Source organism: Levilactobacillus sp. FUA 3915, from assembly GCF_044053135.1.
Classification (GTDB): domain Bacteria; phylum Bacillota; class Bacilli; order Lactobacillales; family Lactobacillaceae; genus Levilactobacillus; species Levilactobacillus lanxiensis.
Window position 1 is genome coordinate 1,903,160 of sequence record NZ_CP168704.1, and the last position, 57,671, is coordinate 1,960,830.

General features: G+C 51.6%; 51 protein-coding genes (2 of these 51 running past the window's edge). 30 read left to right on the forward strand and 21 right to left on the reverse strand.

Translation table 11 applies throughout. From position 1 onward, the window contains the following. From ACEPST_RS08845 to ACEPST_RS08865, 5 genes are all read left to right on the forward strand, one after another. Window positions 1-1,162, forward strand: partial view of a glycoside-pentoside-hexuronide (GPH):cation symporter gene (locus tag ACEPST_RS08845; protein ID WP_204121839.1) — the 3' portion only. 284 nt of this gene lie to the left of the window's left edge; the window shows 1,162 of its 1,446 coding nt (coding positions 285-1,446); its start codon lies off the left edge, out of view; the stop codon is at window positions 1,160-1,162. Window positions 1,163-1,980: 818 nt separating this feature from the next. After that, window positions 1,981-3,150 carry a galactokinase gene (locus ACEPST_RS08850; RefSeq protein ID WP_125763390.1) on the forward strand — a complete coding sequence of 390 codons (1,170 nt, stop codon included), beginning with the start codon at window positions 1,981-1,983 and terminating at the stop codon, window positions 3,148-3,150. A 548-nt stretch (window positions 3,151-3,698) separates the two neighbouring features. Beyond that, on the forward strand, window positions 3,699-4,700 hold the full coding sequence (gene galE, locus ACEPST_RS08855) for a UDP-glucose 4-epimerase GalE (RefSeq protein ID WP_125763388.1): 1,002 nt from the start codon (window positions 3,699-3,701) through the stop codon (window positions 4,698-4,700). 2 nt (window positions 4,701-4,702) lie between these two features. Next, a complete protein-coding gene (locus tag ACEPST_RS08860; protein ID WP_204121840.1) occupies window positions 4,703-6,166 on the forward strand; it encodes a UDP-glucose--hexose-1-phosphate uridylyltransferase in 1,464 nt (487 codons plus the stop codon). Window positions 6,167-6,943: 777 nt separating this feature from the next. Next, on the forward strand, window positions 6,944-7,954 hold the full coding sequence (locus ACEPST_RS08865; RefSeq protein WP_203643147.1) for a LacI family DNA-binding transcriptional regulator: 1,011 nt from the start codon (window positions 6,944-6,946) through the stop codon (window positions 7,952-7,954). Window positions 7,955-8,390: 436 nt separating this feature from the next. On the opposite strand, the gene ACEPST_RS08870 is transcribed toward ACEPST_RS08865, so the two are convergent. Then, complete coding sequence (locus ACEPST_RS08870) at window positions 8,391-8,888, reverse strand: LURP-one-related/scramblase family protein (protein ID WP_204121841.1); 498 nt, start codon at window positions 8,886-8,888, stop codon at window positions 8,391-8,393. A gap of 629 nt (window positions 8,889-9,517) precedes the next feature. On the opposite strand from ACEPST_RS08870, the gene nrdJ reads away from it, so the two are divergent. Together nrdJ and ACEPST_RS08880 are read left to right on the forward strand one after the other, a co-directional pair. Next, window positions 9,518-11,767, forward strand: coding sequence for a ribonucleoside-triphosphate reductase, adenosylcobalamin-dependent (gene nrdJ / locus ACEPST_RS08875; RefSeq protein ID WP_204121854.1), 2,250 nt, complete (start codon window positions 9,518-9,520; stop codon window positions 11,765-11,767). 557 nt (window positions 11,768-12,324) lie between these two features. Then, entirely contained in the window at window positions 12,325-12,912 is a 588-nt protein-coding gene (locus tag ACEPST_RS08880) for a cob(I)yrinic acid a,c-diamide adenosyltransferase (protein WP_204121842.1), read from the forward strand. Between the two features lie 213 nt (window positions 12,913-13,125). Here the strand turns inward: ACEPST_RS08880 and ACEPST_RS08885 are convergent, their stop codons facing one another. Together ACEPST_RS08885 and ACEPST_RS08890 are read right to left on the reverse strand one after the other, a co-directional pair. Continuing rightward, on the reverse strand, window positions 13,126-15,084 hold the full coding sequence (locus ACEPST_RS08885; protein ID WP_374706466.1) for a M13 family metallopeptidase: 1,959 nt from the start codon (window positions 15,082-15,084) through the stop codon (window positions 13,126-13,128). A gap of 687 nt (window positions 15,085-15,771) precedes the next feature. Beyond that, window positions 15,772-16,275, reverse strand: coding sequence for a MarR family winged helix-turn-helix transcriptional regulator (locus ACEPST_RS08890; protein WP_203637796.1), 504 nt, complete (start codon window positions 16,273-16,275; stop codon window positions 15,772-15,774). A gap of 363 nt (window positions 16,276-16,638) precedes the next feature. On the opposite strand from ACEPST_RS08890, the gene ACEPST_RS08895 reads away from it, so the two are divergent. The 4 genes from ACEPST_RS08895 to ACEPST_RS08910 all read left to right on the forward strand — a co-directional run bounded on the left by ACEPST_RS08895 (window position 16,639) and on the right by ACEPST_RS08910 (window position 20,932). Continuing rightward, window positions 16,639-17,064 (forward strand): universal stress protein, encoded by a 426-nt coding sequence (locus ACEPST_RS08895; protein ID WP_203643652.1) that lies wholly within the window; start codon window positions 16,639-16,641, stop codon window positions 17,062-17,064. A gap of 259 nt (window positions 17,065-17,323) precedes the next feature. Continuing rightward, window positions 17,324-18,208, forward strand: coding sequence for a hypothetical protein (locus tag ACEPST_RS08900; RefSeq protein ID WP_204121843.1), 885 nt, complete (start codon window positions 17,324-17,326; stop codon window positions 18,206-18,208). Window positions 18,209-19,040: 832 nt separating this feature from the next. Then, window positions 19,041-20,156 carry a YibE/F family protein gene (locus ACEPST_RS08905; RefSeq protein WP_204121844.1) on the forward strand — a complete coding sequence of 372 codons (1,116 nt, stop codon included), beginning with the start codon at window positions 19,041-19,043 and terminating at the stop codon, window positions 20,154-20,156. Further along, the gene (locus ACEPST_RS08910; RefSeq protein WP_204121845.1) at window positions 20,153-20,932 is read left to right on the forward strand and encodes a YibE/F family protein; all 780 of its coding nucleotides are present in this window, start codon (window positions 20,153-20,155) and stop codon (window positions 20,930-20,932) included. The genes ACEPST_RS08905 and ACEPST_RS08910 overlap by 4 nt, the downstream gene beginning before the upstream one ends. A gap of 51 nt (window positions 20,933-20,983) precedes the next feature. Here ACEPST_RS08910 and ACEPST_RS08915 read toward each other — a convergent pair whose 3' ends face one another. From ACEPST_RS08915 to ACEPST_RS08925, 3 genes are all read right to left on the reverse strand, one after another. Further along, on the reverse strand, window positions 20,984-22,252 hold the full coding sequence (locus tag ACEPST_RS08915; RefSeq protein ID WP_204121846.1) for an SH3-like domain-containing protein: 1,269 nt from the start codon (window positions 22,250-22,252) through the stop codon (window positions 20,984-20,986). Window positions 22,253-22,718: 466 nt separating this feature from the next. Further along, window positions 22,719-23,807, reverse strand: a complete 1,089-nt coding sequence (locus ACEPST_RS08920; protein ID WP_204121856.1) for an N-acetylmuramoyl-L-alanine amidase family protein — start codon at window positions 23,805-23,807, stop codon at window positions 22,719-22,721. A 728-nt stretch (window positions 23,808-24,535) separates the two neighbouring features. Next, entirely contained in the window at window positions 24,536-25,024 is a 489-nt protein-coding gene (locus ACEPST_RS08925; protein WP_225418118.1) for a Fur family transcriptional regulator, read from the reverse strand. A gap of 376 nt (window positions 25,025-25,400) precedes the next feature. On the opposite strand from ACEPST_RS08925, the gene ACEPST_RS08930 reads away from it, so the two are divergent. From ACEPST_RS08930 to ACEPST_RS08950, 5 genes are all read left to right on the forward strand, one after another. After that, window positions 25,401-26,087 carry a VIT1/CCC1 transporter family protein gene (locus ACEPST_RS08930; RefSeq protein WP_204121847.1) on the forward strand — a complete coding sequence of 229 codons (687 nt, stop codon included), beginning with the start codon at window positions 25,401-25,403 and terminating at the stop codon, window positions 26,085-26,087. A 28-nt stretch (window positions 26,088-26,115) separates the two neighbouring features. Beyond that, window positions 26,116-26,823, forward strand: a complete 708-nt coding sequence (locus tag ACEPST_RS08935; protein WP_203637786.1) for a VIT1/CCC1 transporter family protein — start codon at window positions 26,116-26,118, stop codon at window positions 26,821-26,823. A 555-nt stretch (window positions 26,824-27,378) separates the two neighbouring features. Beyond that, window positions 27,379-28,956 (forward strand): APC family permease, encoded by a 1,578-nt coding sequence (locus tag ACEPST_RS08940; protein ID WP_204121857.1) that lies wholly within the window; start codon window positions 27,379-27,381, stop codon window positions 28,954-28,956. 270 nt (window positions 28,957-29,226) lie between these two features. After that, window positions 29,227-29,514, forward strand: a complete 288-nt coding sequence (locus ACEPST_RS08945) for a hypothetical protein (protein WP_204121849.1) — start codon at window positions 29,227-29,229, stop codon at window positions 29,512-29,514. 269 nt (window positions 29,515-29,783) lie between these two features. Then, a complete protein-coding gene (locus ACEPST_RS08950; protein ID WP_239064537.1) occupies window positions 29,784-30,581 on the forward strand; it encodes a hypothetical protein in 798 nt (265 codons plus the stop codon). A 50-nt stretch (window positions 30,582-30,631) separates the two neighbouring features. On the opposite strand, the gene ACEPST_RS08955 is transcribed toward ACEPST_RS08950, so the two are convergent. Continuing rightward, entirely contained in the window at window positions 30,632-31,081 is a 450-nt protein-coding gene (locus ACEPST_RS08955) for a GNAT family N-acetyltransferase (protein WP_204121850.1), read from the reverse strand. Between the two features lie 278 nt (window positions 31,082-31,359). Between ACEPST_RS08955 and ACEPST_RS08960 the strand changes: the two genes are divergently transcribed. Beyond that, the gene (locus ACEPST_RS08960; RefSeq protein ID WP_204121851.1) at window positions 31,360-32,406 is read left to right on the forward strand and encodes a lactonase family protein; all 1,047 of its coding nucleotides are present in this window, start codon (window positions 31,360-31,362) and stop codon (window positions 32,404-32,406) included. Window positions 32,407-33,081: 675 nt separating this feature from the next. Here the strand turns inward: ACEPST_RS08960 and ACEPST_RS08965 are convergent. From ACEPST_RS08965 to ACEPST_RS08975, 3 genes are read right to left on the reverse strand one after another with little or no spacing between them, the layout of a single operon-like run. After that, window positions 33,082-33,996: a sce7725 family protein gene (locus ACEPST_RS08965; protein WP_204121852.1), complete on the reverse strand. Its 915-nt coding sequence runs from the start codon at window positions 33,994-33,996 to the stop codon at window positions 33,082-33,084. Next, window positions 33,993-34,685: a hypothetical protein gene (locus ACEPST_RS08970; RefSeq protein ID WP_203643082.1), complete on the reverse strand. Its 693-nt coding sequence runs from the start codon at window positions 34,683-34,685 to the stop codon at window positions 33,993-33,995. The genes ACEPST_RS08965 and ACEPST_RS08970 overlap by 4 nt, the downstream gene beginning before the upstream one ends. Next, window positions 34,682-37,045, reverse strand: a complete 2,364-nt coding sequence (locus tag ACEPST_RS08975) for an ATP-dependent DNA helicase (RefSeq protein WP_204121853.1) — start codon at window positions 37,043-37,045, stop codon at window positions 34,682-34,684. Before ACEPST_RS08975 ends, ACEPST_RS08970 begins: the two co-directional genes overlap by 4 nt. 242 nt (window positions 37,046-37,287) lie before the next feature. Between ACEPST_RS08975 and ACEPST_RS08980 the strand changes: the two genes are divergently transcribed. The 3 genes from ACEPST_RS08980 to ACEPST_RS08990 all read left to right on the forward strand — a co-directional run bounded on the left by ACEPST_RS08980 (window position 37,288) and on the right by ACEPST_RS08990 (window position 39,442). Next, window positions 37,288-37,518, forward strand: coding sequence for an HPr family phosphocarrier protein (locus ACEPST_RS08980; protein ID WP_395425066.1), 231 nt, complete (start codon window positions 37,288-37,290; stop codon window positions 37,516-37,518). Window positions 37,519-38,492: 974 nt separating this feature from the next. After that, on the forward strand, window positions 38,493-38,696 hold the full coding sequence (locus ACEPST_RS08985) for a hypothetical protein (protein ID WP_203637778.1): 204 nt from the start codon (window positions 38,493-38,495) through the stop codon (window positions 38,694-38,696). Window positions 38,697-38,836: 140 nt separating this feature from the next. Next, entirely contained in the window at window positions 38,837-39,442 is a 606-nt protein-coding gene (locus ACEPST_RS08990) for a transposase (RefSeq protein ID WP_395425067.1), read from the forward strand. On the opposite strand, the gene ACEPST_RS08995 is transcribed toward ACEPST_RS08990, so the two are convergent. Beyond that, the gene (locus tag ACEPST_RS08995; protein ID WP_395390477.1) at window positions 39,415-40,494 is read right to left on the reverse strand and encodes an IS30 family transposase; all 1,080 of its coding nucleotides are present in this window, start codon (window positions 40,492-40,494) and stop codon (window positions 39,415-39,417) included. The genes ACEPST_RS08990 and ACEPST_RS08995 overlap by 28 nt on opposite strands. 210 nt (window positions 40,495-40,704) lie before the next feature. Between ACEPST_RS08995 and ACEPST_RS09000 the strand changes: the two genes are divergently transcribed. Continuing rightward, on the forward strand, window positions 40,705-41,601 hold the full coding sequence (locus tag ACEPST_RS09000; RefSeq protein ID WP_395390462.1) for an IS3 family transposase: 897 nt from the start codon (window positions 40,705-40,707) through the stop codon (window positions 41,599-41,601). Window positions 41,602-41,676: 75 nt separating this feature from the next. Here ACEPST_RS09000 and ACEPST_RS09005 read toward each other — a convergent pair whose 3' ends face one another. Continuing rightward, on the reverse strand, window positions 41,677-42,027 hold the full coding sequence (locus tag ACEPST_RS09005; RefSeq protein ID WP_125763341.1) for a hypothetical protein: 351 nt from the start codon (window positions 42,025-42,027) through the stop codon (window positions 41,677-41,679). Window positions 42,028-42,313: 286 nt separating this feature from the next. On the opposite strand from ACEPST_RS09005, the gene ACEPST_RS09010 reads away from it, so the two are divergent. The 5 genes from ACEPST_RS09010 to ACEPST_RS09030 all read left to right on the forward strand — a co-directional run bounded on the left by ACEPST_RS09010 (window position 42,314) and on the right by ACEPST_RS09030 (window position 46,876). Then, window positions 42,314-43,210, forward strand: coding sequence for a phosphate ABC transporter substrate-binding protein PstS family protein (locus tag ACEPST_RS09010; RefSeq protein WP_395390662.1), 897 nt, complete (start codon window positions 42,314-42,316; stop codon window positions 43,208-43,210). A gap of 180 nt (window positions 43,211-43,390) precedes the next feature. Further along, window positions 43,391-44,245 carry a phosphate ABC transporter permease subunit PstC gene (gene pstC / locus ACEPST_RS09015; protein WP_204122123.1) on the forward strand — a complete coding sequence of 285 codons (855 nt, stop codon included), beginning with the start codon at window positions 43,391-43,393 and terminating at the stop codon, window positions 44,243-44,245. Further along, window positions 44,235-45,122 (forward strand): phosphate ABC transporter permease PstA, encoded by an 888-nt coding sequence (gene pstA / locus ACEPST_RS09020; RefSeq protein WP_125763335.1) that lies wholly within the window; start codon window positions 44,235-44,237, stop codon window positions 45,120-45,122. Before pstC ends, pstA begins: the two co-directional genes overlap by 11 nt. Before the next feature lie 12 nt (window positions 45,123-45,134). Then, a complete protein-coding gene (gene pstB, locus ACEPST_RS09025; RefSeq protein ID WP_203643068.1) occupies window positions 45,135-45,938 on the forward strand; it encodes a phosphate ABC transporter ATP-binding protein PstB in 804 nt (267 codons plus the stop codon). A 110-nt stretch (window positions 45,939-46,048) separates the two neighbouring features. Further along, window positions 46,049-46,876, forward strand: coding sequence for a hypothetical protein (locus ACEPST_RS09030; protein ID WP_204122097.1), 828 nt, complete (start codon window positions 46,049-46,051; stop codon window positions 46,874-46,876). A 149-nt stretch (window positions 46,877-47,025) separates the two neighbouring features. Here the strand turns inward: ACEPST_RS09030 and ACEPST_RS09035 are convergent, their stop codons facing one another. The 5 genes from ACEPST_RS09035 to ACEPST_RS09055 form a co-directional block, all read right to left on the reverse strand. Further along, window positions 47,026-48,096, reverse strand: a complete 1,071-nt coding sequence (locus tag ACEPST_RS09035) for an ABC transporter substrate-binding protein (protein WP_204122098.1) — start codon at window positions 48,094-48,096, stop codon at window positions 47,026-47,028. Continuing rightward, window positions 48,093-48,896, reverse strand: a complete 804-nt coding sequence (locus tag ACEPST_RS09040; protein WP_204122099.1) for an ABC transporter permease — start codon at window positions 48,894-48,896, stop codon at window positions 48,093-48,095. Before ACEPST_RS09040 ends, ACEPST_RS09035 begins: the two co-directional genes overlap by 4 nt. After that, window positions 48,893-49,708 carry an ABC transporter permease gene (locus ACEPST_RS09045; RefSeq protein ID WP_236000695.1) on the reverse strand — a complete coding sequence of 272 codons (816 nt, stop codon included), beginning with the start codon at window positions 49,706-49,708 and terminating at the stop codon, window positions 48,893-48,895. The genes ACEPST_RS09040 and ACEPST_RS09045 overlap by 4 nt, the downstream gene beginning before the upstream one ends. Continuing rightward, a complete protein-coding gene (locus ACEPST_RS09050; protein ID WP_204122100.1) occupies window positions 49,695-50,804 on the reverse strand; it encodes an ABC transporter ATP-binding protein in 1,110 nt (369 codons plus the stop codon). The genes ACEPST_RS09045 and ACEPST_RS09050 overlap by 14 nt, the downstream gene beginning before the upstream one ends. A gap of 211 nt (window positions 50,805-51,015) precedes the next feature. After that, window positions 51,016-51,762: an alpha/beta hydrolase gene (locus ACEPST_RS09055; RefSeq protein ID WP_204122101.1), complete on the reverse strand. Its 747-nt coding sequence runs from the start codon at window positions 51,760-51,762 to the stop codon at window positions 51,016-51,018. Between the two features lie 248 nt (window positions 51,763-52,010). On the opposite strand from ACEPST_RS09055, the gene ACEPST_RS09060 reads away from it, so the two are divergent. Continuing rightward, complete coding sequence (locus tag ACEPST_RS09060) at window positions 52,011-53,000, forward strand: nucleoid-associated protein (RefSeq protein WP_204122102.1); 990 nt, start codon at window positions 52,011-52,013, stop codon at window positions 52,998-53,000. A gap of 180 nt (window positions 53,001-53,180) precedes the next feature. On the opposite strand, the gene ACEPST_RS09065 is transcribed toward ACEPST_RS09060, so the two are convergent. The 4 genes from ACEPST_RS09065 to ACEPST_RS09080 all read right to left on the reverse strand — a co-directional run bounded on the left by ACEPST_RS09065 (window position 53,181) and on the right by ACEPST_RS09080 (window position 56,307). Next, window positions 53,181-53,903 carry an MIP/aquaporin family protein gene (locus ACEPST_RS09065; protein WP_125763317.1) on the reverse strand — a complete coding sequence of 241 codons (723 nt, stop codon included), beginning with the start codon at window positions 53,901-53,903 and terminating at the stop codon, window positions 53,181-53,183. Between the two features lie 229 nt (window positions 53,904-54,132). Beyond that, complete coding sequence (locus ACEPST_RS09070; RefSeq protein ID WP_204122103.1) at window positions 54,133-54,552, reverse strand: GNAT family N-acetyltransferase; 420 nt, start codon at window positions 54,550-54,552, stop codon at window positions 54,133-54,135. A gap of 165 nt (window positions 54,553-54,717) precedes the next feature. Beyond that, window positions 54,718-55,875: an MFS transporter gene (locus tag ACEPST_RS09075; protein WP_395390663.1), complete on the reverse strand. Its 1,158-nt coding sequence runs from the start codon at window positions 55,873-55,875 to the stop codon at window positions 54,718-54,720. 6 nt (window positions 55,876-55,881) lie between these two features. Next, window positions 55,882-56,307, reverse strand: a complete 426-nt coding sequence (locus ACEPST_RS09080) for a MarR family winged helix-turn-helix transcriptional regulator (protein ID WP_204122105.1) — start codon at window positions 56,305-56,307, stop codon at window positions 55,882-55,884. A 204-nt stretch (window positions 56,308-56,511) separates the two neighbouring features. Between ACEPST_RS09080 and ACEPST_RS09085 the strand changes: the two genes are divergently transcribed. The 3 genes from ACEPST_RS09085 to ACEPST_RS09095 all read left to right on the forward strand — a co-directional run. Beyond that, window positions 56,512-57,006, forward strand: coding sequence for a prolyl-tRNA synthetase associated domain-containing protein (locus ACEPST_RS09085; protein WP_204122124.1), 495 nt, complete (start codon window positions 56,512-56,514; stop codon window positions 57,004-57,006). Between the two features lie 145 nt (window positions 57,007-57,151). Then, entirely contained in the window at window positions 57,152-57,571 is a 420-nt protein-coding gene (locus ACEPST_RS09090; protein WP_203643039.1) for a MarR family transcriptional regulator, read from the forward strand. 3 nt (window positions 57,572-57,574) lie between these two features. Further along, window positions 57,575-57,671 carry the start of an alpha/beta fold hydrolase gene (locus ACEPST_RS09095; protein WP_395390665.1) on the forward strand. It continues 749 nt past the right edge of the window, so 97 of the gene's 846 nt are visible here — the first part of the coding sequence; it begins with the start codon at window positions 57,575-57,577; the stop codon falls past the right edge of the window.

Below are 57,671 nucleotides of genomic sequence, written 5' to 3' on the forward strand. Positions count from 1 at the left end.
CCTGATGTTCTCTAGCCTGTTTGGGTTAGCGGACTCCAACTCATCCATGTACTTCATGCTCTTTGGGATTGTCTTCGTCATCATGGATATCTTCTATTCATTCAAAGACATTTCCTTCTGGTCCATGTTACCTGCTTTGAGTGTTGATACCAAGGTTCGTAACAAGTTCGGGACGGTTGGTCGTTTCGGTTCAACCTTGGGTTCTCAAGGGGTTATCATTGTCGTTACCCCATTGGTTATCTACTTCTCACAACAATTCTCAGGGACGCATGGTAGTACCCAAACCCGTGCCGGTTGGTTAGGGTTTGCGACGGTTATCGGATTAGTTTCACTGTTAGGTGCCTTGGCAACTTTCTTTGGGACTAAGGAAACTACCAGCTTGATTCGGGAAAACACTGAACGGACACGGTTCCGCGATGTCTTCAAGGTTATTGGTGAAAATGACCAATTGATGTGGTTAGGTTTCTCATACCTGTTGTTTGCCTTAAGTTACGTAGTTACCAACTCACTGTTGATCTACTACTTCCGTTACGTTATCGGGAACGCCGCTGCTTACAGTGTTATCGGGATTGTTACCGCTATTCTGGGGATTCTCTCCGTGCCACTGTTCCCAATCATCGTTTCCAAGATTACGCGTAAAGGTGTTTACATCGGCGGTATCTGCATGATGCTGGTTGGTTACATTCTGTTTAACCTTGCCGGTAGCAGTGCCATCATGATGTACATTGCCGACGCCATCTTCTTCTTCCCATACCCAATGATTTTCTTAGCTGCCTTGATGACCATCACCGACAGTGTGGAATACGGGCAATGGAAGAACGGCACGCGGAACGAATCCGTCACCTTGTCTGTTCGTCCTTTGATTGATAAATTAGCTGGGGCCTTCTCAACGGGGATCGTTGTGCTGGCCGCTGTGCACGCCGGCATGACCGGTAACGCTAAGCCTAGCGACATTACCGCTCACGGGATGTTCGTCTTCCATTCCTTCATCTTCTACATGCCAATGATCTTGCTGGTCGTGGCTGCCCTGATTTACCAATTCAAGGTAACCTTGTCAGAAAAGAAGCATGCTGAAATCGTTAAGGAATTGGAAAGTAAACTAGAAACTGAAAAGGTTGAAGAAGAAGCCGAAGAAAAGGCTGAAGCCGCAACTGAAGACTAAGATTAAATGTGGGCCCTGGGGGATTTTCTCCTAGGGCTTTTCTTTTAGCCAGTGTGCGTGGGGGAGGGCGTTCCCGCCTGCGGTAGCTGGACAGCTTCTTTCTGTGGGGCGACTCTGGGCAGCCTGAAAAGCGGTCTGCCCAGGCGGTTAGGAGCCTGCCAAAGAACGTCAGTCTCCTAACACGACCCGTGTTCTAGAACCGAGAAACCCGCTCGTTTCAAGAACACCGACACAGAATTCGCTATCCAGCTACCTCCGGCTCCCACTCATACTGCCCGATGTTATTAGCCGTAGTGGAAGTATTCTGTTAGTTGATTCAGTCTAATGATTAAAACGGATGTTCCTACCCATTAGAAAATCTACATGCAAACAGTCGTTGTAAAAGTCACGATGATCAATGAATAATAAATAATGAAAGTGGTTTGTTGCCGCGGACCGCAACGATAGCCGCAGGGCTGGTGAAAGTAGGCCAGCTGTAGTAGTGACCAGAGGTGAGCCAAGGTGGACAGCTGTGTCGATGGTCTTAGTAGAGTGGCTTTCTCTACTTAGAGCATGGGGCAACCTTTGAGACCGCTCTGTGGCTCAAAGTTGAGGTGGAAGCCCGTACCTCAGGCTGGAACCGACCCCACAGCAGGGCACCTTGAGCTCACCGCCGGGAACGGAAGCAACCAGGTTTACTTTCACCAGCCCGGAGGCGCACTGAGAGGACCATGTAGCAATAAAGAAAGCGCTTCATAAAATCGTTGACATTGGCAGTGAAAGCGACTATGATAATTACAGTAAAGTTTTACTAAAAATTTATTAAGGAGTTAATATCCATGGATTTCGCCAGCTTAGCAACTGAATACCAAGAAAAATTTGATGTCGCACCACAACGGGTGTTCTTCTCCCCCGGCCGAATCAACTTGATCGGTGAATACACCGACTTCAACGGTGGGCACGTCTTCCCAGCTGCCATCAGCATGGGAACCTACGCCGCTTACTCAGCCCGTGACGACAAGCAATTCCGCGTTTACTCGGCCAATGTGCCAGACGCTGGGATGTTAACGTTCTCACTGGACGACCTTGCCTTTAACAAGGCTGACAACTGGGCCAACTACCTGAAGGGTATGCTGTTCGAGCTGGCTAAGCAAAACTTAACCATCGACCATGGCTTTGACCTCTTTGTTCACGGGAACTTACCAGATGCTTCCGGCTTGTCTTCATCCGCATCAATGGAAATGTTGATGGGTGAAATTCTCCACGCCGCTTATGGCATGAAGTTAGATGAAGTTGAAATGGTTAAGGTCGGCCAACAAGTTGAAAATGATTACTTCGGTTTGAACACCGGGATCATGGACCAATTTGCTATCGGCATGGGTAAGAAGGACCAAGCCATTCTCTTGGACACCAACACCATGGACTACGAATACGCACCGCTTGCCTTGGGTGATAACGTGGTTGTCATCATGAACACCAAGAAGCGCCGTGAGTTAACGGACTCCAAGTACAACGAACGCCGCGCCCAATGTGAAGAAGCCCTTCGTCGTTTGCAAACGAAGCTTGACATCAAGACTTTGGGTGACTTGACCGAAGATGAATTCGACCAAAACGCTTACCTGATCAACGACGAAACCTTGATCAAGCGGGCCCGTCACGCCGTCTTCGAAAACCAACGGACGTTGAAGGCCTTCAAGGCATTGCAAGACAACGACCTGGAAAGCTTCGGCCACTTGGTCAACGCGTCTCACATTTCCTTGCACTACGACTTTGCCGTAACCGGTAAGGAACTCGACACGTTAGTTGAAACGGCTTGGAAGCAACCAGGCGTCTTAGGTGCCCGGATGACCGGTGCCGGCTTCGGTGGCTGTGCCATTGCCATCGTCAAGAAGGCCAACGTCAAGGACTTCGAAGAAAAGGTCGGTAAGGTCTACGAAGACACCATCGGCCACAAGGCAGAATTCTACGTCGCAGAAATTGCAGACGGCCCTAAGGAATTAGAAAAGTAGAGAGTGATACGAAGGGCGGTTAGCTAGCGAGCATTAACGTCGCTAAGCCGAGAATCCTGGTTTTGGATTCTTGGTTTAGCGGGGTTAAGCGGAACTAGCTGCCCGATAGTAGCACGTTTCGGCAACAAGGCAGGGGAGCCCAAACTAGAAATAGTGACGGCCACCAACCGCCAACACACCGAAACAGCTTAACACCCAAAACAAACAAGTTTAAAATAAACACATGTCACCAAGCAAAGTGATTAGTGGAAAGGTAATAACCAAGTAGGCCGCACAAACAGGGAAATGAGCGCGTGTGAGCCGTGGTTGTTGCCGTAGCCGTAGGAGGCTAGGTACGGAGCACCTGTGTCGGTGGCGTTAGCCCGGTGAATTTCCGGGCTTACACCACGGGTCGTGTTCAAAGACTGATGGTTTGTATCAGGCTTTGAACCGCCCCTGAAGACCGCACCTCGGGCTTCAGGGGGACACCCCACAGGAGCGGAGTACCTAGCATCCGCAGGCGAAACTCGCCAATCGCGGCGCTACATAATTGAGGAGGAATTTGATCAATGACAGTTTTAGTCTTAGGTGGTGCCGGTTACATCGGCTCCCACGCCGTAGATCGTTTAGTAGAAAAGGGTTACGATGTCGCCGTAGTTGATAACTTGGTTACGGGTCACCGCGCCGCAGTTAACAGCAAGGCACGCTTCTACGAAGGGGACGTGCGGGATCAAAAATTCCTGAACGACGTCTTTGATAAGGAAGACATCGAAGGGGTTATTCACTTCGCCGCCTTCTCCGTGGTCCCAGAATCCATGGAAAAGCCATTGAAGTACTTTGATAACAACACGGCCGGCATGGTTTCCTTACTGGAAGTCATGAACAAGCATAACGTGAAGCGGATTGTCTTCTCTTCAACCGCCGCAACTTACGGTGAACCCAAGCAAATCCCAATCAAGGAAACGGATCCTCAAATTCCAACCAATCCTTATGGTGAAAGCAAGCTGATGATGGAAAAGATCATGGGCTGGTCCGACAAGGCTTACGGCATCAAGTTTGTGGCTTTACGCTACTTCAACGTTGCCGGTGCTAAGGAAGATGGCAGCATTGGTGAAGACCACCATCCAGAAACCCACTTGGTTCCAATCATCTTGCAAGTTGCCGCTGGCGAACGGAAGGAATTGTCCATCTTCGGTAGCGATTACCCAACCAAGGACGGTACCAACGTTCGGGACTACGTGCACGTCGTTGATTTAGCCGACGCCCACATTTTAGCCCTGGAATACCTGAAGGCCGGTCACGACAGCAATGCCTTTAACCTCGGTTCTTCAACTGGTTTCTCCAACAAGGAAATGCTGGAAGCCGCTCGTAAAGTGACGGGTAAGGAAATTCCTGCTAAGATGGCCCCTCGTCGTGCCGGTGACCCAAGTACGTTGATTGCGGCTAGTGACAAGGCCCGTGAAGTCTTGAACTGGAAGCCACAATTTGACAACGTTGAGGACATCATTCGGACGGCCTGGAACTGGAAGCAAACGCATCCACAAGGCTACAACGACCGGGAGACGAAGTAATTATGGCTAAAGACACAATTCAAACGTTCATTGATCATATTGTCTCCTCCCCAGCGCCTTACACGGAACTGGACCGGCAGTACGTGACGAACCGCATCTTCGCCTTGATTGGTGACGGCGTGGCTCGTGCGGCTGCTTCCGACGAACCCATTGATCTGGTTAACGCCATGATTGAAACGGCTATCGCTAACGGTAAAATCGAAGACTCACCAAGTCCCAAGGAAATCTTGGAATCGCAATTGATGGACTTCATGACGCCACTCCCATCCGCGCTCAACCGCGGTTTCTGGGACCGGTATCAAGAGAGTCCTAGCAAGGCGACCGACTGGTTCTATCAGTTAAGCCAAGCCAACAACTACATTAAGACGCGCAACATTGCCAAAAATGTGGTCTTCCCAGCCAAGACACCTGCTGGTGAATTAGAAATCACCATCAACCTGTCGAAGCCGGAAAAGGACCCCAAGGCCATCGCCGCAGCCCTGACCCAGAAGAGTACCAGCTACCCACTGGACCAACTGTGCATGACCAACGAAGGGTACTTGGGCCGTTTAGGCTATCCCGCTCGTAGCAATCACCGGATCATCCGGATGATGCTGGGCGGCGAAACCTGGGGCTTCCAGTACTCCCCATACGCCTACTTCTCAGAACATGCCATCTTCTTGGCCAAGGAACACCGGCCAATGATCATCAACCAACACACGTTTACCAATCTGCTGGAAATCGTCCGGACGCTGCCAACCTACTTTGTCGGCAGTAACGCCGATTTACCAATCGTTGGGGGCTCCATGTTGACGCATGACCATTACCAAGGTGGGAAGCACACCTTCCCAATGATGAAGGCCGGCATCGACCGGGAAATTGATCTCGGTGTCGCCGGGGTCAAGGCTGGGGTCGTTAACTGGCCCATGACCGATATCCGGTTGACCGGGAGTCAGCCAGAACCACTGATCAACGCCGCTACCAAGGTGCTGAACAGCTGGATCGGTTACTCAGATGAATCCGTGGATGTCCGGGCTTACACCGGGGATACGCGCCACCACACGATTACGCCAATCGCGTACCGTGACGGTGCCGACTACGTTTTGGATTTAGTCCTGCGAGACAACCAAACGTCAGACAAGTATCCTGACGGCATTTTCCACCCACATCAGGATGTGCAACACATCAAGAAGGAAAATATTGGGTTGATCGAAGTCATGGGGCGGGCCATCCTGCCAGCACGACTCAAGGACGAAATGGCGGAAGTCACGAAGTACTTGCTTGACCAACCTAATGAGATGGTCGATATGCACAAGGCTTGGGCCGATGACATCAAGCAAAACAACAAGGTGACGCCAGAGAACGTTACGGCTGTTTTGCACCAAGCAATTGGTGATGTGTTTGCTCGGGTGCTGGCCGACGCCGGCGTCTTCAAGCGCGACGCCAAGGGCCAAGCAGCCCTGGACGCATTTATCGCGCAAGTCTAGGCTCAACACAGCGCCTCCGGGCTGGTGAAAACTGGGCCTGGTCGCGTCCGTTCCCGGCGGCGAGCTCAAGGAGCCCTGCTGTGGGGCCGGTTCCAGCCTGAGAGGCGGGCTTCCACCTCAACTTTGAGCCTGAGAAGCGGTCTCAAAGGTTGTCCCATGGACTAGGCTGGGAAAATACCCCAACCAAGGCCATCGACACAGCCGGGCACCTTGGCTCGCCTCTGGTCACTCCCACGACCGGACCAGTTTTCCCAGCCCTGCGGCTCACACGGGTTTAGCCCGTAGATTTGCGGGGAACTGGTCTGGGCTGTTGGCTTTGGCTGCTGGGGTGGTTGTGATTATGTGGTGGCTGTTCTCAGCTACTGCGTGACCGGGCTTATCTTGGTAACTGTTTCAATCAATTAAATAATCAAACCATGGGGTTGTTGTGGTTCGGTGTGGTTTTGGCCATGCTGGACGGCTCAACCCCATGTGACGTTTCAAAAGAATTCACTGGTTGAACTAGTGGTTGCGGTAATTGGTTGGTTATTAATATGTTTATTTGAATCGCGACTGCTGGTTTTGCTGGTACATACGTTGTTGTGTAGGTGCTGGAAGCATATAGTCTATATCTATGGTAGAAAGCTAGAATGGAAATGGCTTATGGATTGCCAGCAATCACTGAATAATTGTAGAAGTAAACGTTGCCGTGGTAACTGATGCCGGAGTCAACGAACCGCAGGCGGAATCAGTTACCACGCAGCATTAGTTTAATGATAAAATGATATGAAGGGGGTGATGGCAATCGCAGCCACGCTAAAGGATATTGCAAAATCAGTCGGGGTCTCCCTGGCAACCGTGTCGCGGGTCTTAAACTACGACAGAACGCTGTCAGTCAGTGAGTCCACCAGGAAACAGATTTTTGAGGTCGCAGAGGAACTGAACTACACCAAGTTAAAGCACCGAACGGCCACACCTAGTAAGCAGTTGAAGATTGCCATTGTCCAGTGGTACTCGAAAACCAAAGAACTGGATGATTTGTATTACATGTCGATTCGCTTAGGCCTGGAAAAACGCTGTGAGGAACGGCGGATTCTGGCGACCCGGACGTTTCAAAACGACCTGCAGGCCATTGATCCCGATGTCGATGCGATTATTGCCATCGGAAAATTCAGTGACGCGCAGGTCGAGGCGATGTCTCAGCTGACACCGAACCTGGTCTTTGTCGATCAGGATCAGTTGTGCCACGGGTATGACAGTGTTGTCACCGATTTCCGTTTCGCCGTGACCCAGGTGCTCGACTTTTACGCCAAGCACGGTCACCAAGAAGTCGGGTTATTATATGGAAGCGAATGGACGACGGACGGGCAGCTCGAAGTCGTTGATCCCCGGTACAAGGCCTTCCGCCGTGAAATGGAAGCCCGAGGTACCTACAACCCGAAGCTGGTCTTTGGCGGCGACTACACCAATCATTCAGGGTATCAGGAAATGCAGACGGCCATTGCCCAATTGGGGGATGACCTGCCATCAGCGTTCTTCATCACCAATGATCCCATGGCGGCGGGGGCGCTCAAGGCACTACATGAAAATAACATCGACGTGCCGCAACGGGTCAGCCTGTTTAGCTTTAACGACACGACGATTGCCAAGTACGTGTTCCCTGAGTTGAGTAGCGTGCACGTGAATACGGAATTGCTGGGCGCAACGGCGGTGGACTTGGTCGAAAACCGCCTGCAGACTGGGCGGACGACGCCACAGTTGGTTACTGTGGGGACTGAGCTCAAGCTCCGCGAAAGCACCAAGGGTTAAGCTGGTCTTTGTTTGGGGCTCCGGGCTGGTGAAAACTGGGCCTGGTTGCGTCCGCTCCCGGCGGCGCGCTCAAGGTGCCCTGCTGTGGGGCCGGTTCCAGACTGAGGGGCGGTCTTCCACCTCAACTTTGAGCCTGAAGTGCGGTCTCAAAGGTTGTCCCATGGTCTAAGCTGAGTGGGAAACCTCAGCTAAGACCATCGACACAGCTGGTCGCCTTGGCTCGCCTCTGGTCACTGACACTGACCACGAACTGTACAGTTTTTCCAGCCCCTGCGGTTGACACTAGCTTAACCCGGGTTTTGCGGGTGAATTTTTAATTGAGAATTTTATTTCTAGTCAGGTGACGCTTGTCGTTGCCCGGCTTTTTCTTTACCACCGAATCTACAAGCAAACGAAAGGGACTTGAGCGATTGCCCAAGTCCCTTTGCGTGTTCATTTAAAAGGTGGTGCTTACAGCTGCGGCGGCTGCCATGTGTCTGCCGTAGTCGACGGCCAGTACCAAGCCGACTAGGATCAGTTGGCTATCGTCATCCAGGACTACGATTTCGTACTTGTTCTTCAGGCTCAGGCCAGCCCTTCTGACGCGGCCGACGACTTGGTCTTGGCGTTTGATTTCAAAATTTAAATCCCAGAGGGAACCGGTGACCGTTAGCCCGACCGCCGTTAGGTCGTAACTGGGCCGCAGGAAAGTGGGGCGTTTTTGAATCGTGGCCACCGTCTTGCCGCCAATCTGCAGGCAGTAGGTCGCTACCAGACTCAGGGGCTTCTTCGTGACGGTTGCCACGACCTGATTGTTGACGTCTAAAATTTCAAAAAACTTGGGCATCTGAAACTTACTGCTGATGACTTGGTAGACGGGGGTGTTATGGTCGTCGCGCACGCTGAATCGTTCTTTGAACGCCCATTGCTGTTGGGTCAAATATAGCTTGTGCATTAGTTTCATCTCATTTCATTTCTATACCAGTTGGTGCTGGTCAGATGGTCGTCACTGGCTGTGAGGGGCCACGCACACGGGGACAACTGTCTGTTCGGGTGACAAGCTGCCTCCGAGTTGTGAGCCGGCTAACGGGATTAGACGATGCCTTCAGGGGGAGCACGTCGTTAGATAACCCCATCATAGTCGGCACATGCTTGAAGGTAAAGGTCTTTGCCCAATCATTAGAAAAATAGATGGTGATAGGGCCAGACTGGCAGGTCACCCCCAAGATATGGGGGATGTAGTTAGCAAAGTGACCGCCAATTGACTGGTCGAAAAAAATTAAATTTTTTTGTTTTGGCGCGGCAATGATTTTGAAATTAAATTGCGTCCTAAACAGTTAGTTTACTGCGTCAGGTGTTGGCCGTTCACCTTTGCTGATTTCGGCGTTCTTGTAGGGGGCAGTTTGTTTGTCCAATTACAATTAACTGGGCGGACGAAAAGGGTTGCTTTTTCAGCCGTTTTTGGTAGTAGCGTCTCAGGTGGAAATGTCCAGGGGACAGTTAAATATATCCATATATTGTATTTGCTTGGCGAATGCGATACTATATCTGGTATAGACTTAAAGAACGGGAGAGATTGTTATGATGAACGTAGAAACCGCTGCGCCAGTACGCCTGACGCCCGAATTTATCGCCAAAACAGAAAACGAAGTAACACCACATTGGGGTGAACTCGGCTGGGTAACCTACAAGCGGACCTACGCTCGCTGGCTACCGGACCAACAACGCAACGAAGAGTGGCCAGAAACGGTCCAACGGGTGGTTGAAGGTAACATTAACCTCGACCCTCGGCTGCAGGCCGACCACGTTGATGCCCAAGTGATTACCGAACTGACCACCGAAGCCCAGAACCTGTTTAAACTAATCTACGGTCTGGCCGCAACGCCCTCTGGCCGGAACCTGTGGATCTCCGGGACCGACTACCAACACCGCAATGGGGATGCCCTGAACAACTGTTGGTTTATCGCCGTGCGGCCGCAAGCCTACGGGGACAGCCACATTATTCCTAGTTACCTGAAGCCAGAACAAATCGCGGCCTCGATGCCATTTTCCTTCATGTTTGACCAACTGATGAAGGGCGGCGGTGTGGGCTTCTCCGTAACGCCTAACAACGTCCGGCAGATGCCTCAGGTCGACAACCACGTGGACCTGACCGTCGTCATTGACAGCGAGAGTGCCTCCTACGATGCCTCCCTGAAGTTGGGGGCCGTCGACAAGACCGACTGGATGCACGCCCATTCCCTGGCCGACACCCGCTACTACCGCCTGCCAGACACGCGTGAGGGCTGGGTCTTAGCCAACGCCAACATGATTGATGCCCACTTCAACGGCACCAACCCCGATGGCAAGACCAAGGTTGTCTTGGACATCAGTGACATCCGGCCCAAAGACGCGCCGATTCATGGGTTTGGTGGGACGGCCTCTGGTCCCATGCCATTAGTAGAAATGTTATTTGATATTAATACGATTTTAAACGGTGCCGTTGGCCGCAAGCTGACCGCCGTCGACTGCACCGACATGGGCAACATGATCGGCAAGACCGTCGTCGCCGGGAACGTCCGGCGTTCGGCTGAATTGGCCTTAGGTGGCGCCGAAGACGATGACTTCATCACCATGAAGCAGGACAAGGACAAGCTTTACCATCACCGGTGGGCTTCCAACAACAGTGTGGCCGTAGACAGCGACTTCACCGATTACCAGCCCATCGCCGACTCCATTCAACACAACGGGGAACCCGGCATCGTGAACCTCGGCCTGTCCCGTAACTACGGCCGGTTGATTGATGGCCGCCAGGAGGGCATTGATGAAGCCGTTGAGGGGACCAACCCCTGTGGCGAAATTTCCCTGAGCAACGGGGAACCCTGCAACCTGTTTGAAGTCTTCCCCGGGGTTGCCGAGGACCAAGGCTGGCAACTCGAGGACGCCTTTGGCTTAGGCGCCCGGTACACCAAGCGGGTCACATTCAGTCACTATGACTGGGAAGTTTCCCGCAAGGCCATCCAGAAGAACCGGCGGATTGGGGTCTCCATGTCCGGGATTCAAGACTGGATCTTAAAGACCTTCAAGCAACGCGTCGTCACTGGTTTTGAAGCCAAGCGCGATGCGGAAACTGGCAAGACGTTCATGGCCCCCATTTACAATCAGACGGCTGTTAAACGCTTCAGCGACCTGTACGCGGCCGTGGTCAAGGCGGACAAGGATTACTCCGACACGTTGGGTTGCCAGCCATCCATCAAGCACACGACGGTCAAGCCTTCCGGAACGGTGGCCAAATTAGCCGGCGTTTCCGAGGGGATGCATTTCCACTACGCCCGTTACCTGATTCAACGGATTCGGTTCCAGGACAGCGACCCGTTACTGCCAGCCCTGAAGGCTAGTGGCTACAAGGTTGAGCCCGACGTGTACAGTCAAAACACGATGTGCGTGGAATTCCCAGTGAAGGCCGCTCACGCCGATCAATCTGCTTTTGCGTCCGCTGGTGAGGTCTCTATCGCCGAACAATTTGCGACCCAGGCCTTCCTCCAGACATACTGGTCCGACAACGCGGTTAGTTGTACCGTGACGTTCCAACCCGAAGAGGGCGACCAGATCAGCGACCTGCTGATGCAGTACCGGAACACCATCAAGTCCACGTCCCTGTTGCCATACAGCGGCGCCGACTTCAAGCAAGCGCCTAAGGAACCCATCGACGCCAACACTTACACGGAAAAGTGTGCAGAAATCACGGCCGACGTGGCAGAAACCTTTGCCGCCATGACCGGGAACCATGATCAGAAGGATATTGAGCTGGTGGACCAATCCGATTGTGCCGGCGGTGCCTGCCCAATCCGTTAGGTTTTCCATGCCCTTGCCGTTGCGGTGGCCGGGTACGCCGTCCTGTGGGGCACGGCCGAAGCCAAAGGGCGGTCTTCGGCCTCACTGCCAAGCCAGACAAGGGACGTCTGTCTCGACAGCGTCCCGGGCTGTAGGACCGGAAAAGCGCCGGTCTAACAGCCCCGACACAGGGCTCTGTACCCAGCCACCTCCACTCGCGGGATGCTAAACCTAACGTTTGGTCTTTTGAATGATAAGTTTTGGCAACTAAGAGACGCGCGAGTGTATGAGAAAGCTTGTCAGTGGCCTAACCCGAGCAAACCACTCGGCTAAGGCCACCGACACGGGGCTCTGTCTGGCTACCTCCGGCTGGGGAAGGTGTTAACCCTAACGTTTGGTGCTTTTAATTAAATATGTGTATGCTTGAAGCGTTGATTATTTTTGATCAACGCTTCTTGTTGTATTCAAAATAGTATGGATAGCTTTTGTGGTGTATTCAGTTTTGCTAGAGGTACGATTAATAATTCGTTTTCCAATTATTGCGTGAATCAAAAATTAATGAAATGGTGGCTAATAACATGAAAATTTATACGCGTGTGGGTGATCAGGGGATGACCAAGCAGGTTAGTGGCAAGATGGTGTCGAAGACCGATGCTCAGATTGTGACCCTGGGTGACATTGATGAGTTTCAGTCCTACCTTGGCGTTGTGGTGGCTAGCTTGGGGTCGCATCCAGACCTGGTGGCTGAGCTCAGCGAGGTGCAACGCAAGCTGTATCAGTTGGAGGCCGACATCAGTGTGAAACGTCACCAAGAAATCACGCTGGCAGATACGACGGCGCTGGAGGAACGGGTCGACTTCTTTATGGACAATACGCCTGAATTACGGGAGTTCATTTTACCCGGTGGCTCTGAGTCCGGCGCGCGGCTTCAGTACGCCCGCACGGTGGCGCGGCGTGCCGAACGGTCAGCCGTGGCGTTGAACCTCGAGCAGCCGTTGGAACCAGCCATTCTGAAGTACCTCAACCGCTTATCGGATTATCTTTTCGCGATGGCCCGGTACGTGAACCATTTGGATGGGTATCAGGAAGTGCCTAGTAACAAGGAAAAGGCCGAGTTGAAGGCAGCGCGTGATGCCAAGCGGCTGGCTAAGAAGACATCAAAATAGAGTGTCAGCGGGCGTTCCCGGCGTTGGATTCAAGCGGCCCTGCTAGGGGATGTAGGTTGTCTGCACTAGTCGCAAGTAAAAATGATTCCACGAAAAAACTCTCGTAGCCGATAATGGTTACGAGAGTTTTTATAATTGACACTGATTTAGAAAACAGAGGATAAGTTGCTGGTTAAAACTAGTATCAGCGGCAGGCACTGACAGAGACTAGTCTTACCAGATCTTAACCCGCTTGTCTGGTGCCAGGTACATGTTGTCCGTTGGCTTGACGTCGAACGTCTTGAAGAAGTCATCGAGGTTCTTGACCTGGACGTTGGCCCGCAGTTTAGCTGGGGCGTGGACGTCGATCGACAGCAACAGTTGCATGTATTCAGTCGTGGCCTTCATCCGCCAAACGTTGGCCCAGTTGATGAAGAACGCCTTCAAATCGATTTCGCTGGAAGACTTGGCGGCCTCTAAGGCACAGCTCAGTCCGCCGGCGTCGGCGATGTTTTCGGAGACGGTCAGCTTCCCGTTGACCTTTTGGCCAGCGAATTCGATGCCGTCAAACTCATCGATCATGGCTTGGGCCAAGTCCTTGAAGTGGGCCAAGTCTTGGTCGGTCCACCAGTTGTTCAGGTTCCCAAATTCATCGAATTGTGAGCCGTTGTTATCGAACGCGTGAGAAATTTCGTGGGCAATGACGGCCCCGATACCCCCATAGTTCGCGCTGCTTGGTTGGTCCAAACTGTAGAATGGCTTCTGCAGGATGGCAGCGGGGAAGACGATTTCGTTGTTCGATGGGGAGTAGTAGGCGTTGACGGTGTTGGCGCTCATGTCCCAGCGCTTCCGGTCAACGGGTTGACCCCAGTGGCCAAAGTGATTCTTGATGATGATTTCGGTAATGTTTTGTAAGTTTTCAAAGAGTGAGGCGTTCTCGTCAATCGTAAACTTGCTGTAGAGTGGGTCGATTTCGTCTGGGTAGCCGACCTTGATGGTTAACTTCTGCAGCTTGACGATGGCCTTTTCACTGGTGGCGGTGCTCAGCCAGTCGTTGGACTTGAGCCGGTTTTGGTAAACGCGAGCCATCTTCAGGACCATTTCGCGGACGTCGGCCTTGGCAGCTTCACCAAAGTATTTGCGACCGTAGTAGTCACCGACGACTTGGCCAAACGTACCGGTTGCCAGGTAGTAAGCGGCCTTCTTAGGTGAGCGCGCTTCCTTTTGACCGGACAAGGCCCGACGGTAAGTGCCACCGACTTGACGGAATTCTTCGGTCAAAGCACCCGTGGCGCCAAGAACCGTGTTGACCAACATCCAGCTCTTCAGGTTATCAAAGTTGGCTGGCGTCAAGAGGTCGTTGACGGCATCAAAGTAGGTGGGTTGTGGCAGGATGACTTGGGCAGGCACGTCGTTGATCAAACCCTTGATGGTGCTGGTCAAATCGAGGTTGTCGATCTTGGCATCCACGTCGGCCAATGGGAAGGGATTGTACATCTTAACGTAGTCGGCAGATTCTTCCGCGGACTTCACGTGAGGCGCAATCTGCGCATCGAAGGCCTTAGCTTGTTCCACGATTTCCTTGGCCCGGTCTTCAGCATAACCAGCCAAAACTAAGACCTTGACGGCGGTCGTCGTGAAGACGGGCATCAATTGCTTAGCGGCGGGGTTATCCTTTTCGTAGTAAGTTTTATCAGGGAGAATCAGGCTTGGGGCGTCCAAATAAAGGGCGTAGTTACTGGTGTCCTTCATGTCGGCTTCAACGCTGATGTCGACGGGGGTTGGCAGGTCGGTTTGGAACCATTCAACCAGGTGGGCGTTCAGGTCAGCGAGGTCTTTCAGACCTTCAATTTTAGCCAGGTAAGGCTTGAGGGGCGTTACGCCGTCTTTGTTGCGACGGTCGGCATCCAGGGCCAAGGTGTATAGCTTCTTGAACTCAGCCATCTCAGGGTTAGCCGGGGTGAGCTTGCCAGCCAACAGGTCGTCGAAGTCGCTCATCAAGGTGTGTTCAATGTTGTCGACCAGGTCCATGAAGCCACCAGTCGAGGAGTGGTCCCCAGGAATGGTTGCCTGTTCGGCCCATTTGCCGTTGACCGCGTCGTACAGGTCGTCGGTCAGTTTAGCTGTATCCACCGGGAAGCCACTAGCCATGGTTGGCAGGGTTTGGTTGGACGAATAATTATCAAGTCGCATACAGAAATCCTCCTTAAAACTATTTGTTAAGAACAGGTTAACCCTTTCACGGGTAAAAGGAAACTTTTTTATCATGATTTTCTCATAATGTCCCGGAAAGACCATAAAAATAAGCCTGAGAGCGATAAATGGGCTCCCAGACTTAAGTAAAACTGGGTGTAAAACGAACCGACGATGAAACCTGTCAGTGGGTGAAAATAGTCGAAGTTTGAAACAACTACGGTGAAAATGTCAGTAGCCGAAAAGGGCTAGGTGGAAAATGACTAACGCCAATTAATGTTCTAGAGATTGTTGGTGTTGGCTAGTGGTTTGGGTTAAATCTCAGTTGCCCCCAGGAACCGCGAATCGGAAACCTAACCGACAATCGCTGATGCCAACGACTAACTCGGGTTAAACAAGTGTCAGCCGCAGGGCTGGTGAAAATGGGCCAGTCGTGGGAGTGACCAGAGTCGCGCCAAGGTGCCCTGCTGTGTCGATGGTCTTGGCTGGAGTTCTTTTCCAGCCTAGCCCATGGGACAACCTTTGAGACCGATTTTTGGCTCAAAGTTGAGGTGGAAGCCCGCCCTTTGGCTGGAACCGACCCCACAGCAGGGCTCCTTGAGCGCGACGCCGGGAACGGACGCGACCAGGCCAAGTTTTCACCAGCCCGGAGGCGCTGCCTACACACAAGTTTAACCAGAACCGAGGTTAGTCGTTGCCAGCAGCAGGTTTCTTGGCGCGGAGAACGGGGCGCCGGAACTTAGGCCGCGTCCGGTCCCAAATCGCAATGTTCTGTTGATACTGCGTAAAGAACTGGTTAATGTCTTCGCCGGTCAGGTCGCTAGGAATCTCTTCCCAGGTCGTGGCGCTCTGCAGAAAGGCTTGCCGGATGTCATGCTCTACGTTAGCCCCTTTGGCGGTCAGGCGCAGGTACTTGACCCGCCGATCGTCCATCTTGGCTTCTTGTTCCACGAAGCCATCTAACAGTAAAGCCCGTAACTTCCGAGCAGCAGCGGAACGGGTGGTCCGGGTGGAATCCGCCAGTTCACTCAACGTAATGTTGCGTTGTTCATGAATCTGTTTCAACAGTAAATATTGTTCGAAACTCACTGAATACTGACTGGTAATCTGCTCGGCCGCATTGATCAACACCCGAAAGATTGACCGATATTGCCGTAGAAATGTCTCGAATACTCTATCTTCGTTTTTCATGATTAAATCCTCCCCCAAAACGAATTGCTGCTTTAGCAAAGTTATCGCGCGAAATGACCGTTCTTCTTCACTAACTCAGCATACCGTTATTATGCGGCCTGAAGAGTGGGGATGAAAATGATTGCGCTCGCGGAGGGTAGTTAAGATAATTCAGCTTGTATTCTAAGGACAAAAGGTAAGTAACCTTTGCGAGCAAGCGTGGAATTTCGCCGGGAAATGAGAATTGCCTAACATTTCAGCGCGTACCCTAAAAATCTCGTGAAAAAACAGGTAAAACGCTTCCACGTCGGCCGTTTAATTGTTATGATAAATGTGTAGAAACGATACCACATGGATGGTTTACTATGGAAAGGACGGGATATTATGTATGAACGGATCTTAGTACCAATGGATGGTAGCAAAAATGCGCACGCCGCACTGATTGAGGCCACCAAATTAGCCAAGGAGCTGGGTTCTAAATTGTTCATCGTTTCCGTCGCCAGCGATCAGACCTATGCCCACTACGGCGCGGAATTCGGTAGTGAAATCGTGACCCATTTCAAGGACGCGGCTTCAAAATTCTTGGAGAGTGCGGTTGCGGAAGTGGAAGCACAGGGCGTGCCGGTCGAAACTTCTTTCCGAGTCGGCCTGCCAAAACCTACGATTGCCAAGACGTTGCCAGCTGAACTACACACCTCACTGACGGTCATCGGCCGTTCCGGGGTTCACGGCTTTGGGCGTGCCATCATGGGGTCCACCACCAGCTATGTCGTTCACAATTCAGACACGAGTGTCTTGGTTGTCGACTAATTCAATTTAAAATTGCCTCTTGCTATTATTGAAGTTCACGGCTCGTTTCAGAGTTGGTGGACTTTTTTGATGGGATAAATCAGTAGTTGCAGGGGATTTATGGCTCGTAAAATCAGTGTGCCATTAAATGGAAATGTCCCATATAAAGTTTGCCCCATAGTGTGAAAGAATGTGGTAAGATAAACCAAGTATATGTGTAGCGGTGCAACCGATGGCCGGTGCCAGTAAACGGATATTAATCATTGAGGGATGGAAAAATATGAAAAAGTTTTTGTTGGGCGCCGTCGGGTTGTTAGCCTTGACCCTTGCCGGCTGCTCGAGTAACGCACTGACCACGAACAAGACCAGTTACCACCCAACGGCTCTGACCGCGGTGATTAAGGGTGATGCCAAGACCAAGACCGTGAACTATCAGGTCGATGGTGGGGCCAAGCACAGCGTCAAAGTGAACGGCGGGACCTACTTCTTCCAAGTGCCAGCAGCGGCCAAGCAACAGACGGTCAAGCTGACGGCGGGCAACGCCAAGAAGACGGTGACGGTCAAGTCGGTCACGGCCTTAGGCAACTACAAGAAGTTAGCGGCCACTTACAACCAGATGGTGATTGGGACCCATTTGCCCAAGAAGGTCCAAAAGCAATTACAACAGGCGCAAAAGACCCAGGCGGCGACTAAGAAAAAGTTGGCAGCCTTAGCCAAGACCGACCCAATGGCCGCCGCAGCCGCTGCTAAGCAACAACAAGCTGCCGCCAAGAAGCTACAAGCGCAAATGGCTACGGCTAAGAAGCAGGCCAAGGACGACCTGTTGCCAACCACGGCCAAGGATGGCGTGCAAAACCTCATCGACACCAAGGACGTGACGGTGCGAGGCAACGTGCAGGACGGCAAGCTGATGGGCTTAGCGCTGATCGTGCCAACCAAGCAGATGAAGACCAAGGACGGTCAGAAGCAGTTTGGGACCACGTTTGCCTTGTTGGGGACGACGTTGAAGGCCAAGCCGAAGTACGTCATCAACAAGTTTGAAAAGGTTCTGAAGGATGCTAAGAAGAACAGCTCTTCCACAACGACTAAGACGATTCGGTCGAATGGCGTGCGGTTCAACACTGGTTTCTCAACGGACCACCTCTACATCTACATGACCAAGTAACCGGGCTTTTATTCTTGGTGTTTTCAGCGCCTCCGGGCTGGTGAAAATGGGCCGTGGCGCTGTGGGCGCACGTCTGGAGCCGAAAGGCGGTCTCCAGACTTACTTTGAGCCTCTGAGAAGCGAGTCTCAAAGATAGCAGTTGCCTAAGCGGGAAACCCGCTAAGGCAACTCCCACGGCTGAGCCCATTTTCACCAGCCCTGCGGCTGACACTGGTTCGGCCCGCTTACTTGGTGGGTGTCACTGGTGATTGCGGTTTATTTTGAACCGCGTTGTTAGTGGTGTTAGGCCGTTAGATTAATTAGTCAACTAGAGTAGATAACACCAATGAAATGACAAACATGAAGTCTGGGAATTGTTCCCAGGCTTTTATTTTGTTTTTCGTTCTGTCTCCGTTCAACCTCAAAGGAGAGAAAATTATCTGAGAGCAAAATAAAACGCACCAACAATTATAAATTGTCAGTGCGTTCTATGGTATTGGCGTCCAGCTTACTTTTTGTTCTTTAACCAACGTTGTAAGTCAGAAATTTCGTCGCGGCGCTTACGGTCCTTTTTACGGTTAACCTTGCGGCGGCCTTGTACGCCATTTGGATGTGCTTTTCTCATTGTAAAAACCCTCGCTTAATTAAAATAACAATCGACTGTAAGTGTACTGGTTTTTATTCGAAAATGCAAGGCTTTCACGGGATTTAGCTGGGTTCGACCACTCTGGAGCCTTGACAGAACGCGGGTTGCTGTGATTTTGTTAAAATTTTCCGGGAAGCCAATTCAACCTGTCAGAAAGTGGTATATTGGGTTCAACGCGGCAAATGCGGTGAGAAAGGGACGGGCAACATGCAATTTTTTAAAACGAAAAAGGGACGCTGGTGGACCTGGGTCCTGGCCATTTTGGTCGGTGGCCTGCTGGTCTGGGGCACCCAACACGATGCGGCCATTTACAGCGACCCCATTATGCAGGTGACCAGCGTCGACACGGGGGCGGCGACCAAGGAGACGGACGACTTCCACAACGTTGATCGCCAGACCAAGCAGACGCTGCACGGCAAAATTTTAAACGGGACCTACAAAGGGCAGCGGCTGACCGTGACCAACACGTATTCTCAGTCGGGCGCCATGGATCAACGCTATCACGTGGGCAGTCAACTCTTCGTGGTGGTCCACGCCCACAGTGCGACCCATTTGACGGCGAGTGCCAAGGACGTAAAGCGTGACGCGCCGTTAGTCTTCATGATCTGGCTGGTCGTTGGGTTACTGCTATTGATTATGCAGTTCAGCGGATTCATGGCCTTTCTGAGCGTGGCGGCGAACGGGGTGCTCTTCCTAATGGCGATTCTGTTAAATGGGTCAACGCAGGGGGCGCAGGTGCTGTGGATCTTCGGCAGTCTCTCCGTGGTGTTTGCGACGCTGACCCTGTGGCTGGTGCTGGGCGCCAATCGGCAAATGCTGATCACCCTGGCGACCACGCTGGGGGGCACGGCCTTGGCGCTGGTGACGGCGTTGTTGGTCTTCCATTTCACTCACGAGAAGGGGATGTACTACGAGTCCATGCAGTACGTGACCCAGTTGCCGCGGCCACTATTTCTGGCCGAGACCCTGCTGGGGTCCTTGGGGGCCGTGATGGACGAGTCGACCGACATCATTTCCTCACTCTTTGCGTTAAAACGGGAGCGCCCGGAGCTGTCGGCGGCGCAGATTTTCAAATCGGGCCGCCAAATCGGCAGTACCATCATGGGGCCACTGATCAACGTGCTCTTCTTCATTTTCGTGGCCGATACCTTCCCGATGGCGATGCTGTACCTGAAAAATGGCAACAGCTGGGGCTACACCTTCTCGATGAACATGTCGATGGGCGTCGTCCAAAGCCTGATCAGTGGGATTGGCATCGTCTTGGCGGTACCGCTGGCGAGCTTCTTGGCTAGCCGGTTCATGGCAAAGAAGGTGACCGCATGAGCACGATTAGTGTTTTGGGACTCATCCTTTTGATTTTGATGGTCCTCGTCGGTGGCAAGGCCGGGGCCCAGTCGTTTCTGGCGCTGATTTTAAACTTCGGCCTGCTGTACTTGGCTATTGTCTTGGTGGCCTTTCAATTTTCACCATTGATCGTCACGCTGGTCGTGGGGATGCTGGTGCTGGCGCTGACCATCTTCATGAGCAGTGGCGACGATCTCTCCAGCACGGTGGCCTTCATTGCGTCGGCCGTGGTGCTGGTTATGCTGATCATTTTGATTGTGCCGGTCGAACACTGGGCGTTGGTCCAGGGATTCGGCCCCGAGGACAGTGAGGACCTGGAAGGCCTCTCCGTGTTAGTTGGGGTGAACTTCGTGCAGGTAACCACCGCCACAGCCATTCTCAGCACGCTGGGAGCCATTGCCGAGGCAGCCATGGCCATTTCAGCCGGGCTCAGTGAAATCCTTGAGCAACACCCGCAGGTCGCTTTAAAGGCCTTGCTGGGAGATGGTATCGCCGTGGGCAAGCAAATCATTGGCACCACGTTTAATACGCTGTTCTTCGGTTTCTTCGGCGGCTTCCTGGCCTTGTTCATCTGGTTCACCGGGGTTCACTACTCGGTGGGTGAAATCTTAAACGATAAAATATTTGTCTCTGAAATTTTGATGATTCTCTTTGCCATGGTCAGTGTGATTCTGACCGTCCCCATCACGACGTGGGTCATGACCCGTGCCGTGGCCGGTCAACGGAAACGGGCGGCCAAAGATACTTCTAAATAGGCAGTCAAAAGACCTGCACTGGACGTTGATCCGGTGCAGGTCTTTTCGTGCCTATTCCAAGGATGCCATGCCCGAACTCTTCATGACGGCATAACCAGAATGGAAAACGGAAATGGTCCCGTAGGTCGATTCGGGGTCCTCCAAGCCATCTTCTAGATAGTATAGTTCATCCGAGTTCTTGTCATTAAAGGCGGCGTAGCGCGAGTTGTCGGCCCAATAATCTAAGGTTCCCGGCTTAGGATTGACCGTGACGTTCTTTAAGCCCTTGGCGTTGTGCACGCTTTTGACGACGTGATAGTAGTGGTCGTAGAACTTTGCGGTGACCACCCGATCATTTTTGATAATGAACAGGTTGGGGTAAAAGAGATAGCTCATCGCCAGACTGCGCGTCAGTCGGCCGTAACGGTCGTACACGTTGTAGACGCGCTGGGAGAGGTGATAGCCGTGTCGCGTGGCCAACGGTTGAATCTGCCGGGTCAGGCGTTCGTACTTTTGGACGTGCAGGAGGCGGCCAACGGGGCTGATGTATTTGCCCTGAGAAAGTTGGTGGCTTTTGCGCACCCAACCAATCGCGCCTTTTTTATTGCGCAGGTACAGGTACGTGCGCCCCTGATTATTGGTGGCTTCGCGGGTGGCGTAGAGTTGTTGGTACATGTAGGGGCTCACGTCATTGCTGGTGACGTTGGGCTGACTACCGGGAATGGCGTTCCAGACCCGCATGACCGTCATCTTATAAGTGGTCGCCATGTTGTAGCCGTCAAACATATTGAGGTAGTAAGGGATGTTGGCCAATTTTTCCTGGCGAACGACCGGTTGGACCTCATGAAGTGCTTGGATGGGGACGTACCCGGTGATGGGTTCATCGTCAAAATCGGGGACCGCTAATTGCGTCGGGGCAGGGGCCTGACTTAGCGGCTTATACGTGTCGTAGAGGTCGTACATCCGCACGGCGACGAGGGTCTGTTTACTCCCATAATAGGTTCGAACGGCCATAAAATTGTAGCGGTGTGCGTGCTCTTCTGATGCCAAGTCACCCAAGATGGATGGGTGTTTCTCACGGTCCGTTAGCTCGTAGTAGCCACGAACCTTTTTGTCGAGATGGTAGGCGATGTGCCGGTCATTGGTCACGACCTTCTGCAGGGTGCCTAATTTGTCACGGAGATTCTGGAGCTTGCGATGGGTCTTGGCCTGTTGACGAAGGGTACTGACAGCGGATTGGTCAGCGGCCGATGCCGTCGTGTAAGAGTTTACAGCGCCTAAACAAGTCACGAGACTACTAAGCAGGATTAATTTTCCTATCCGAAATTTTGAAGTAACCATATATGTTTCCTCCCCAATGGTTTAATGAGGATATTGTAGCAAGGAGGTCTTAAGACGGGGGCAAGTTTTCGGTAAGGTTTGTTTAAGGTCTTAAAACTGACAAAGGCTGGAAGCGTAAATAGAAAAAATGAGAATTGGCGGTAGTTGGCACAGTTCGCAACGGACTTGAAAGGGCTAGGACGGTTTTGCTTGCGTGATCAGTGTCAGTGACCAGAGGTGGGCCAAACTGACCAGCTGTGTCGGTGGCCTTAACTGAGTGATTTTCTCAGTTTAGACCACGGGACGACCTGGGAAACTCGCGCACCTTAGCGAGGTTTTCAGGCGAGACGGAGGACCGCCCCTCAGGCCGTAGTCGTTCCCCACAGCAGGGCAGTTTGAGCCCACCGCCGGGAACGGAAACGCCAGATCAAACGCAAAAAAACGGTCCCGCCAATGAAGGGGGACCGTTCAGGGATGTCACGTTTAATTAGTTACTGCTGCTAACACTGCTAGTTTCAGTCGTGCTGGCACCGGTACTAGAGGCAGCGGAAGTTGGCACCGTGCTTTCGGAACTGGCACTGGAACTTGAGCTGGTCGTCGTTGCGGCTGGCACGTTCTTCACGCCAGTCAGGTTTTCGGAGTAAACCCAGTAGCGGGTCTTACTCTTGGTGTTCTTAGAAGTTCTGATCCGGTACCAGGTTTGGCCGGTACTCTTCTTGGCCTGCATGTCAATGTAGTAGGTCTTCCCAACCTTAGGGGAAATCTTGGACCACTTTTGACGCTTGGCGTTCTTGCTAACGTTCTTCACGTGATTGTAGAGGTTAAACTTCTTGTACTTGCTGCTTAACTTCGCTTGTTTGTTCACTGAAGTATATTTAGCGCTCACCAACTTGGTGTGTTTAACGTTCATGGCGTTATAGTATTTCTGAACCATCTCGTAGAACATGGCCATGGTGTACTTTTGACCGAAGTACTTGCTACCGGCGCTAGCGTAGTAGCCAACCGGGTCGGTATGCGTGGAGCCACCAAGATGTTTGGCAACTGAACCATGTGACCAGACCGTTCCCTTACCATCAGAGGCAGCGTTGTTTGGCTTCAAGTCGTATTCATTTAAAAGGTAAGCCGTGTACCAAGCCGCGTTGGCAATTTCGTGGGCAAAGGCAGACTTGCTGTGGACTTCGACCTGTTCAAATTGGACGAAGCGGGCGTTCCCAGGGAACCCAACCCCCCAAGCCAAGTAGTCGGTGTTGGCGATGTTGATGATCCGGGAGCCATCAACGAAACTGTGCACGAAGGCGTTGTTGTAGTTACGCTTCATGTAGGCAATTTCGTTGTAAATCGTTGAAGAAGGGTTGGCCGTTTCGTGAATCACGACCCCTTCAGGCTTAGCCTTGCCGTGACGGTACTTGTTCTTTGGAAAGCCGCTCCAGATGGACTTGGTTACCTTAGCCGGTGTGATTTTCTCACTACTAATGTAACTATTGACCTTAGAACTAGCAGATGCTGTCGTGGTAGACAAGCCTAAAACGCCGGCGGCTCCCAGAGTAGCCAGTGCAGTTAAAACGATTTTATGCATTTTCACCGTGATCATCCCTCAAATCTTTCGTCGTTATTTTTTATGACAACCGGTTTCCCCGGTTGCTCAGTCGTTATTGCTTAATATTCGTTATCAACTATATACATTATCAGTGGCCACGACAACCGTCAGACGGGGCTTTATGCGTAATATTACGCGGCTTATATCGACGGTGACGGCGTTTGTTCGGGGTGTTTGCAAATAGATTAAAACTTAGCGTCACCTGTAATGTGGCTGTAACATTGCCACGCCGGGCCTGCGGGCACTTTCTATGAAAAGGTTTGTGAAAATTAGGAAGGCCAACGTTTGGAAGGGCTAACAAGTCAAAGGTAGACACTAAAAATCAGCTAACCCTAGGCGCCGTAGCACTCTACCAAAATGCTCGACCAAAGAAAAAGCCTAGGCAGTGTCGCCCAGGCCGAGTGGTCATCAGTAAGTGTATAAGTTGAGTTAATCGTGTATAGAATCAAACTCAATAGAACAAAATCACACGACACCGGACCCAACAGAAATAGCATGGCCAGTGTCAGTGACCAGAGGTGGGCCAAACTGCCCAGCTGTGTCGGTGGCCTTGGCTGAGGTTCTTTCTCAGCCTAGCCCACGGGGCAACCTTTGAGACCGTATCCCAGGCTCAAAGTTGAGGTGGAAGCCTGACCTTTGGCTGGAACCGACCCCACAGCAGGGCAGTTTGAGCCCACCGCCGGGAACGAACAGCACTAGCCAAGCAGCTATTTCTGTTGCGCCCAGGTCTGGCGTTGCGGATCGATGTGAAGTTTCTGCTGGCACTCGGGGCATAACCCATAAACTTCCACGTGATTACTCGTCACGAGATAGCCGGTTTGCTCGCTGGCCTGTTGATTCAGTTCGTTTTCAATTTTAGAAAAGTCAGGCGTGAAGACGTCGGTAATCTTGCCACAGTTTTCACAGATGACGTGGTAGTGGGGCCGCCCGTAGAAATCGTAGCGAATCCCCCCGTTGTCGTTGGGCAATTCAATGACGATGCCCAAGTCCACCAATAGGTTTAAGGTGTTGTAGACGGTCGCCATGCTCAGGTTTGGTAGCTCGGTCGCCAGGGCACTGAAAATCGTGTCGACGGACGGGTGATTGTGATGAGTCACGAGGTAGGTCAAGATGACCTGCCGCTGCGGGGTGACCCGGACGTGGTGTTCTTTTAAAGTTTGTAGTGCGTGCGTTAAAAGCTGTTGCTGACCAGCCAAGGGTAGTCCCTCCTTATATATGATGAGCCAGTTAGGCAGGTCGGGGGCGTGTCCACCCCGAAAAAAACTCGACCTGACCATTATAACCATCTTCCATAGAAACAGTAAATCCTTTTTTGGAATCAATCTAGTTTGACTCTATTAAACCACATTTAGCCAGGAGTTCCAGTAAAAAGCCTTATTTAGAATCAATCGCATTTATTTTAAGAAAATGGCCAATTTAAGTTTACATTTCCTAGCTAGGTGAGTACAATGTATTTTGGTTACAGTTAATAACGATTCTAATCTAGCAGAAAGTGTTAGTTATCCCAAACTTTTATTTCTGTTAGTGTTAAAATGAAACATGAGTGTTAAAAACTATCTGGGGGCGGATACGATGAAGAAAGCAAAGAAGCCAGCAACCTTGGCGCAACGGATCAACGTGTTACGGGCGAGCGTCATGGGTGCCAACGATGGCATCCTGTCAGTAGCCGGGATCGTTGTGGGGGTGGCCGGCGCGGCGACTAGCAGTTACGCCATCTTTATTTCCGGGATTGCCGGTATGATTGCTGGGACGGTGTCGATGGCCATGGGCGAGTACGTCTCGGTCAACACGCAAAAGGATGCGCAACGCAAAGCGATTGAAACGCAGACGGTGGCGTTGGATGAAGACTATGAGGGTGAGTACGGATTTGTCCGGGATAAATACCTGGCCAGCGGCATTCAGCCAGACTTAGCCGAACAGGCGACCAAGGAAATGATGGCAGATGACCCCGTGAAGACGACCGTGCGGGAACGGTTTGGCTTTAACGTGGGGGAGTACACCAATCCGTTTTCCGCGGCGATTGCCTCGATGATTTCATTTCCGACCGGTTCAATCTTGCCGTTAGTTTCCATTAGTTTGTTACCTAAAAATTGGCGGATCATCGGGACCTTCCTGGCCGTGGTGGTGGCGTTGTCAATTACCGGCTACGTGGCGGCGGTCTTGGGAAATGCCAACCGGCGTAATGGGACCGCCCGAAACGTGATTGCGGGGATCTTAACCATGTTAGTCACGTACGGCATCGGCCGGTTGTTTGCGTAAGCGTCAGGCATAAGGGAGGTTACACACAATGGTTGCGAATCAAGAATTGAAAACGAAGAAGCAAAAGAAACAGCTGACCATGGATGAAAAATTAAACACCTTACGGGCCGGCGTCTTGGGCTCAAACGATGGGATTCTAACCGTCGTTGGGGTATTGTTCAGTGTGGCAGCAGCGACGACGAACCAGTTCACTATTTTTATCGCCGGGCTGTCGGATCTATTAGCGTGTGCGTTTTCCATGGCGTCCGGGGAATACGCCTCGGTCAGCACGCAAAAGGATACAGAAAAAGCTGCGGTCGCCAAGGAAGCGGCACTGTTAAAATCAAACTACAACGATCAGCAGGCGGCCGTGCAACAATTTTATGAAGACCGCGGGGTGTCCGCGGAAACGTCGCTGGCGATTGCCCAAGACCTCATGGCCAAGGACGCGCTGAAGACGGTGGTCAACGTGAAGGATGACATCCAACTGGGCCATTACATGAACCCGTGGGATGCCGCGTTCTCCTCATTATTTGCAGCTAGTCTGGGGGGTATCTTCCCCTTGGCAGCCATGACGCTCTTCCCAGCCGCGACGCAGTGGCCCGCGACCATCGTGGCCGTGCTGATTTCGGTGACGTTGACCGGGTTCCTGAGCGCTAAGCTGGGGCATGGGCTGGTTAAGACGGCTATTATTCGGAATTTAATCGTGGGGATCATCACGATGTTTATCCACTACTACGTCGGCCAATTCTTCTAAACGGGTTTAACTTGCCGTTCCATTGCCTCCGGGCTGGTGAAAACTGGGCCGTGACGCTGTGGGCGCACGTCCGAAGCCTGAGAAGCGGTCTTCGGACTTACTTTGAGCCGAAGTTCACGTCTCAAAGATAGCAGTTGCCTAAGCGGGAGACCCGCTAAGGCAACTCCCACGGCTTAGCCCATTTTCACCAACCCTGCGGCTGACACGGGTTTAACCCGTTGGCTGATCGATTGTGTGACACTGGCTGACTGGGAAGATTATTACCAAGAGTTATCTATGCTTTATGAGACAAGCTATTTTACTTATAACTAACGACAGGCAGTGCGACTATCCTTTGGAGATATGTCTGCTGCCTGTTTTGGTTTTGTCATGAGATATGGGTCAGCGCCTTCTAAGCAAAGACTTTGCACTTTCTTATTGCATTGCCAGATAGCAAGTGTAAAATAAGTCGAACATATCAGAAGTAGTTTTGGGGGTTGGTCAGTGCGACCGGCTACCTATCACTGTTTTGAGTAATTATTTTTTGAAAGTGAGGAATTTGGCTTGAAGCGCAAGATGAGTTTGTTTTCGCTAGTCATGTTAACGCTGAGTGCCATCATTGGCTCGGGTTGGCTGTTTGGCGCGGGGATGGCCGCCCAGATTGCCGGTCCGGCCGCAGTTTTATCATGGATTTTAGGGGCCGTGGTTATTGGCCTGATTGCCCTGAATTATATCGAGTTGGGGACCATGTTTCCGACCAGCGGGGGGATGAGCCAGTACGCGGCCTTCTCCCACGGGCCCTTGCTGGGGTTCGTTGCCGGATGGGCGAACTGGTTGTCGCTCTTAACCATTATCCCGATTGAGGCCGTGGCGGCGGTGCAGTATATGGCGTCCTGGCCGTGGTCATGGGCCAACTGGACCCGGGGATTTTTGAAAAATGGCAATATCACCAATGAAGGGTTAGTCATTGTCTTTTTGTTCATCCTAGCCTTTACGTTGTTAAACTTTTGGTCAGTTAAATTACTGACGCGTTTTACCAGTTTCATTTCAATCTTTAAATTACTGATTCCCACGCTGACGATTATCGTGCTGATTTGGACTGGGTTTGATCCCCGCAATTTCAGCCAGACAGCGGGCTTCATGCCGGGTGGCAGTGCGTCGATCTTCTCGGCCACGACCGCCGCGGGAATTATTTTCTCCTACAATGCCTTTCAAACGACCATTAATATGGGCAATGAAATCGAGCATCCGGAGCGCAATATTCTCTGGGGTATCGTGATTGCCTTTGGGATTAGCACCGTCATCTACACGATGCTGCAGGTGGCCTTCATTGGCGCCGTCCCCGCTGGCAACCTGGCACACGGGTGGCAGGGGGTCAACTTCCAGTCACCATTCGCCGACCTGGCCATTCTCTTGAATCTGGGCTGGCTGTCGACGTTGCTGTACCTGGACGCCTTCGTCTCGCCATTTGGGACCGGGGTCTCGTTCGTGGCCACTACGAGTCGGGCGCTGGCCGCGATGACGGGGACCAAGCACATGCCGACACGGCTGGGTGAAATTAACCGGAAATACCAAACGCCACGGCGGGCAATGATTGTCGACATGTTCCTGGGCGTCGTGCTGGTCGCGGGCTTCCGGAATTGGAGTGCCTTATCAAATGTCATCTCCACGTCCACGTTGATTGCTTATCTGACGGGACCGGTCACGGTGGCAGCGCTGCGGCATCAGGGTAAGAAATTTGTCCGGCCGTTTCGCCTGCAAGGCCTGCATTGGTGGGCACCGCTGGCTTACATTTTAGCCAGTCTGGCGATCTACTGGGCCAAGTGGCCGACGACGATTGAGGTCTTCGGCGTGATTGCACTGGGCCTGGTATTCTACGTGTATTACGAAGTCCGGCAACCGGCTGGCTGGCGGGCGTTACGCGCGAGCCTCAAAGGGAGTCGGTGGTTGTTGGCCGAAATGATTTGGCTGACAATTATGTCGTTGGTTGGGAGCCATGAGTTTGGCGGTGTTGGCTGGTTGCCGTATCCGTTGGACTTTGTGGTAGTGGCGTTGGGAAGCCTGGGGTGTTACTACCTGGGTGTGCACGACGCTTATTACAGCGAGTCGTTCACCATCGCCGAAGAACTAAACCAGCGCGTCACTGAGGATTAAACAGTCGTTGTCATTGCCTCCGGGCTGGTGAAAATGGGCCGTGACGCTGTGGGCGCGCGTCCGAAGCCTGAGAAGCGGTCTTCGAACTTACTTTGAGCCGAAAACCACGTCTCAAAGATAGCAGTTGCCTAAGCGGTAAACCGCTAAGGCAACTCCCACGGCTTAGCCCATTTTCACCAGCCCTGCGGCTGACATGGGTTTAACTCAGTGACTTGCATGTCTATTGACCTGCTGGGAGTTTAGACTGAATCTGTGTGAGAGGGAGTACTCATGAAGCCAAAAATGAAATCAATTATGGCATTACATGTCTCACAGAAAGCTAAAGCTGTAAAAGGATCCGGAGTATTAAAAACACTGAATCGAAATCGAATAGCTTCTGCTGGATTGTTATTTGTTACTAGAGAACAGAAACAAATGGGTGACCAATCTACGTTCACGCGGTCGCAGTCTGACGTACGTCCTGAAATCCAAAAAGAAATTGATGATGTTGTTAATGGAACTGCAAAATTAACAACTACTTGCAACAAAGAAGACCTTTTCAAGTCTTTAGGTATTTAGTTTTCAATCTTCAGCTCGTAAACTTAGGAATAACTAAACTGAGTCTTGCCAATAGGCAGGGCTCTTTTATTGTTGAAAATTTCATCGAATTATTTTGTCCTCACTCTCAGCGACAATAGCTGACGATGGAAGTCTATGAGGCCGCTTCTAGCCCCGTGCTACCTCGTTACTTACAGAGATTACTTAATTTTGCGCAACGATTGAAAAATCACAGTGGACTTTAACTCGTTTCCCACCTAAACTAAAAGGAGAATCGGGGAGGTTTGAACATGAAACAATTTGTTAAGGGAATCATTGCGTTAGGTGTCGGTGTCAGTTTAGTCGGTGGCCTGGGGACGGTTACGGCGTCGGCTAAGTCGCAGTATTCGGCCAGCCGGTCCAAGTCCGTTCGGTTGGTTTGGCGTTCTAGCATGAAGCGGCACGCGCTGACCGCCGTGAAAGGTAGCCGGTACTCCAAGCATTTGGGCACCTGGTATGGGTACAACACCAGTCTGCCGGATGTGACGTGGTATACGAATGCCCATGAAAAGCTGTACGACGTGGCTACCGGCAAATACTTAATTTACTATCACGTGAATAGCGCCGATGGTCAGCACGGTGGGTGGATCTGGCGCGGCTACTTGAAATCCGCGGCCAGCACGCCCGCAGCGGCAACGACTTCGACGATGAACTGGGCGACGGCCACCAAGACGGCCGGGCTACAACCAGCCGACATCAGTTTGATGAAGTTATTCCCGCACGCGGCCTACGATAGTAACCTGATGGCCGTGGTCAATCAGGTCTTTACCTCAGCGGATAATCAGCCCATTTTAACGGAGCAGATCACTAGCGCCGAAGATGACTTTGATCAGCTGTTGACCGCCAATAATGCCAGCTACAGTGCCCTTTACCTGGTGCGGTTCCATGTGAGTGACCCGACCAATGCGGCCGCGGTCAAGCAGGCGGTGGATGGACAGTTGACTGCCCAGCAGCAAAAGGACCTACAACGGTGGCAGATTGCCGGCAAGATTGGCACGCCAACCGGTACTACTGGCGGCACGGGATTATTAGTTTTTGCCTCGAAATAAGAAAAAAGCCCATTTCGCGCAGAAATGGGTTTTTGTTTACACTTATTTTTTTAGCGGCGGAACGTCCAGCGCCACTGGCCGTCCGTTTGCACGAAACCTGCGGCAGTCAATACGGCGTCGTCTAACTTGCCGGCGCTGGTCAGGGTCATGTCCGTCAGTTGGAGTTCTTCGTGGCCGAAATGAACCAGTCGGTCAACGATTTCCTGTTGTTCGTTGACGGGCACGCGCTTGCCGTTGAAGCCAATTTTACCCGTGTGAGCGGTCAGGTCGAGGTCACTGAAACCGCCCCAGGCAATGAGTTTGTGGGTCCGGCGCCGTTCGATGCCCCAGGTGAGCGCGGAACGGTCCATGGTGTCGTGCATGGTGGCGTTGACCCAATCGGCAGTGGCCCCCAGGTCGTTAGCGGTGAGATCCGCCACATTTTTTAACTTGAATTGGGTGAGCCAGTCGAAACGAAATTGCGGTGTCAAAAGGGGATGATACCCTTCGAAACTAGACATGTGCGGTGAGTCCTTTCTTGGCAGTCATTCTGTAGGTACGGGCATTGGCTTAGGGATAAGGGGTTCTGGTCAGTGTGAGCCGACCGTCAAACGACTTATTCTTTAAGCGAGTGGTTATATTACATCATACTAATCTCAGGGGGCGGTTGCAACTAAGTTTCGGAGATATTTGGCAACTACCGGGGTGACGGTCCAAGGTAAAATGACTTCACCGGCCTTTGTCTGCCAGCTGTGCTATACTTAAGAGTGATATTGGCAAGTTGAAAGGGGCAGCACACATGACGGAAGATTTTTACATTGGAACTTATACCAAGCGCATTAGTCGTGGGATTTACCGGGTAACCGTAGACACCGCAGCGCCTAAGTTAATGGACTGCGAATGGTTAGCATCAGCTGGGAGCCCGACTTACATCGCAAAGGCTGCAGCTAAGCGCCTGTACGTCATCAACAAAAAAGAAACGGATGGCACGACCCACGGTGGGTTGATCATCTATGATGTATCTGAAGAAAAGCCACGGGCCATTCAACAGGTCTTGGAATTGGGTGCCTCACCAGCCTATGTATCAGTTGATGAAGCTCGGCAGTTGGTCTACACGGCCAATTACCATACGGCTGCTGTGACGGTCTACGCCATCGCCGCTGACGGGACGTTGAAGGAAACGGATAGAGTCGTTGACCAAGATCCCGTTGGTCCAGCGCCCGAACAAGCTGACGGTCCTCATCCGCATTTCGCTGACCTGACGCCGGATAACCGCTTAGTCGTTTGTGACTTAGGGTCCGACAAGGTTTACGTGTACGACGTTTCTGATGATGGCAAATTATCTCCCGTCAGTCAACTCGACATGCCAGCCGGCTACGGCCCACGGCACATCGTCTTCGATGACAAAAAGGGTGTCGCTTACCTCGTTGGCGAATTAAGCAGCAACGTGGCCACGTTAAGCTACGACGCTGCCACCGGCAAATTGGCTGTGAAGAGTATCATCTCCACGATTCCAGCCGACTGGACCACGCACAACGGTGCCGCAGCCATTCGCATGAGCCAGGACGGACGGTTCATTTACGTCTCAAACCGGGGGAACAACTCCCTGGCCGTCTTCGCCACCGCTGATGATGGCACGCTGGCGTTGGTTCAACGGATTTCCACGGAAGGTGACTTCCCACGGGACTTCAACTGGACGTCAGACCAAAGCTTACTGTTGGTCGTTAACCAAAATTCCGACAACGCTTCGTTATTCAGTCGCGATGCCGAGAGTGGTAAGTTAACGTTGGCCCAAAAGGACTTCATGGTCCCAGAAGGTGTCAGCGTCTTACCAGCTAAATTCTAAATAACTAAACGAATAGCGCTTGGGAAATTTTTCCCAGGCGCTATTTTTTATGGGCTAAATTTTTGTGCCGCCGGACTGGTGAAAATTGAGCCGGGACGCGGTTCTGGTCGTTCCCGGCGGCGGGCTCAAAGCGCCCTGCTGTGGGGTCGGTTCCAGCCGAAGGACGGGCTTCCACCTCAACTTTGAGCCTGAAAGGCGGTCTCAAAGGTTGACCCGTGGACTAAGTAGCGGAAAATTACGCTACTTAGTCCATCGACACAGCTGGTCACTTTGGCCCGCCTCTGGTCACTGACATTGCGCAGCGTGGCTAATTTTCACCAGTCCTGCGGCTAACAGCAGTTGTCCCACGCAAACTAGCGTCGTGGTAAGGATGTGATTTGTTGTGAGAAATTTTCGCTAGCATAAGGAGATGTTAACTGTTCGTAATCTGGCCTGATTTCGCAAATCAAGAATGAAGCGACCAGTGGAGTGACCAGAGGCGGATCAACCTGGACAGCTGTGTCGGTGGTCTTAACTGAGTGATTTTCTCAGTTTAGAGCACGGGACGACCTGGGAACCTCGCGAACTTTAGCGAGGTTTCAAGGCGAGGTGGAGGACCGCTCCACAGGCCGGAACCGTTCCCCACAGCAGATCAGGTTGAATCCGCCGCCGAGAACGAAGGACATGCACAAAACCTCATTCTGGATAATGTGCTTTAAAGTAAGCGGCCATCGTCTGTAGATGGTGCTCCAGGCTGAGCCGCTTCACCACGCCCAGTCCGGGGAAATGTTGCGACGTATGGCAGTCCGCCAGGGCCAGAGCCGCCGGTGTTTGGACATCCGGGTGGTCTGGCAACCAGGCGGCTAGTTTCGCGACGGCCTGGAAAAACTTCTCCTTGGGATGGCGGAAGTCTTCGCGGTCATCGGAAACGAAGCGGTGGATGCGGAGCTGGTCGCCGCGAAAGTAGGTGAGGTGCAGGGTGACGGCACGAGCTGGATAGCCGTGCTCGCTGTAGTGCGCGCCACCAATCGTGTAGTCACTGACGCCGTGATAGCCGTCGCGGGTGGCGAGCACCCAGTCGTCACTGAAGAAGCCGTCGGTGATATCGGCATAACTGCGCTCGTGCTCTGGTAGCCAGGCGTGGTCAAAAAGACTGACGGTGGGCCGGGTGATGAGCTGGCGAATCCGCGCTTCGGGTGGCACTAGCAGGTAACTCGGGTCGTTGAGCCAGCCAGCATGTTGGGCGGCAACCAGTTCATCGTATTGGCGACCGACCAACAACGTCCGGTGTTCCGCGGCTGGCTGGAGACTAGCGGGGATGATAGTGGGCGTCAGAATGTGGCCGACAATCAATTGCGGATTGTCCGCGTAGGGCCGCCAGTCGTGGAGCTTTTGTTGGGTCAAGGCATAGTCGCTGACGGTTGGATTGGCAATCACCACTAGTGGTTGGTCGTGTTCGACGAAGGCGGCCACGGTTTGGGGCAGGGCCCGGATGTCCCGGACGGGTTCGATAATCGGAATAATGTTAGGTGGCAGAATGTGTTGTTGGGCAATGTTTTTCAGGGCCAAAAGGTCGTACTGTCGCCCCCGAAAATAAGGAAAATAAATCATGGCCGCTGCTCCTTTAACTGTTGTTGGAGGTCGTGGCGTTCCAGGTTCAGCGCATCGATTTCACTTTGAAGGGCCGTGACCGCCGTCGATTGGGTGTCCTCGATGAACTGATCATAGAAGTTGGCGTCCGGATCGTAGATATCATAGTGTTGATGGCGTTTCTTCAATTCCTGATAGAGCCGGTCGGTAGAATACTGCTTGAGACCGGTCGCCATCTGTTTGGCCTTGCCGACCTCCCGTGCTTGCGAGGCGATGAAGCGGGTCGTGAGCTCCGAGGCAGGCACTTGCAGGTCCTGATGGCGGGGTGGCCGGGCAACGGTCAGGTACCCTGGGGTGCTAGGCGCTTCGGTCGCGGTCGCCAGCATTTCCGCATCGAAGGGCCGGTAAATCAGGACGCCAATGCGGGGTGGAATCTCGTCTTGAACCGTTTGGTAGAGCTTGAGCGGTAGGACGAAGTAGTTGTAGTGGCCGACGAAGGAGAGCTTGGCCTTCGAGTGAAAATCACTCTTGGTGACCTTCAGCTCGTAGCAGCGCCACTCGATGGATTTGTCGGGCATTTCCTGGTAGCTCAGGGTGTCCACAATCCCAGCGTCGTCGGGCATGGTGACCTCTTCGACCGCAAACGCGCCGGCTTCTCGGCAGTACGCGTAGAGGGTCGCTTCCATTTCTAAAGTGAGTTTGGTTTTCATTGGGGCACCTCCTGATGCCAGAAATTTTCAATCGCGGGACTGAGTTGTTCGGGCCGATAAATTCGGCGGAAATGTTGCCAGTGCCGTGGGTACAGATTGGTGTAGCGGGGGCTGGCGAACCGTTGATCCATCAGTAAAATAATCCCCACGTCCTTCGACCCACGAATCAGACGACCGGCCGCCTGGAACACGTTGTTCAGGCCGGGCAGCTGGTAGGCGTAGGCAAAGCCACGATGGGAACGCTCGTCAAAGTAGTCGCGCAACAGGTTGGTCTCCGGGTTAAGTCCGGGCAGGCCCACGCTAACGATGCCGACGCCAATCAAACGGTCGGCCTTCAAGTCGATGCCTTCGGAGAAAATGCCACCGAGCAGGGCAAAGCCGACTAGCGTTTCACTGGGATTTGCCGTGAAACTGGCGAGGAAGGCCGTCCGGTTGGCCTCGGCCATTTGGGACTCCTGGCAGACGGTTTTGACGTGCGGGTAGGCCAGATGAAAGGCCTGGCTGACGTCGAGCAGATAACTATAGGAAGGCAAAAAAATCAGGTAGTTGCCGGTCTTGCCGTCAATCAAATTTTTAATCGCCAGTAAGATGTTGGCCAGATTGGCATTGCGCTGTTTGTAAGTCGTTTGAATGTAGGTCGTGACCAGAATCTCTTGGTGCGCGGGTTCAAACGGGGAGTCGAGCTGATACGCCAGACTGTCCTGGTCGCCGCCCAACACGTTTTGGTAGTAGTCCATGGGCGACAGGGTGGCCGAGAAGAGCACGGCACCGTGGCCCAGTGCGAGGCTGTCGGCGAGAAAGGCGCTGGGGTCCAGGCACAACTCCTTGAGCATGATGTTGCCGTTATCCAGCTCAAGGCGCATGCGGTAGGTGTCGTCGTAGTACTCGCCGATGCGTTGGTAGCTGATGGCGGCGAAGTAGTAGTCGAGGATGGCCTGGGTGAAGGGCGTCTGTGGCTGGTCGACCAACCAGTCGTGAATGGCTTCTACCAAGCGGCTGAGGTCGTGGTCAAAATTTTCCGGCGGCATCAAAAAGGTGCTGTCGGTCTGACCGTCGTCAATCAACGGTTGCGCAATGTCACTGAAGGTGGCGCGCAGGTCTTGGAGCCGGCGTCGTAGCTTGGGCGTGGCTTGTGCCAGGTCCCGACTGGTTTCAATCAAGCGGTCCAGCGGCTGGCTATTGATTTCCGCCGAGTACATATCGCGGGACCGACTGACCAGGTTGTGGGCTTCGTCGATCAGGAAAAAGTTATCGGGGTCCTCAGTCGCAAAGAAGCGTTGGAGGTGGACTTGTGGGTCGAAGAGGTAGTTATAATCGCCGATGATGATATCACAAAAGAGGCTCGCGTCCAGCTGAAATTCAAACGGGTCCAGCGTGTGTTTGCGCGCATATCCTTCGATGACCGGGCGGGTGAGCTGATCATTGTGTTGAATGAGGTCCAGCAAGGCCGGCTTTAACCGGTCGTAATAGCCCAGCATATAAGGGTTCTCGTCGGGCTGAAGGTCGGCTTCCTCTGGAAATTTGATCTTATCCTTGGCCGTCAGGGTGATGCTCTTGAGCTTCAGTCCCTGACTGGCCATCAGGTCGACGGCTTCCTCGGCCACCCGCCGCGTGCTCTGCTTGGCGGTGAGGTAGAAGATGCGTTGAATCACGCCCTCGCCAATCGCCTTGATGGTGGGAAACAGCGTGGAGATGGTCTTCCCGGTCCCAGTTGGGGCCTCCGCGAAGAGGCGTTTGCTGGTGAGAATGGTCTTGTAGACGGCCACGGCGAGTTCGCGTTGGCCCGGCCGATACTGGCCAAATGGGAAGGTCAGCGACTGAATGGTGGGGTCCCGCCGCTCACGCAGGTCCGAACGGAATTTGAGCCAGGTAATGTATTCCGTGATGACCTGTTCAAAGAAGGCTGCGGCCTCTTCACGCGTGATGATTTGGTCCGTTTGGGTCGTCGTTTCCGTGTTGGTCTGAAAGTAGGTCAGGGTCAACGTGACCTGATCTAAATCAGATTCTTTTTCCATTAAAAGGTAGGCATAAATTTTTACCTGGGCCCAGTAGAGGGTTAGGGTGTTGTCGCTCAGCTGATCAAAGACGGTTTCAGACGTCTTGATTTCCTCGATGCTGGCGGCGTCTTCAGTCAGGGTAACCCCGTCGGCCCGGCCGTGAAGCAGGTAGCCGTCGCCGTTTAGGGTCAATTCTTTATCGAGGTAGTATTCCTTTTGATAATTTTCACCGCGTTGTTTCTGTAGACGACGGTGGATCTGTGCGCCCAGTAAGGCCGTGTTCTGGCTGCCGGAAGTGGCACTGAGGTCGCCGGTACGGAGCGTGAACTCCACTAATTCCCGGACGCCAAGTTTGGTGGTCATGCCGCCATCGCCTCCATTTCTGGCAATATCATACCACACTTTGCCCCGGGTTTGAACGCGTGTTCGGAAAGTCATGGACCAAAACGCCATGTGATTTTTTCTAGAGCAGCGGCTGTAAGAAGGGTTCGGTCAGTGACTTTGTGAAAATTGGTAAAAGGTATTGGCAAAGCTAATGTAATCGCTTACAATTAATTCAGAGGTGATTACAGATGAAAACAATCGGATTCCCATTATACCAAGAAATGCCTGCAACTGACGAAAGTGTCGCGCTCCAGAAAATTTGTCAGCGTTACACAGGAACGGCCACGATTCGGGTGCGCAACACGGACCTGAATCCCAAACGAGCCCAGGAGGTCGCGGAGCTTTCAAAACATGGGGGTGACTTTGTGCAGGTGGTGACGGATGGTCCAGACGAGGCCCAATTAGCCGCCGCCATTCATCAGCAATTAGCCAAAGACAAGTATTGTTATTAAGCTGATCGTTGTCAGTGCCTTACCGGGCGGCGAAAATAACATGGAACGCTGGGGCGGACGGCCGAAGCCAAAGAGCGGTCTTCGCCCTCGCTTTGAGCCGTAGGGCACGTCTCAAAGACGCCAATGCCCTAAGCAGCCAAGAATGCTACTAAGGGCATTCCCACGGCTGAAGTTATTTTCGCCGCCCTCACGACTTACACGGTGGTTGTGAGAACCAGTTGTGTTGCCAATTGCTTCGCGACAGTTGTCAGATTTGTTCCCGACGGCGGGCTCAAGAGTCCCTGCTGTGGGGCCGCTTCCAGCCTGAGAGGCGGTCTTCCAGCTCGCCTTTAAGTCTGGAAAGGCACCAGTCTCAAAGGGCGTCCCATGGTCTAAACTGAGAAAGTTCACTCAGTTAAGACCATCGACACGGCTGGGACTCTTGGCTCGCCTCTGGTCACTTACATTGGCGAGTTCATTTCTATGCCTGGTAGCTGACAATGATTGGTATTTAAAATTAAACTTTTTTGCCCCATGGCTTATTCGGTAGCCATGGGGTTTATTTGTTATTAGCAATCGAGGTGGAAGATAGTTAAGAGGACAAACGACAAGGGCCGGCCACAGGCGGTCAAGTTGGGGCTGGGCTGGTGTCAGTCACAGGGATGGTAAAAATGGCTGCTAGTATCAGTGACCAGAGGTGGGCCAAACTGACCAGCTGTGTCGGTGGTCTTGGCTGAGAGCCTTCCAGCCTAGAGCACGGGACGACCTTGGAAACTCGCGGACTTCAGCGAGGTTTCAAGGCGAGGCCCCAGACCGCTTCTTAGGCTGGAGCCGTTCCCCACAGCAGGGCAGTTTGAGCCCACCGCCGGGAACGACAGACGTGCACCAGTTTTTACCAGCCCGGAGGCGACAACAAAGACCAGCCGAAGAGACTTGACGTGGCTGGGGGGATTGGCTAAGCTCGTCTTAAAGACACTAGACAAGGAGGACCTCCCGTGAACGAAGAACAAGTCGAACGGCTCTGCCAGATTGCCCCCAAGTACGGGCTAACTCTTGAGCATCAAGGACTGACCATCACCAAGGTCAATGACCAAGCAACGACACTGGATACGACCGCCTACATGCCCGATCAGTTTGTTGATCTACTGGCCAAAATCATTGCGACCAACATGAAGGCTGACCTCTGGCAGTGGAAGTAGAAAGCAAAATAAAAACACCTCACGAATTTTTTTCGTGGGGTGTTTTTGCTATAGTCCCCTTAAGGTTGACAGATGAAAAACTATAATTCATCTGTTAACTTTAAGGGGATTTTTCTATGCCTAGGACAAGATTTACAGCTATGGAGAAACTGGATATTTTGACTGGTCTATCACAGACCAAGTTGAACAGAAGCAAATACCTTGAGCAATATGGTATTTATGGCTCTACTATTCGTTTGTGGCGAGAACTTTACAAGCGTGATGGCCTCGACGGCCTAGAAGAACGCCATATCTGGACACGTTATAGTGCAAAGACCAAGCAGCAAGCCGTGGAAGCCTATCTAAATGGTAAAGGTAGTTTAGTTGAAATCAGCAATCGTTTTGGATTGAGAAGCGACAAGCAACTTCGCGACTGGATTAAGAAATTCCAGTATAATGGGACCAATAAATCATTGATGGCTACCCCGTCAAGAAGGCAGGTCCGCATTATGAGTCGTAAAACAACATTCGAAGAACGAATTAAAATTGTGGAGTATGTCACAGCTGGAAAGCATTCGTACTCCCAGGCATCCGAACACTTCAACGTCTCTTACCAACAGGTAAGAGCCTGGGTTCTCAAGTCCAAAGATGGTGGGTACACAGCATTAAAGGATGGCCGTGGACGTACTAAACCAGTTGAAGAAATGACTGAAGTTGAACGTTTAAAACTCCCCAATTGTCAAATCAAGTGCAACACAGGACAGTAAGGCGTAAGCATAACAGGATGCATGTTCTTGAAGACCTGTGTTTTGAAGACCTGGGCGGCGCTAGCATAGCCCAGGGATTTACGTAATCGATGGTTAAGTGCGTTTTGAATGGCTTGGATCGTTGGTAGATCAAAGTTCTTGAGAGAGATGCCCTTCGGAATGTACTCACGGATGAGACCGTTGAGATTCTCATTAGACCCTCGTTCAGAGGGCGTATAAGGATGAGCGAAGTAAACTTTGGTTCCTTGGACCTGATCTAGCTCGGCAAACTCACTGCCATTGTCAAATGTGATTGACTGGAAGTTCTTAGGACCATAGGCCGTAATGACCCCTTGAAGTGCCTGGCGGCAAGTGTCAGCGTGGTAGTCAGGAATCTTAACGATGATTTCAAAACGACTGACACGCTCGGTCAATGTCATCAGTGCGGGTTCGCTAGTAACCCGCTTGCCCTTAACTAGATCTCCTTCCCAGTCGCCCACCAAGATACGTTGGTCGACGATAGCTGGGCGCTCATCGATTGAGCTGCCCAATATCTTCTTATTCTTTCGGGAGCGAGCTCGACGAGTGCTCTTTACTCGACGACGTAGTTTGACTGGTAAATCAGCGTTACACAGATTCAGATAGCCTAAATCAATGTATCGATAAACAGTAGGTGTCGATGGGCAAGGCTTGTCAGGGTAAAGCTGATGGAATCGGTGGACGAAGCTATCGACACTATCGACTCTAATCTTCGTTTTAAGCGCTTCGACTAATAGCTTGAAGAAGAGCCAGCAACGCTTTAGCAAGCCCTTAGAATGACATTTAAGGCGGTCTTTTTCATAGACAGCCTGTCCTGCTTCAGCAAAATATTGATAGTATGGCAGATAGTCGGAGTTAAGCTGGCGAACCGTGCCACGCTTGATTTCGCGTGAGATAGTACTGGGATTTCGATGAAGATTACGAGCAATTTGGCGAACAGATTGGTGGTCCTTCAAGAACGCTTCAATTTGGCCACGCTCTTCGGCAGAGAGTTGTTGGTAAGTAATGGTAGTGGTATGATTTGACTGGGTCATGGAGATACCTCTTTCTTTTTGGTTTGGTCGCTTAAAAGTATAGGTCTCCATGGCCTATTTGTTTACCCTCAATGTCTTAAGGGGTGTTGCACTTCAATTTTAAATCGGGCAACGTTTAAAACTAGAGAATCGTCAACTAAAGGCCCAGCTCAAAGAACAGGAGGTAATGGAGCTCTTCGCAAAAAAAATCCGGGAACTACAGAACAAGGAGTGAACGCCCAACATAAATTAATATTCCAGACAATCCAGGAACTCAGTCCACAGATTCATGGCGCCCAAACCATTATTCTTCGCAAAGTGGGTCTATCTCGCCAAGCATTTAATCAATGGCTTCATCGTGAAGAAACCCCTTGGGAGCAACAAGAAGCGCAGCTTAAGCAAAAGATACTCATGTACTTCAATGCACATCGTCAGAGAATCGGCGCAGGAAAATTGAAGATTTATCTAGATCATGATTCAGATCTTGATTTTTACGTCTCGCTTAAGCGCGTTAAGCGGATTATGACTCTCCTGCATCTCAAGTGTCAAAGCAGACTGAAGAAACACCATCGAGTAAAACAAGCCGAACAAGAAATACGAGACAACGTATTAAATCAACGGTTTAATATGGCAGATAATCCAAATGAAGTGTGGTTGTCGGACGCCACCGAAGTTCGTTACGGTATCAATGGCGAGTACAAGGCTCGTTTGTGTGGTGTACTAGATCTATATGGCAGATATCTTTTATCCTACAATCTGAGTGTTACTGAGACCAGTGACGCAATGGTTGAAGTCTTTGAGCGAGCCTTTAGCAAAGCTGGAGAAGTTCATCCAATGGTTCATACCGATCGTGGTTCGGCTTACACTTCCAAAGATTTTAATAATCTAATGACCGAACACAAAGTCGTTCGGAGCATGTCCCGACCGGGAACGCCTTATGACAATGCCCCAATGGAACGTTGGTGGAATGAATTCAAGTTAAACTGGCTAGACAGCCACCCAATGCCTAAAACCAAGGAGGAGCTAATTAAGCTTATTGAGGAAGGTATTCACTACTTCAACTATATTGACCGTACAGCACAAAGAAACGGCTCCACCGCGGTTGAGTACCGCGGTGAAGCCGCTTAAACACATCTACAAAAATTATAGTATTTCATCCGTCAACTTGACAGGGACTAGTACATTTGTGTTTCAGTCAAAATCTTATTCTTCTTCCCAGCGGTCGAACTCGTTGGTGTGACTGCTAAGGTAAGCCATCGCTTCTTTAGCCAAGGCGTCGCTAGCAGCGGTAAAGTCGTGACTGGTGTCTTCGTCGTCAGCATCGGCTTCGTCACGGAGAAAGCCCGCAGCGAGGTCCAGGTACTTGGTCCGTCGACCGACACCGTTGTCTTTAAATAGGTTGTCTAATTCTGAAAGATCATTCTTTGCGGCAGCTGCTACCTTTTCAGCCAAGTCGGGTTGTTTCCCTAACTTGTTGGCAGCGTAGTCCATCAAAAAGTCGTTCATATCAACGATGATGGCGTGCCGTGCGGCTTTTGCATTTTTATTTGCCACTTCTGGTCACCTCTTACCTTTAATTCTAGCCATTCTCTTGATATTACGCAATTAATCACCCGTAATTAGTTGATTAATCGTGTTTGGGGGTTAAGTATCTCGATATAAACGAATTTATAGAGATTTCGGCAACATTTACCGAAAATTTACACGATTGCGACGAAAAACATAAATTCACCACGTAGAATTGGCCTTGTAAGTTAAGGGGAGGCACCACGAAACATTTGCGACTTAGCTTACGTTGTGGTGGTTCTACTATATCTTAAAAAGACATGGAGTGACAGAGATGAATAAGGGAACAAAGTTAGCGATGGGGATTGCAACAATCAGTTTACTATTAGTGGGCTGTGGTAAGGCAACCAGTTCGACTAGCAGCAAGAGCAGCAGTAGTAGTGAAGCACTTTCTGGCAAGGTCACGGCTGTGGGGTCAACCGCCTTACAACCATTGGCTGCCAAGGCCGGCGCCAACTTCCAAGCTAAGAACAGCAAGGTTAACTTGACCGTTCAAGGTGGGGGTTCCGGGACTGGGTTAAGCCAAGTGCAAGCTGGGGCCGTTTCAATTGGGAACTCAGATATCTTCGCTGAAGAAAAAGAAGGTATCAAGGCAGACAAATTGACTGACCACAAGGTTGCTGTTGTTGGGATGGCACCCGTTGTGAACAAGGATGCCGGCATCAAGAACTTAAAGATGGCGCAAGTAAAACAAATCTTTACCGGTAAGATTACCAACTGGAAAGAAGTTGGCGGTAAAGACCAAAAGATCGTCATCATCAACCGTGCGCAAGGTGGTGGGACGCGAGCAACCTTTGAAAATGCTGTCCTCAAGGGCGCAACCGCTGTGAAGTCACAAGAACAAGACTCTAACGGTGCCGTTCAAAAGATTGTTGCCACGACGCCTGGTGCTATTAGCTACTTGGCCTTCTCATACTTCACGAACAAGTTACAAGCTGTTTCCATTGACAACGTTACGCCAACGGACAACAACGTTGAAAGCAACAAGTGGAAGATTTGGTCCTACGAACACATGTACACGAAGGGCACGCCTGACAAAGCCGTTGCTGCCTTCCTGAAGTACATGGATTCTAAAACTGTTCAAGACAGTCTGGTTAAAGACATGGGCTACATCAGTATCCATGATATGAAAGTTACTAAGGACGCTAAGGGGACTGTGACCCAGAACTAAGCGCCACGAACAAATTGTCGTAGTCACATGGGTGGAGGTGCGGTCGCAGCACCTTCACTTTTTTTAAGGGGGAGTCAACAGATGGAGCAAACAAATTTTCAACTTAAGAAACAGAAATCGCAGTCCAACGACTGGTCAGCGCGCTTGCATCACGCCACGCGGGCCACACGTGAGGACTGGATGGGTAAAGGGATTAGCTACCTCTGTATCGGGGTCATCATCTTGGTGGTGGCGTCAATGCTCTGGTTCATCACGTCTAAAGGGGTCGCCACGTTTACCCAGAACCATGTTAGCCTGACCAAGTTCTTATTCGGGACCGACTGGGCGCCTGATCAAGGCCATATTGGGGCATTACCCATGATTGTTGGGTCGTTCGCAGTGACCTTTGCCGCCGCGATTGTGGCCACACCCTTTGCTGTTGGGACGGCCATCTTCATGACCGAAATCTCACCAAACAAGGGCCGAAAGCTCTTACAACCCGTGATTGAATTACTGGTTGGAATTCCTTCCGTTGTGTACGGGTTCATTGGCCTGGCCGTGGTGGTGCCATTCATGCGCCACGTGGTCGGTGGTTCCGGATTCGGGATTATCTCGGCCACCTTCGTGCTGTTTGTCATGGTTCTGCCAACGATTACGTCCATGACGGTCGATAGCTTACGGGCAGTGCCCCGGCACTTCAAGGAAGCTTCCTTGGCGTTGGGTGCAACGCGTTGGCAAACGGTGTCACGGGTAATCCTGCGTTCAGCGACGCCTGGAATCTTAACGGCCGTGATCTTTGGGATGGCCCGGGCTTTCGGGGAAGCCTTAGCCGTTCAAATGGTTATCGGGAACGCGGCAATTATGCCTAAGAACTTAATTTCACCCGCTTCAACATTAACCAGTCAACTAACCACTGGTATCGGGGATACGATTGATGGGACGCTGCCAAACAATGCCTTATGGTCCTTGGCTTTGATCCTGTTACTGATGTCATTATTCTTCAACGCACTCGTGCGGGTCATTGCTAAGAGGGGGCAACTGAAACATGAACGCTAAACGAACTGATTTTTTGGCGACGGTCGTGATTAATCTAATCGTGGCGACGGTCGTGGGTATCTTGGTCTTCTTACTGGCTTACATCCTGATTTCAGGACTGCCGCACGTGAGCTGGTCATTCCTGACGGGGACGACGGATGCCTTTAGTGGTGCTGGCGGAATTGGTGTTCAGCTGTTTAACTCCTTCTATCTGTTGATTCTGACCATGTTAATTTCCGTCCCCATTTCGTTGGGTGCTGGGATCTACTTGGCAGAATATGCCAAGGACAACTGGCGGACGAGTTTAATTCGTTCGGCGATTGAAGTCCTGAGCTCACTGCCTTCCGTGGTCGTGGGGCTGTTCGGCTTCTTACTGTTCGTGGTGAAATTTAAAATCGGCTTTTCTGTTATTTCTGGGGCCATCGCGCTGACGTTCTTCAACCTCCCGTTATTAACGCGGAACATTGAAGAATCATTGAGTGCCGTGTCCCGGAGTCAACGGGAAGCGGGCCTGTCATTAGGTTTATCCAAATGGAAAACGGAAATTGGCATTATTTTGCCAGTGGCCTTACCAGGAATCGTGACCGGGATTGTGTTGAGTGCTGGGCGGGTCTTCGGGGAAGCCGCTGCCTTGATCTACACGGCCGGTCAAAGTGCCCCTGTGACCAACTTCGGTGACTGGAATCCCATGGATCCAGCCAGTCCGTTGAATCCTTTCCGGCCAGCGGAAACGTTGGCGGTTCACATCTGGAAGGTGAACACGGAAGGGCTAGCCAACAATGCAGCCCAACTGTCCGCGGCAGCTTCAGCTGTGTTGATCATTGCCGTTCTGTTATTCAACTTGGGTGCCCGGTTACTGGGGAACTTCCTGTACCGGCGCGTCACGGCTAGCAAATAGGGGGGAGCAACCATGTTAAAACAATATTCATTTGAAGAAACTGCGGTGCAAACCTTTGATGAGAAGACATCGCTAGCCATGAAGACCGAGAACCTGCAAGTCTTCTATGGCGCCAACCATGCCATGCATGACGCCGACCTGGCCTTTCCGAAGAACCAGATCACCGCGTTGATTGGCGCCTCTGGTTCTGGGAAGTCCACGTATCTGCGGTCATTGAATCGCATGAACGATGGGATTGCCACGGTGACCGGGAAAATTTGGTACCACAACGTGGATATCAATGAACCGACCGTAAACATTTACGAGATTCGCCGGCACATCGGGATGGTCTTCCAACGGCCTAACCCCTTTGCCAAGTCGATTCGGGAAAATATTGTGTATGCGTTGCGGGCCAATGGCCTGAAGAATAAGGCAGAATTGGAAGAACGGGTGGAGAAGAGCCTGCGGGGCGCCGCACTCTGGGATGAAGTTAAGGACAGTCTGGATAAGAGTGCCCTGTCCCTCTCCGGTGGGCAACAACAACGGTTATGTATTGCTCGTTCGATTGCCATGGAACCCGACGTGCTCCTGCTCGATGAACCTTGTAGCGCGCTGGATCCTATCTCGACGGTGAAGGTGGAAGAAACGCTGTTGGAATTACAGAAAAAGTATTCCATCATCATCGTGACCCATAACATGCAACAGGCCGCGCGGGTCAGCAGCCAATGTGCCTTTTTCCACCTCGGTCACGTGATGGAGTACACGCCGACCGGGACCATGTTTAGCAATCCGCAAATTCCAGTGACCCAAGATTATATCGCTGGGAGTTTCGGTTAAAGAAGTTCGTGAGTGGGTGCGGAGACGCCCATTCACGAGCTTTTTTACTGCCGTCTTTTCCCAGGTTGGCGTATAATAAGTGCAAACCTTATTTTGGGAGGATGTTCAAGTTGATTAAAGGTAAATGGATTGTGGCGGGGCTAATCGCTGCTGGCATGTGTGGGGTCGGTACCTTACCGGCGCAGGCCAGTACGCAGTATTTAGGCGTGACCACGCATAAATTTTTAAAGACGCAACGAAAGATTGTGACCAAGAATTCGGTGAAGAAGGGGACCATTACGATTCCTAAGGGCACCGTGGTCCAGATTCAAGCTATCAGTGCTAGCAATGGCAAGACCTGGGTCGGCCTCAACATCAATCAATTGAGCTATAACATTCGCAAGTCTTACAAGCTGTCGCCAACCATGACGGAATCAATTCCGGCGACAACCAGGAATTTTAAACACGTGTCAGTACCAAAGTACCTTGGTTTCTACGCAACCCAGAAGACCTATCCGGACGGGGCTTTGCGGAACTACAAGGCCGATGGCAACCTGTACAAGGGCACGAAATACCCTAAGAATGATACCAAGGCCAAAATGGCGCGGGTCCACGTGACGCCGAATGGCTACCTGGAATACTACAAGAGCAGTCCCTTCAGGGTGGACGGCGTGGATAAAAAGCCCACGACTTCCGTGAAGATCACCAAGACTTCAAAGTCTAAGAGTACGCTGACCCTCTATTCCAAAGGGGCCGTGCCTAAGACAATCGGGAGCAAGGTCAGCAAGAAGGGCAATTACCGCTACAAGGTAACGATTAAGCGGCTCAACCAGTTCTATGGGACGATGTTCTACAATGCCAAGTCTAAGAACGTCCTGAACTCGGTCGAAATCGCTGCGGGGTACAAGGTGGGCAAGACCCAATACTTCTTAAGCGAATCAACGATTTACCCAGGATAAAATAGTGAATTCTATATAAGCTACATCAAAAAACTACGACTATCTGTAAGCGTACAGATAATCGTAGTTTTTTCGAATCATTAGCAAAGTTAATCTCAGCCAGTAAGTTGTCAGAAGCCGCAGGTGACGATGCCCGCAGACAGGACAACCTAGTGGTGCATTTTAAATTCTAGATAGCGGTCGTTGTAGAGCTCGACCTTAGTTGGCGACAAGTCGCGGTAGACCTGTAAGTGGTCGATGGTGGCCTGCGCGGGATAGAACTGGCGGTCATCGCGCACCGACTTGGGCAGGAGCGCCTTGGCTTTGCGGTTTGGCGTGGCGTAGCCAATGTATTCCGCGTTTTGGGCCGCATTTTTCGGCTGGCTCATGAAGTTGAGGAAGGCGTAGATGGCGTTGGTATGCTGGGCCGTCTTGGGGATGACTAGGTTGTCAAACCACAGATTACTGCCCTCACTCGGCACAACGTAGTGCAGGTGCTGATTGTTGGCCAGCATTTCCGCCGCCTCACCAGACCAGTCGACGGCCAGTGGCGCCTCGTTTTGCGTCATGTACATCTTGATTTCATCCGCCACAATGGCCTTCACGTTGGGCGCCAGCTGATTGAGCTTGTGCTCGGCCGCCAGCAACGTTGCCGGGTCCGTGGTATTCATCGACTTGTGCAGCGTCACGAGGGACATCCCCATGATATCGCGGGCCGAATCGATCAGCATGATCTTGTCGCGAAACTTCGGGGACCACAAGTCCTGCCAGTGCTGGACCTGACTGGCCTTGACGAATTTATCATTGTAAATAATGCCCAGCGTACCCCAGAAGTAGGGCATGGAGTAGCGATTGCCGCGGTCAAACGACTGGTTGAGGAACTGTGAATCGTAGTTCTGCCAACCGGTCAGCCGACTCTGATCCAACGGCTTCAAGAGGTGGGCGCGCTTCATCTTAGCGACCATGTATTCACTCGGCACGGCCAGGTCGTAGTGGGTGCCCCCCTGATTAATCTTGGTATACATGGCTTCGTTGCTGTCGAAGGTCTCGACGTTCACGTGGTAGCCGGTTTCCTTTTGAAATTTGGTCAGCAGGCTGGGGTCGATGTAGTCGCCCCAATTGTACAGGTTCAGCACCTTATCACCGGTGCTCCCACTGGACCGTTCCAGGCGATTGCTGGTATAGCCCAGCAGACCGCAAATGGCGAGCAGGCCCACGACCATGGTCACTAAACGTTTCATGAGACCACCTCCCGCTTACGGTGCTTGCGTTTCTGGCTGGCCTGTTGAATCCAGTAGTAGCCGCCAACCAGCAACAGAGAAAAGAGGAACATGACGCCGGACAGCGCGTTGATTTCGAGGTTGATGCCTTGGCGGGCCCGCGAGTAAATTTCCACGGACAGCGTCGAAAAGCCGTTGCCGGTGACGAAGAAGGTCACGGCAAAGTCATCTAGCGAGTAGGTGAGCGCCATGAAGAAACCGGCGAAGATTCCCGGTGAAATGAAGGGAATGATGACCCGCGACAGTAATTGCCGGGTCGTGGCGCCGAGGTCTTGGGCGGCGTCCAGCATGGATGTGGACATTTCCCGTAACCGGGGCAGCACCATCAGGACCACGATGGGAATCTCAAAGGCGATGTGGCTCATCAGTACGGAGCCGAAGCCCAGGGGAATCTTGAGCATCGTGAAGAAAATCAGGAAGCTGGCCCCGATGATGACGTCGGGCGAGACCATCAGAACGTTGTTTAGCGTTAGCAGGGATTCGCGGGTCACCCGTTTGGTCGTGCGGTTAATACTGAGCGCGCCCAGGGTGCCGATGAAGGTGGCAATCAGCGAGGACAGCAGGGCCACTAGCAGCGTGTTGGCCACAATCGCCAGCATGCGGGCGTCACTGAACAGCGTTTGGTAGTGGCGCCAGGTGAAGCCGTGGTAGTTGGTCATGGTATCGCCCTGGCTGAAGGAGTAGACGATGAGAAACAGGATGGGCGCGTACAAAATGATGAAGATCAGGACTAAGTAGGTGTTGGCTAAATGGCGTTTCATCGGGGCGTCCCTCCCTTCGGTTTCTGGTCGCCGGTCAGGGTCATCACGATGATCATGGCGACGATTAAGACGACACCAATCGTGGAGCCCATGCCCCAGTTCATGGTCGTCAGGAAGTGTTCTTCAATCGCGGTCCCCAGCGTGATGACCTTGTTGCCGCCAATCAGGCGCGTCAACATGAAGAGGGAGAGTGAGGGGATGAACACGGCCTGGACGCCGGCCTTTACGCCAGGCAGGGTTAACGGGAAAATCACCCGGTGAAAGGTCTGCCAGGCGCTGGCCCCGAGGTCCTTACTGGCATTGATGAACGCCGGATTGAGGTCGTCGAGGGCGTTAAAAATTGGCAGGATCATAAACGGAATCTGAATGTAGGTCGCCACGAAAATAAAGCTGGCGTTGGTAAACAGAATCTGCTGCGGGCCGATGCCAATGAACGTTAAGAACTGATTGGCGAGGCCAGCCTGACTGAAGATGCCGATGAAGGCGTAGGCCTTGAGCAGGATGTTGATCCAGGTCGGCAGAATCACTAGTAGAAGCCAGAACTGGCGGTGTTTTAATTGATGGAGAAAATAAGCCGTGGGGTAACTAATGAGCACCGTGAACAGCGTGATCAAGAAGGCGTACCAGACGGAGTTGAGGGTCATCTTGAGATAAGTGGCCGACTGAAAATAAGTGCCGTAGTTGGCCACCGTGAAGTGGTGACCGAGGTCGAAGAAGGATTGATAAATGATCAAGGCGACCGGGGCAATCACGAAGAGCGCGAGCCACAGGCCGTAGGGGATGAAGTACAGCCACGTTTTACGGTTCGTCATGGGACTCATCCTCCGTTTCGTAGGTCTCGAGGCGCGCGTCGAATTCGGCTTCCTTTTCCCCGAACCGCATGACGTGGAGGTCCTGCGGGCGGAAGGTGATGCCGACACTCTCGCCATCCTCGGCGGGGTTGACGGAGTGAATCAGCCAGTCATTGCCCAGACTGTCGGTGGCGGCGATTTCGTAGTAGTCGCCCCGGAACAGCTGGGTGTCGATGGTCACGGTCAGCTTGGCATTGGCCGGGTCGGTCAGCGTGAGGTCCTCGGGCCGAATTACAATTTCCACGGCCTCGTTGACCGGGATTCCGGCGTCGGCACATTCAAATTGGTGCCCCCCGAAGGCCACCTGGAAGTCGGCAATCATTTTACCGGGCAAGATATTGCTTTCCCCGATGAAGTCGGCGACGAAATGGTTGATGGGTTCGTCATAAATATCGACGGGGGAGCCACTCTGCAGGACCTCGCCCTGACTCATGACGAAGATCTCATCGCTCATGGCGAGGGCTTCTTCCTGGTCGTGGGTCACGAATAAAAAGGTGATGCCGAGCCGTTGCTGCAGGTCGCGCAGTTCGTATTGCATTTGCCGCCGGAGCTTGGCGTCCAGGGCGGACAGGGGTTCGTCCAGCAACAGGACTTGCGGTTCCATCACGATGGCGCGGGCAATGGCGATTCGCTGTTGTTGGCCACCGGAGAGCGCACTGATCTCCCGGTCGCCGTAATCGGCCAGTTGGACCAGTTTCAAGGCTTGGGCGACGCGGTCGGCAATTTCTGGTTTGGGGCGTTTTTTCAGGGTCAACCCGAAGGCCACGTTTTCCGCCACGGTCATGTGGGGGAAGAGCGCGTAGTCTTGGAAGACCGTGTTGACGTTGCGTTTGTTGGCGGGAACGTCGTTGATGCGGTCGCCCGCAAACAAGACATCGCCGTCAGTGGCATCGGTAAAGCCGGCAATCGTCCGGAGAATCGTGGTTTTACCGCAGCCTGACGGGCCAAGCAGGGTATAGAATTTTCCGGGCTCCAGTGTCAAATTGATATTTTTTAAAATGGTATGGGTCCCGTAACGTTTGGTGACATTGCGCAAGGTAATAATCGGTTGCGTCATCAGGCTACCTCCTCTATGGTTAGAATTTTTTAGAGTAAAAACTGGTGTAACCTAACTGATTATAGCGGGTTTTTCGGGAAAAGGGAACGAAAAAAGAAGCAGGTCGGCCATGATAATTAGGGGAGGTAATCAACGACCAGCTAGCCGGTGAATTCTCTGAAAAATGGCCACTAAAAAACGCGTCCAGTCGCTGACTGCGCGCGTTCGATGATTAAGCTTGAATAAAGTCTGTGGCTAACTGCAGGACCGTTTCACGGGCGTCACCGTCTAGCCGATGGCTGGCGCCGGGGATGAGGTGCAGGGTGCTGTCTTGGTAAACGTTGTCGTACCGTTCGGAAGCGCGGTGGGCCACAATTTGGTCGGCGTCGCCGTGAATCAGGCAGACGGGACCGGCGAAGGCCTGCGCGGTCTCATAGATGGGGAGTAGTTGAGCCGTGCGGAGGTAAAAGCCGCCCAGCGTCATACCGTTGTCCATGGGCTGTTGCGCGGGGATGTGGTGCGGATCGTAAACCAAGCCACGGGTGCGCCCAGCAATGGCATCGTCCTTCAACGTCGCGGCGGGCGCCATCAGCACTAATTTGTGAATCACATCGGGATAATAGCCAGCTAGCATGCTAGCGACCACGCCACCCTGGGAGTGACCCAACAGGTCGATTCGTTGTGGCTTGAGCCGCGTCTGCACGGCAGTCAACACGGCCTGCGCGTCGGCGATTTCGTTGAGAACGGTCATGTTGGCGAAGTCGCCATCGCTGTGTCCCAGACCGTTAAAGTCGAAACGCACGGTGCTCACACCAATTGCCCGCAGGCGTTGGGCCAGCTGAACCAGTAGGGCCGTGGGCGTGTACCCGCGGTCGCTCGTGAATCCGTGCATGAGAATGGCAACCGTGCCATTGGGCTGCGGTGCTGGCTCGTAAATACCTGCTAAAGTTAACCCGTCACGCGTGACATTAAATTCCATCTTGAAGACCTCCATTTTCATCCTGCTTACCTCTCTAGGATAGTCGGAAATCTCGCAATTTGCGAAACTTTTTTTAAACCGAATTTTGTTTTCATCAGTATATGCTTGCTTAGTCACTTGGTTGAGACGGCATAAGAGTGGCTGGTGGCGATAGCTTTCGTAGTCAACACTAGATATAATGAGATTAGCTGGTTTTTACCAGCAACTAAACCGTCTTTTAATACCGGTATGCAGAGTGAGGAAAAGTAATGCGAATTCTAAATGTGATTGACCATATCTTGGATAAGGACGCCGGCAACGTTATTTTGTCGCAAAAAGAGATTGCTAAGGATAACCTTGAAATTGCCAAGTACGTTGAAAAAGTGATTGAGAAATTTGAAAAAAGTGAATATGTAGAGTTGGCGCTATCACGGATTCCGATGCTCGAACAGTTCTGGAATGGGCGTGACGATTTTCAAAAACTGACGGAAAAATTTGCGTTGGATTATTTTGACAGTATCAAGGTCAATGAAAAAATTCCCGGTGGCGACTTGTTATTCTTTAACGTCGAACTCGAGGACTTGAGCCAAATGATTGGGATTGCCAAGTTGGATTACACCCAGCGCTATATCCATAACGTTGAGTATGACGAGGATGTTATGGTTAACAACATCGTTCAAAACAAGAGTATCCTGCCATCGCCTAGTCAGGGGGTCAAGAACATGTTCCTGATGGATGGCGATAAAGTTCAGTTACGTGAACAGCAGTACGCGGGTGCTAGTGGTAAGTGGCTGATGTCGCGGGATTTTCTTAACGTTGCGGCGGTTCCCGCCAAAGTTTCGAACAACGTTAAGCAGATCAAAAAGTCGATTCAAAAAATTTCGGAACAGTACGATGACGGGGATGACTTCACCATCACGTCCAAGACGCAACAGGCGATTCACGACAGTATCGAGACGGATGGCGTCATCGATAATGATTATATCGCCGACGTGGTGTTTGACCAGAAAGAAGAAGCTAAAGCAGAATTTAAGGACCAACTGGCCAAAAAGGCGATTGAACCAGTCGTTACCGTGCCCAACGCGGATTATTTTGAAAAGAAATATGAGCGCCAAAAGATCAAGTTAGATAATGGGATTGAAATCAACGTGCCGATTAGCTTGTTGAAGAACCGGGATGCGATTGAATTTGAAACGAATCCGGATGGCAGTACTTCAGTGGTGATTAAGAATATTGGGAGTTTGAAGAGTCAGTTTTAGGTGCGTGAGTAAGATGGATTTTGATAAGTAACTGTTCGGCCGTCAGTTGCTTGATGGCTTAATTATTTTAAAAAGAAAGCGGGGAAGTGAAGAACAGGTGGCGGAGTAGCTATCCGGATGTTTAAAAATTAGGAACGAAAAAAGTCATGTTCAGCGCGAACATGACCTTTTGAATATCCCTTAGTTAAAAACCGTTTGCCAGAGAACCGTGGCACAGATGGCCCCGGCTATTGGCGCGATGACTGGCACCCAGCTGTATTCAAACTGCGAACTCCCTTTGTGGGGGAATGGCCAGATGGCGTGGAGCAGGCGGGGACCCAAGTCACGGGCCGGGTTCAACGCCGGACCGGTGGGACCACCCAGGGAAACGACCAGACACATGACCAGGAAGCCCAGGCCAATGAAGTCGGCGCGGGGGTCCAATTTGTCGGCGGTCATGGCAACGGCCCCCAGCACCAGCAGGAAGGTCCCGAGAAATTCGTTGATGAACCCGTTCAGCTTGCTGTTGGCGGCGTCAATCGTGGAAAAGGTTCCCAGGATGGCTTCCGTGTCCGTCGTTTTCTCGTAGTAGGGCTTGTAGGCGAGCACCACGGCCAGTTGACCGATGATGGCTCCCAGCAGTTGCGCCACCACGTAAGGCAGCACCTCTTGCCACGGAAAGTTGCCGACGACGGCCGAGGCAATCGTCATGGCCGGGTTGATCTGGGCCCCGGAAATGGTCCCAAACATGAGGGCGGGAATCATGACCCCAATCCCGTACCCCCAACCAATCAACAGCCAACTGCCGTGATAGCCTTTGGTACCCTTAAGTTCAACGTTGGCAACGGAACCGTTACCCAGGGCAACCATGATGGCCGTCCCAATAAATTCGGCAATGCACCGAATGAATAATGAATCATGCATAAATAAGTTCAACTCCACATAAGTATAAGATAGCTGACTGCGCCAGTCACCGCCCACCGACCACTGGTGGGACGTCGAAAAACGGCAGTATTCCTATCATACGCCTATCGTGGGTCGCTTTCACGATAAGTTTCAATTTATCTTGATAAAAGTTGGAACTGATTAAGGACTTACATTTTTGACAATGAAAAACCACCGACATTTAAAGTGTCAGTGGCTAAATACGTTGTTAGAACCGGCGTTCCAGCACGAAGGCACGGCCATAGGTTTGGGGAACGATTTCCAGAAAATCTAGGGATTCGTAGAACTTGCGGGTGCGTTCCTCAGGGTCGGTGATAAGGACCGTCTGGCCGACGTTTTGGTAGTGGTCCAGCATCTTTTTCATGAGCGTGGTCCCGACGTGTTGCTGCTGATAGGCCGGGTCCACAAGCAAATCTTGGATGTACAAAATGGTGTGGCCATCCGTCACGCCGCGAATCAAGCCGACGAGGTGGTCGTTTTCAGTGGCCCAGAGGACGGTGGAATTGGCGAGCGCATTCAAGGTATTCTGAGGCTGTTGCAGGTAGGCCGACCAGCCAACGCTGCGGTACAGGTCTAAGATTTTTTGATCAGTTATTGATGCGGTTCGAGTAAAACTATAGGTTATCATGGCGTTCTCCTTAAATTAGATGAAATTTAGAGTGAGTCGCTGGGTCCAACGTTTGACCATCTGAATGCCCCCTTAGTACCTAATGTTCTTGATTAAGCAATAAGATAGTTTATTTTAAGAGCCATTATACGCCAATATTATCATGCTAGGGATTCATTTGCGTTGTTAGGCTAATAGTCGTCGATTAGCCAGGTAAACGACCACCGTCACTGGTAACGACAGTGCCATGACCGGGTAGAGCCACGTCCAGGGTAAGACGGCTGTGATGATTCCGGCTAGCACCGGCCCACCTGACATCCCGATATCCACGCCAATATAGAAGGTACTATTCGCTAAACCACGGTCCGACATGGGAACTAGTGTCAGTGCCTTGGCCTGGCAAATTGAGAACATTAGACCATAACCGGCGGCAAAGCCAAACGCACCCAGAAACAACATAAACCAATTATTTAAATCGGTGAGGCCAATGATGCCTAACAGGTTAAAGCCTAAACATAGCCAGAAGAATTTTTTAAATGGGATGTGATCAAAGGCATCGCGTAGCAGCAGGCGCATCACTAACAAGATAATGGCGTAAGCGGGGAAGAAAGCTCCTGCCGGGACGGCGAAGTGACAATGGGCAATATAGCTCACGATGTAGGTTTCTGTGGCGAAATAGGGTAAGGAAAATAGGAGTAAGATGATTGCCAAAGGAACGACCTTAGGCTGAACCAGTTGGATTTTTTTAGCTGGCGTTGACTGCGTTGCGTGAGGCTGACTAGGAAGCCCCCGATTGCTGACGAATTGAATGGCAATCAACATTAAAACGCTAAAGAAGGAGGCGACCCAAAAGACACTTTGGTAGTTGTATTGTTGGTATAAGTAGACACTGAATGCCGGGCCCACAGCCATGCCCAGGGCACTCGATAGGCCGTAAATCCCCATGCCAGAACCAATTCGGTCGGCGGGTAAGAGGTCGGCTATCCAGGTCGCCATGCAGACGGAGCACAGGGTGTAGCCAAAACCACTAATTACACGGAAAAGCAGAATTAAAGCGACATTCGTGGTGAACGTATAGCCTAGGCTGGCCACCAAAAGGGAGATGCCGCCAATGAGAGTGAGGCTGTATTTAGAAAGACGATCGGTTAAATTACCTGCTAGTGGCCGCAATACGAGGGCGGTTAGGTTCATGGCACCGGCAATCACCCCGGCTAAAATACTGCTAGCCCCGCTGTTTGCTGAAAAGCCCGCGATGACCGGATTGATCAACATGGGACTCATTAAATAAAAGAAACTCGCGACTAAAACTAATAGAACATTTTTACTGTATAAGCGCGTGTGCACGCCCAATCATTTCCCTTCTAAGTTTGCGTTAGCGCGTCGAGCCAAGGCTAAAAATTGCTGTTGCTCTGCGGCTGTAAAGCCAGCGAAGAGTTCTTCACTCGTTCGCCAGCCGTGTTTCGTTAACTGGGCATATTTGGACAATCCCAGCGGTGTGACCACCACTAATTTGGACCGGCCATCTTGCGGATTGGCTGTCAAAGTGACGATCCCTAAGGCCACCATATGCTGGACGATGACTCGGGCCGTCTGATGCGTGATGCCCTGATAGTCTTTGAACGTCGCAATTGTCTGGTTAGGATTTTCTGCGAAGTACTTTAAGGCATCCCCCTGTCCGGTTGTTAAATCTAAATCTTGAATGTGTCGGTTTCGCCGTTGCTTGATTCGACGGGCCAGCTGTAACAACTGGCGCGCAACCATGCCATCATCAATCATTTCATCACCTCATGATTAAAGTGTACAGCACACTGTACAGTTTTGTAAGGGTTAATTTGCTTGCTAGTCTATTTTGATCTAGGCACAATTTCTGAGATTAACTGGTCGTGATGTGTGTTCAAAGGCAAAAGTTCATGCTAGAATAAATGATAAGTTAACATGTAAACGCCGTTAAAGAATGTGGAATTCGAAAGGATGATCGTTGTGGAACCTGCTAAACAAGTCGAAGAAGCCTTAGAAAAGATGAACATTCAGTATCAAATCGTTCATCACGCTGTTGCCCATACCACTGAAGAAGCCGACAAATTCATTGAGGGCATTGAAGGCGTCCGGACGAAGACCATGTTTTTGACGAACAAGAAGAAAACCGAATGCTATTTGCTAGTCATGGATGATGCCAAGCGGCTCGACTTCCATCAATTTGAAGAACTGACCGGTGCCAAACGGGCCAAGATGGGCCATGATGATTTACTGTTTGAGAAGTTGGGATTGGAACCCGGCATCGTCTCCATCTTTGGGCTGTTGAACAACAAAGATCATGACGTGAAGGTTTACTTTGACAAAGCCATCTTGAGTGAGAAGCGCATGAGTTTTCACCCCAACATCAACACCAGCACGATTTTTGTAGATAGTGATGATGTCCTGCAGTTCGTTAAAAACTTAGGATACGATTACCAGATCCTTGAATTAGAGGGCTAATGCCTGAAGAAAAGAGAGTAGGCTGTGTTTCTTGGCCGGCTCTCTTTTTACGTTGCCAGGTATTGTGATAGTTAAGTCCGAGGTAGCTTGACAAAAAGTTATTTTGGTTTTATAGTGTATGTACACGATAAAGGAAGCGATAAATGTGACCCACCATTTTTACGAAACCTGTGCCTACTTTACGGCGGCACGGTACATGCGGACCGCTGAAGCCGCGGCCGACAAGTTCTTTAAACCCACCGGGATGCGGCCGGCCTATTCCTATTTGATGATGGCCTTGGAGGACCAACATCCATTGACCATCAGTGAGCTGGCCGAGAACCTGGGCTATGAGCGGTCCTCCAGCTATCGCATGGCGCAAAAGCTGGAACGGCAGGGCTATCTTAAAATGTACCTCAATGGCAAGTCGGCGACTGTCGATCTCTTGCCGGCCAGTGGACCGTTTCTCGAAACAGCCAATCGCTGTCTTGAGGCGTGGGGGCATTTTACAACGGATAAGCTGGGCGCCGATAAAGCTGCAATGACCCGCTTACTAACGACTAATGACGAAAAATTAAGGAGATAATGAATGATGACTAGTTTTCACACCGTACAAGTAGACGACCTAAACATTTTTTACCGTGAAGCGGGCAACCCGGCCAAGCCGACCATGCTGTTATTCCATG

Coding starts and splice junctions, on each gene's coding strand:
- ACEPST_RS08850 (WP_125763390.1), top strand. CDS start 1,981: ATGGATTTCGCCAGCTTAGCAACTGAATACCAAGAAAAATTTGATGTC.
- galE (WP_125763388.1), top strand. CDS start 3,699: ATGACAGTTTTAGTCTTAGGTGGTGCCGGTTACATCGGCTCCCACGCC.
- ACEPST_RS08860 (WP_204121840.1), top strand. CDS start 4,703: ATGGCTAAAGACACAATTCAAACGTTCATTGATCATATTGTCTCCTCC.
- ACEPST_RS08865 (WP_203643147.1), top strand. CDS start 6,944: ATGGCAATCGCAGCCACGCTAAAGGATATTGCAAAATCAGTCGGGGTC.
- ACEPST_RS08870 (WP_204121841.1), bottom strand. CDS start 8,888: ATGCACAAGCTATATTTGACCCAACAGCAATGGGCGTTCAAAGAACGA.
- nrdJ (WP_204121854.1), top strand. CDS start 9,518: ATGAACGTAGAAACCGCTGCGCCAGTACGCCTGACGCCCGAATTTATC.
- ACEPST_RS08880 (WP_204121842.1), top strand. CDS start 12,325: ATGAAAATTTATACGCGTGTGGGTGATCAGGGGATGACCAAGCAGGTT.
- ACEPST_RS08885 (WP_374706466.1), bottom strand. CDS start 15,084: ATGCGACTTGATAATTATTCGTCCAACCAAACCCTGCCAACCATGGCT.
- ACEPST_RS08890 (WP_203637796.1), bottom strand. CDS start 16,275: ATGAAAAACGAAGATAGAGTATTCGAGACATTTCTACGGCAATATCGG.
- ACEPST_RS08895 (WP_203643652.1), top strand. CDS start 16,639: ATGTATGAACGGATCTTAGTACCAATGGATGGTAGCAAAAATGCGCAC.
- ACEPST_RS08900 (WP_204121843.1), top strand. CDS start 17,324: ATGAAAAAGTTTTTGTTGGGCGCCGTCGGGTTGTTAGCCTTGACCCTT.
- ACEPST_RS08905 (WP_204121844.1), top strand. CDS start 19,041: ATGCAATTTTTTAAAACGAAAAAGGGACGCTGGTGGACCTGGGTCCTG.
- ACEPST_RS08910 (WP_204121845.1), top strand. CDS start 20,153: ATGAGCACGATTAGTGTTTTGGGACTCATCCTTTTGATTTTGATGGTC.
- ACEPST_RS08915 (WP_204121846.1), bottom strand. CDS start 22,252: ATGGTTACTTCAAAATTTCGGATAGGAAAATTAATCCTGCTTAGTAGT.
- ACEPST_RS08920 (WP_204121856.1), bottom strand. CDS start 23,807: ATGCATAAAATCGTTTTAACTGCACTGGCTACTCTGGGAGCCGCCGGC.
- ACEPST_RS08930 (WP_204121847.1), top strand. CDS start 25,401: ATGAAGAAAGCAAAGAAGCCAGCAACCTTGGCGCAACGGATCAACGTG.
- ACEPST_RS08935 (WP_203637786.1), top strand. CDS start 26,116: ATGGTTGCGAATCAAGAATTGAAAACGAAGAAGCAAAAGAAACAGCTG.
- ACEPST_RS08940 (WP_204121857.1), top strand. CDS start 27,379: ATGAGTTTGTTTTCGCTAGTCATGTTAACGCTGAGTGCCATCATTGGC.
- ACEPST_RS08945 (WP_204121849.1), top strand. CDS start 29,227: ATGAAGCCAAAAATGAAATCAATTATGGCATTACATGTCTCACAGAAA.
- ACEPST_RS08950 (WP_239064537.1), top strand. CDS start 29,784: ATGAAACAATTTGTTAAGGGAATCATTGCGTTAGGTGTCGGTGTCAGT.
- ACEPST_RS08955 (WP_204121850.1), bottom strand. CDS start 31,081: ATGTCTAGTTTCGAAGGGTATCATCCCCTTTTGACACCGCAATTTCGT.
- ACEPST_RS08960 (WP_204121851.1), top strand. CDS start 31,360: ATGACGGAAGATTTTTACATTGGAACTTATACCAAGCGCATTAGTCGT.
- ACEPST_RS08965 (WP_204121852.1), bottom strand. CDS start 33,996: ATGATTTATTTTCCTTATTTTCGGGGGCGACAGTACGACCTTTTGGCC.
- ACEPST_RS08970 (WP_203643082.1), bottom strand. CDS start 34,685: ATGAAAACCAAACTCACTTTAGAAATGGAAGCGACCCTCTACGCGTAC.
- ACEPST_RS08975 (WP_204121853.1), bottom strand. CDS start 37,045: ATGACCACCAAACTTGGCGTCCGGGAATTAGTGGAGTTCACGCTCCGT.
- ACEPST_RS08980 (WP_395425066.1), top strand. CDS start 37,288: ATGCCTGCAACTGACGAAAGTGTCGCGCTCCAGAAAATTTGTCAGCGT.
- ACEPST_RS08990 (WP_395425067.1), top strand. CDS start 38,837: ATGGAGAAACTGGATATTTTGACTGGTCTATCACAGACCAAGTTGAAC.
- ACEPST_RS08995 (WP_395390477.1), bottom strand. CDS start 40,494: ATGACCCAGTCAAATCATACCACTACCATTACTTACCAACAACTCTCT.
- ACEPST_RS09010 (WP_395390662.1), top strand. CDS start 42,314: ATGAATAAGGGAACAAAGTTAGCGATGGGGATTGCAACAATCAGTTTA.
- pstC (WP_204122123.1), top strand. CDS start 43,391: ATGGGTAAAGGGATTAGCTACCTCTGTATCGGGGTCATCATCTTGGTG.
- pstA (WP_125763335.1), top strand. CDS start 44,235: ATGAACGCTAAACGAACTGATTTTTTGGCGACGGTCGTGATTAATCTA.
- pstB (WP_203643068.1), top strand. CDS start 45,135: ATGTTAAAACAATATTCATTTGAAGAAACTGCGGTGCAAACCTTTGAT.
- ACEPST_RS09035 (WP_204122098.1), bottom strand. CDS start 48,096: ATGAAACGTTTAGTGACCATGGTCGTGGGCCTGCTCGCCATTTGCGGT.
- ACEPST_RS09040 (WP_204122099.1), bottom strand. CDS start 48,896: ATGAAACGCCATTTAGCCAACACCTACTTAGTCCTGATCTTCATCATT.
- ACEPST_RS09045 (WP_236000695.1), bottom strand. CDS start 49,708: ATGACGAACCGTAAAACGTGGCTGTACTTCATCCCCTACGGCCTGTGG.
- ACEPST_RS09050 (WP_204122100.1), bottom strand. CDS start 50,804: ATGACGCAACCGATTATTACCTTGCGCAATGTCACCAAACGTTACGGG.
- ACEPST_RS09055 (WP_204122101.1), bottom strand. CDS start 51,762: ATGGAATTTAATGTCACGCGTGACGGGTTAACTTTAGCAGGTATTTAC.
- ACEPST_RS09060 (WP_204122102.1), top strand. CDS start 52,011: ATGCGAATTCTAAATGTGATTGACCATATCTTGGATAAGGACGCCGGC.
- ACEPST_RS09065 (WP_125763317.1), bottom strand. CDS start 53,903: ATGCATGATTCATTATTCATTCGGTGCATTGCCGAATTTATTGGGACG.
- ACEPST_RS09070 (WP_204122103.1), bottom strand. CDS start 54,552: ATGATAACCTATAGTTTTACTCGAACCGCATCAATAACTGATCAAAAA.
- ACEPST_RS09080 (WP_204122105.1), bottom strand. CDS start 56,307: ATGATTGATGATGGCATGGTTGCGCGCCAGTTGTTACAGCTGGCCCGT.